This is a genomic window from Demequina sp. TMPB413, assembly GCF_020447105.2.
Taxonomy (GTDB): domain Bacteria; phylum Actinomycetota; class Actinomycetes; order Actinomycetales; family Demequinaceae; genus Demequina.
Window position 1 is genome coordinate 621,736 of the sequence record NZ_CP096184.1, and the last position, 55,479, is coordinate 677,214.

Genomic DNA, 55,479 nt, shown 5'->3' on the forward strand with positions numbered 1-55,479 from the left:
CGCGATCGGCGACTGCGCTCAGCCGCCAGGCGGCGGGCGTGGCTTGGTGGCGCAAGGGTGGGAGCAGGCGCGCACGCTCGTGGGCGTGCTGACCGGCCAGGCGAGCGTCACGGCGCAGGCCGAGACGACGAGCGACATCGTGCGCGTCAAGGCCGCTGGCATGGCGATGGTCACCATGGGCATCTGCGGCGACTTCGACCGCTCCGACCCCCGCTACCGGGTGCTCAGCCTGAAGGACCCCGAGGGAGGGCGCTACGTGGAGGTCGTCGTCTCCGGCGGCCACCTCGTGGGTGCGACGTGCATCGGCGATGCGGACGTGGCCGCGACCCTCAGCGCGCTCTACACGCGCCAACTGCCCGTGCCTTCCGACCCCGCGCAACTCATGATTCGCGCGCTGGCCGGGGGAGGCGTCGGCGCCGCGACGCGCGATCCTGGGGACGTGCAAGACGCGGACCAGGTCTGCAACTGCAACACCGTGACCGCCGGCCAGATCCGCCACGCCATCGGCGACGGCTGCGACAGCGTCGGCGCCATTGCCAAGGCAACCCGCGCCACCACCGGCTGCGGAGACTGCACCTCGCTAGTGGCAGGGATTCTCGCCTGCCACCCATCGACCAACGAGCCCGCCGCGGCCGTCAAAGGAGCATGACATGAGCAAGCACGTAGTCGTCGTTGGCGGCGGAATGGTCGCCCACCGTTTTGTGGAGGCGCTGCGAGCGCGCGACACCGAGGGCGAGTACCGCGTCACCGTGTGCGCGGAGGAGCCTCGCCGTCCCTACGACCGCGTGGCCTTGACGTCGTACTTCACCGGCCGCGATCCAGAGGACCTGGAGTTGGGCGACCGCGGCTTGTGGGACGACGATCTGGTCACCCTCAAGCGCGATCACCGCGTTACGGAGATCGACCGCGAGGCAGCGACGGTCACCGCCGCCGACGGTTCGGTCGAGCACTACGACCACCTGGTCATGGCGACGGGCACCTACGCGTGGGTGCCGCCCATCAAGGGCGCGGACCTGCCAGGGGTGTTCGTGTATCGCACCATCGACGACGTGGCGGCGATCCGCGGTTACGTGGAGAACCTGCGCGCCGAGCGCGGCGGTGTGCTGCGCGGCGCGGTCATCGGCGGCGGCCTGCTGGGGCTTGAGGCCGCCGGCGCGTTGCAGGAATTGGGCCTCACCTCGACCGTCATCCAGTCCGGCCCTCGCCTCATGGATGTGCAAGTGGACGTCGCGGGTGGCCAGGTGCTGCGACGCCTGGTCGAGGCACTCGGGGTGTCGGTCAAGGTGGGCGCGCAGACGTCGCGCATGGTGGCGGGCTCCACGGGCAGGGTCGGCTCCTTGACCTTCGCCGACGGCGGGCAGATGGCCACCGACGTGGTGATCGTGGCCACGGGAGTGCGTCCGCGCGACGAGTTGGGCGCGGCGGCCGGCCTCGCGCTGGGCGAGCGCGGCGGCATCGTGGTCGATGACTCGTGCCTCACCGAGGACCCTCACATCAGCGCGATCGGCGAGGTCGCGTGCATTCAGGGCGCGTGGATCGGGCTCATCGCGCCGGGAAACCTCATGGCGGAGATCGCCGTCGACCGGCTGCTGGGCGGGGCCTCGACTTACCCCGGCACCGACACGTCGGCGAAGCTCAAGCTGCTGGGAGTCGACGTCGCGAGCTTTGGCGACGCGTTTGCCCGCACCCCGGGCGCGTTGGAGTTGGTGTTCTCGGACCCGGTGGGCGGCGTCTACAAGAAGCTCGTGATGACGGACGACGCGCGCACCTTGCTGGGCGGGATTCTGGTGGGCGACGCGTCGGCGTATTCGAGCCTGCGCCCCATGGTGGGTGCGGAGCTGCCTGGAGATCCGGGCGCCTGGCTGCTGCCGGAGGGCGGGGGCGAGAAGCCGCAATTCGAGCTGCCAGACGCGGCCGCCGTGTGTTCGTGCAACAACGTCACCGCCGGGACGGTGCGCGCCGCCGTGAGCGAGCACGATTGCCACGACCTCAGCGCGGTCAAGGCCTGCACCAAGGCCGGCACCTCGTGCGGGTCCTGCGTGCCGCTCGTGAAGAAGCTCATGGGCGCGGAGATGGCCAAGCACGGCCTGACCGTGTCCAACGCGATGTGCGAGCACTTCGCGATGAGTCGCGCGGAACTCTTCCAGGCGGTTCAGGTGGCTGGACTCGAGACGTTCACCGAGATCATCGAGCGCTTTGGGGTGGGGCGCGGCTGTGACATCTGCAAGCCCGCGTGCGCCTCGATCCTGGCCAGCCTGTACAACAAACACGTGCTCGCGGAGGGTCGCGCGGCGCTGCAGGACACCAACGACCGCGTCATGGCGAACATGCAAAAGGACGGCACGTACTCCGTGGTGCCGCGCGTGCCTGGCGGCGAGATCACTCCCGAGAAGCTCATCGTGATCGGCGAGGTGGCCAAGGATTTCGGGCTGTACACCAAGATCACCGGCGGTCAGCGGATCGACCTGTTCGGGGCGCGGCTGGAGCAGTTGCCGGCCATCTGGGAGCGGTTGGTCAGCGCAGGCTTCGAGTCTGGCCACGCGTACGGCAAGAGCCTGCGCACCGTGAAGTCTTGCGTGGGCTCGACGTGGTGCCGTTTCGGAGTCCAGGACTCGGTGGGTATGGCCGTCGCGCTCGAGGAGCGCTATCGCGGCCTGCGCAGCCCCCACAAGATCAAGCTGGGCGTCTCCGGTTGCGCCCGCGAGTGCGCGGAGGCCCGCGGCAAGGACGTGGGCGTGATCGCGACGGAAAAGGGCTGGAACGTCTACGTGGGCGGAAACGGCGGCTTCGAGCCCCGCCACGCCCAACTCTTCGCGGAAGACCTGAGCGACGAGGACCTGATCAGAGTGATCGACCGCTACCTGATGTTCTACATCCGCACCGCCGACCGCCTCCAAAGGACTGCCCCGTGGCAGGAGGACTTCGAGGGAGGGCTGGACCGCCTCAAGGAGATCATCCTGGAGGACGCGCTCGGCATCTGCGAGGAACTCGACGCCCACATGGCCAGGCACGTGGGCACCTACGAGGACGAGTGGGCCGCGGTGCTGAAGGATCCAGAGCGACTCAAGCAGTTCTCGAGTTTTGTCAACGCGCCCGACACCGCCGACCCCTCCCTCGCCTACGTCGAGGTGCGTGGCCAGCGTCGGCCGGCGACGGAGGCAGAAAAGTCGGAGGGCGGGCCCATTCTCATCGCCCCCATGGCATTGGAGGTGCGGTCATGAACGCGATCACGCCCGCTGGCACGCTCGTCGCCGTGTGCGCTTACGACGACTTGGTCCCCGACTTGGGCGTCGCCGCGCTGGTGGATGGACGGCAGGTGGCGATCTTCCGGCTCGCGGACGGCTCGGTGCACGCCGTGCAGAACCTGTGCCCCTTCTCCGGCGCCCACGTGATGAGCCGCGGCATCACCGGCTCGCGCGGCGAGGTTCCCACGATCGCGAGCCCCGTCTACAAGCAGGTCTTCTCGCTGATCACGGGCGAATGCCTGGCCACGATGGACAAGCAGCCAGCGCCGGGCCTCGACCCCAACTTGGCGACCTACCCCGTCACCCTCGACAATGGCCAGGTGAATATCTGCCTCCCGGATGCCGCGTGAATCCGCTCGTCTCCCTCGACGTCACGGGGCGGCGCGTGGTGGTGGCCGGCGCAGGTAGCGTCGGCACCAGGCGTGCGCGTGCCCTCGTGGCCGCCGGGGCCGACGTCGTGGTGGTCTCTCCCCAGGCGACGGACGATATTGCGCAGCTCGCCAGGCACGGCGACCTCACGTGGCATGCGCGCACCGTTGCGGCGACCGACGCCGAGGGCGCCTGGCTGGTGATCGCGGCCACCGACAACCCCACCGCGAACGCCGATCTGTGCCGCTGGTGCGAAGAGCACAAGGTGTGGTGCATCAACGCGTCGGACGCCACCAGGAGCCCCGCCAGGATGGCCGCTCAGGTCGCGCACGGAGACCTCGCGCTCGGCGTCGTCTCGCTCGGCAACGCCGACCCTCGCAGGGCCGTGCGCGTGCGCGACGTGCTCTCGGCCACGATCGAGGCGGGCGAGGTGGACCTGCGCCACGTGCGCTCCCGTGCGGGGCGCGTGGTGCTCGTGGGCTCCGGGCCTGGCGCCGACGACCTCATCACCGTGCGCGGTCTGCGCTTCCTGTCCGAGGCCGACGTGGTGGTGGTCGACCGCCTGGGCGCCACCGGTCTGCTGGACCGGCTGCCGGAAGACGTCGAGGTCATCAACGTGGGCAAGTCACCGGACAACCACCCCGTGCCGCAGGCCGAGATCAACGCGCTGCTGGTGGCGCGTGCGCTCGAGGGCAAGACCGTGGTGCGCCTCAAGGGCGGCGACCCTTACGTGTTCGGCAGGGGAGGCGAGGAGGTTCACGCGTGCCTCGCCGCCGGCATCGACGTCGAGGTGGTGCCTGGCGTGACCTCCGCGCTCGCGGTGCCCGCCGCCGCGGGTATCCCGGTCACGCAGCGCGGCATCACCGCCTCCGTGCTGATCACGTCGGGTCACGCAGGCCCAGACGCTGCCGCATGCGCCGCGATGAGCGCCGGCGCCACCGTCGTCGTCCTCATGGGCGTGACGGCGCTCGGCCAGTTTGTGACGGCCGCACTCGACGGCGGCGTGGCGGGCGACACCTCCGTGGCGATCATCGAGAAAGGCACCACGTCTCACGAGCGCATCACCCGCGCGACGGTATCCACGATTGTTCGTATCGCTGAGGAAACAGGGGTGAAACCTCCGGCGATTATCGTCATAGGACAAGTCGCCCATCCCGACTTGTTGGCCTCGGAAATCGCCGCGACACGCTAAGACGGGGGGATGCCATGAGTTCCATCCCAGAGCCGCTTGCCGGTTGCGTGGTGGTCATCACCGCTGATCGCCGCAAGCGCGAGCTCGGCACCGCGCTCGAGCGTCGCGGCGCCACGGTCCGGCACGCGCCCGCGCTGTCCACCGTGCCGCACCTGGATGACGCCACGCTGGTGGCGGACACTCGCGCGCTCATCGCCAACCCGCCGGACGTGGTGGTCGCCACCACCGGGATTGGGTTTCGCGGTTGGATCGAGTCCGCGGACACCGCTGGCATCGCCGACGAGTTGGTCGAGGTGCTCTCGTCCGCGCGCCTGGTGGCGCGCGGCCCCAAGGCGCGGGGGGCGATCCAGGCGGCGGGTTTGCAGGCGGACTGGGTCGCGGAAACCGAGACGGCCGCCGAGCTGAGGGACTACCTGCTGGCGGAGGGCGTCGAGGGTCAACGCATCGCCGTCCAGCATCACGGCAACGGCTCCGACGGTCTTGACGAGGCCTTTGAAGCGGCCGGCGCCGACGTCCAGAGTCTGCTCGTCTACGGCTGGGGGCCTCCCGCCGACAGCGCGCCGCACTTGCACTGGATTGACGAGGCGGCGGCGGGCCGCGCCGACGCTGTGGTCTTCACCTCCGCTCCCGCCGCCCAGGCGTGGCTCGCGACCGCTACGGAGTTGGGTGTGTTGCCGGCTCTGCGGGCCCTCGCGTCGTCGGGAAAGTTGCTGATTTCCGCCATCGGCCCCGTGACGGCGGCTCCGCTCATCGAGGCGGGGCTCGAGACGTCCTTCCCGTCGCGGTGGCGGCTCGGCGCTCTAGTGCGGGAGTTGGTCAAGCACTTCAGCGAGTCGGTGGTGGGCGTGCCCACGCCGGACGGCCCACTGGTGCTGCGCGCGACCACCGCGGTGCTCAATGGCCGCGTGCTCGCGCTCACGCCCACCGGGCTGGAGATTCTGCGCTGCCTCGCGGCGGCCGGCGGAAACGTGGTGTCGCGCGAGCAGCTCGCGGAACTGTTGCCCAGCGAGCAGGGCAGCAGCCACGCCGTGGACGCGGCGATCAACAGGCTCAGAGAAAACTCAGGAACGCGCACACTGGTGCGCACCGTGGTGAAGCGCGGCTACGCATTGGCGGTGAGTGTGGCATGACCCAGACCCCGATCCTCATAGGTTGCGCCCATGGGACCGCGTCACCGGAGGGACAGGCGGTGGTGCGGCAGATCCTCGAGGACGTGCGCGTGGCCATGCCAGACGTAGAGGTGCGCGAGGCCTACGTGGACGTCCACGGGCCGTTCCTTGACGACGTGATCGCCGAGATCCCCGTGGGCGAGGGCCTGACCGCCGTGGTGGTGCCCCTGCTGCTGGCGAGCGGCTATCACGTCTATCACGACATCGCGAACGCCGTGGCGGAGCGCCCCGACATCATGAGCGCCGCGGCGCTCGGGCCAGACGCACGCCTGGTGGACATCGTGCGTGACCGGTTGCGCGAGGCCCACGTCCCTTCCGATGCGACCCTGGTGCTCGCAGCGGCGGGCTCCTCCGATCCGCGGTCCCAGGCGGACACCGAGGCCGCCGCCGAGAACCTGCGCGGCGCGTGGGGCGGGCCCGTGCGGGTGGGTTTTGCCGCTGGCCACGAGCCGTCCGTCGCCGACGCCGTCGCACAGGCCCACGAGTACGGCGAGGACGGCGTCGTCGCCGTCGCGTCGTTCTTGCTCGCGCCCGGAGTGTTCCAGAAGCGACTGGGCGAGGCGGGCGCCAACTACGTCACCGGGCCCCTCGCGCCGCACCCCGACTTGGTGAGCATCATCGCTGACCGTTACGGTGCCATCACCCATGGACATCTCTGACCCCTACCTCAGACAGCGCGTTCTTCCCGGCTTTGGCGACGCGGGACAGCGTGCACTCGCGGACGCGCGCGTCGCGATTGTGGGCGTGGGTGGGCTTGGTTGCCCCGTCGCGCTGTACTTGGCGGCCGCCGGCGTGGGGCACCTGACGCTCATCGACTCCGACACCGTGGCGGATTCCAATCTGCACCGCCAGATCCTCTTCAGCCCGGCCGACGTGGGGCGCGCCAAGGTCGACGCAGCCGCCTCCGCGCTGGGTCGGCTCGCGCCAGGGGTACAGGTTGCCGCCGTGCAGTCGCGGCTCACCCCTGAGAACGCCGAGGAGGCCCTCGCTAGGCACGACGTGATCGTGGACTCCACGGACACCTTCACCTCCCGCCTGACCGTCGCCGACGCTGCCGCCGCCCTTGGCATTTCCGTCGCGTGGGGTGCGGTGCAGGGCTGGTTCGGGCAGGTCACCGTGTTCGACGGCGCCGTGGGGTTGCGCGACATTTTTCCCGAGGAGCCCGCGCCCGACTTTGGGGTCTGCGACGCTGGGGGAGTGCTCGGAACTCTGTGCGGTCAGGTGGGCACCGCGATGGCTACCGAGGCCGTCAAACTCATCACCGGCATCGGCGCGCCCTTGAGCGGCGTGCTGGCAGTCATTGACGCCCGCGAGGGGCGCTGGCGCGACCTGGACGTGCGCCGCGCCGACGGGGCCGAAGGCTAGCCGTGCGCACCGCCCACGAACACGCACTGGCGGCGCTCGCGCTCGCACCCGCGCCCGTTCCCGTCGAGGCGGGCTTGAGGGACGCGCACGGCCACGTGACGGCGGCTCCAGTCACGGCGAGCGTCGACTCTCCGCCCTTCGACAACTCAGCGATGGACGGCTTCGCGGTGCAGTGGGCCGACGTTCGCTCTGCCAACCCCGACGCTCCGGTGACGCTGCCGCTCGTGGGGGAGTCGCGCGCCGGCGTCCCGTTCTCCGCGGTGCTCGCGCCTGGCAGCGCGATCCGCATCATGACGGGCGCGCCGATGCCCGCTGGCGCCGACACCGTGGTGCCGCTCGAGGTGACCTCTTCGGACGTGCATGCCGTGACCATCCAGGAGGTGCGAGACGAGGGCGCGCACGTGCGCAGGCGCGGGGAAGACGCGCGCACCGGGGACGAGGTGATCGGCAGCGGCGTCGAACTCTCCGCCCGCCACCTCGCGGCCGCAGCCGCGGTGGGCGCCGCGCGCCTGCAGGTGTTCCGTAGTCCGCGCGTCGGCATCCTGTCGACAGGAGACGAACTCGCGCCGCTGGGCGCCCCGCTCGGGCCCGGCCAGATCCACGAGTCCAACTCGGTCCTGCTCGACGGTGCGGTGCGGGCCGCAGGTGGCGTGCCAGTGCTGCTCGGCCCCGTGGGCGACACGGAGGCCGAGGTGGTGGCCGCCATTCGCCGGGACGATGTCGACCTGATCGTCACGACCGGCGGCGTCAGCGTCGGCGCTTATGACGTGATCAAGGCCGCGCTCGCGGGCCTTGGCGTGGACTTCATGACGGTCGCGATGCAGCCGGGCAAGCCGCAGGGCCTTGGCAGCGTGGACGGCATGCCGCTGTTGTGCCTGCCGGGCAACCCCGTGTCGGTGGCCGTGTCCTTCGAGCTGTTTGTGTTGCCCGTCATCCGCGCGATGCGAGGGCTTCCAGGGCAACTTGCGTGGGCGTCGGCGACGGTGTCAGAGGGCTGGTCGAGCCCTGCAGGCCGCGAGCAGTTCATGCCGGTGCGTTGGGAGGCAGGCTCTGTGGCTCGCGCGACGGGCCGCGGCGCGGGCTCTCACCTGATGGCGCGGCTGGCCCTCGCCGACGGTCTCGCGAGGGTGCCTGCCAGCGTCACGGAGGTGCGCGCAGGCGATAGCCTCGAGTTCAGGAGGTTTTCCGGATGAGCGCATTCACTCACCTTGATGCCGCAGGCCATGCGCGCATGGTGGACGTCACGCAGAAGCAGCCGACGGTGCGCAGCGCCATTGCCGAGGGCTTTGTCGAGTGCGCGCCGCATGTGGTCGCCGCGCTGAGGGACGGCTCGGTGCCCAAGGGCGACGTGCTCGCCGTGGCGCGCATCGCGGGGATCGCGGGCGCCAAGCGCACGCCTGAACTACTGCCGCTCGCCCACGTGATTGGAGTGCACGGCGTGACGGTTGATCTGGAGATCGCCGACGCTGGGGTCGCCATTCGCGCCACCGTCAGCACGGCGGATCGCACGGGAGTGGAGATGGAGGCGCTCACCGCGGTGAGCGTGGCCGCGCTCAATGTGATCGACATGGTGAAGGGGCTGGACAAGTCGACGAGCCTGCGTGACGTTCGCCTGATCGCGAAGGACGGCGGCAAGTCTGGACCTTGGCGCAGGGACGATGGCGCCGGGTCGTGAGCCCTGAGCCTGTCTCCTTCGCCGCCGTCATCGTGGCTGGCGGGGCAGGTACGCGCCTGTCTGGAGTGTCCAAGCCGGAGTTGAAGATCGCCGGGCGGACCCTCTTGGAGCGCACGCTGGACGCGTGCGAGGGCGCCTCCAACGTCGTGATCGTGGGCGGCGAGCACCTCAAGCGCGAGGGGGCGCTGTGGGCGTGTGAGGACCCTCCCGGCTCTGGGCCGGCCGCCGGTCTTGCAGCCGGGCTGAACGTGCTGGACGCCGAGGGCGACCCGTCGCCGCTGGTGCTGGTGCTCGGGACGGACACGCCGCGTGCGAGCGCTGTAGCAGGAGTATTGCTTGAGCGCATGGCCGATGACGTGGCGGAAGTATTGCTGGAGCGGATGACCGATGAGGGCGCCGACTCGGAACGCGCGGGGGTGATGGATGGAGCGTGGCTGGTGGACGCGTCGGGAAACCCGCAGCCGCTCGTGGCCGTCTACCGCAGGGACGCGATTGCCAACCGTTGCGCGTCGCACGCGGCGCCGGGCGCCTCGCTGCGGCGGGTCACGGAGGGCCTGTCGATGATCGCTGTGCCCGACGTTCACGACGCTTCCAGGGACGTGGATACTTGGGAGGACGTGGAGTACTGGGAAGGGAAGCTGTCATGAAGCAGGATCAACTCGAGACGTGGGTGACGGCGCTGAGCCAGGAACTCGACATCGACGTGACAGGACTCGACACGCAGGCCTTGCTGGACGTGGCGCGCGACGCCGCGCACTCCGTGATGCGCCCGGCGGCACCCCTTGCGACCTTCTTGGTCGGGTACGCCGCGGGAGTTGCCGGCACCGGCCTGGCGGGCGTGGAAGAGGCCTCTGCCAAGGCGTCGGCGCTTGCGCTCGATTGGCCACAGGGCGACGAATGAGCGTCACTGCCAGGCTGTTTGCTGCCGCGGCCGAGGCCGTGGGGGCTCACGAGACCGCGGTCGACGTGAGCGACGTGGCCGGACTGCGTGCGGTCCTGGGCGCCGCGAGCGAGTCTGCGGCCTCGGTGATTCCGCAGTGCGCGGTGCTGGAGGGCGGGGTGCGCAGGGACGACGACCACGTGCTGGCCGACGGTGCCAAGGTGGACGTCATGCCGCCGTTTGCAGGGGGATGATCTTTGCCGGCGGGTGCGTTGACGTGGTCATGACGAACAGCCAAATGGAACAGCGCACTGAACGCGCGGCGGTCCCGTTGGACTATGACCCGCGCGAGGACATCGAGGTAGGCGTGCTCATGGCCAACGGCCGCCTCGCGGGACGGCAGTTCGCGTCGCGCGCGGAGGCTGAGGCGTGGGCTCGTCCCGATGAGGGCGATCAGGTGGTCGAGTTCAACATCCTGTGTGAGTGCTCCTTCACGTCATGACGTCGAGCACGCAGATCACGACCGCTGACGGGTTTGTCATCGCTGTCCTACGTGACGTTCCGCTCAGGCCGGAAGCGAAAGTCGTGGGATCTCGACGCTCGACCGTCTAAGGAGCGCTAAGGCGTACCGCGACCAGCGAATCGAGTAGGCCCCACCATCCGACAAGGTACGGTGGACGCGTTCGGTCAGGTAGCGGGCGGCCCTCGCCGACTACAGTGAGGAGCTCAACGACATGCATGCACCGGGCATCCAGCGAGCACCTGTCGGGGCTGTTGGATACCTGCGCGCGGCGGGGTTTGCTGTCGCAACTGTGATGCTCGTGCTGCTGCTGAGTGGTTGCTACGTGGAGAACTCGCAAGAGAGGGCGTGGGACCGAGCGGTAGGCGATGCTGCGGGCTCGTACGCCGAGGTGCTGTCGTGCATTCAGGAATCCGCAGGAGGCGTAGGCGACGCGGAACAGCAACTTGAGCCGCTGCTGGCATGCTTCGGTGGCGAGGGGTGGCATGTCGAGCCGGGGGACAAGTCCGGCCCGTTCGGACGTGGGTCCTTTCTTCTTGAGTCAGCAGAAGGAGGCGACTCTCTTGTCCTCGAGATCCTCAGTGTGGGTATCGCGACTGCGTCGTCAGCTGGAGGCAGTGCGTCTGAGAGTGCTGCCGCCTGCTGGACCATCAGGATCGACTTGCTCAGCGGCGAGTTGGGTGAGCCCGAGCCGGTCGAGTGCGAGTCCGAAGTGCTTGAACAGGCGTCGGGCAGCGCACCCGACGTGGGACTGAAGGCGCTTCAGTCCCGGGCGCCTGAGCGCGACTCCTGACCGGCCGGTGGCCGTCGCTGAAGGCCCGAAAGCGGCCCCCGCGAGGACCTTCGAGTCGCCCCTTCGAAGCTCTCCCGAAAGTAACGTCGCGATGGCCGGATCTCACTGCGTCGACCCCGCCCGCGGGGCAAGGCAATCTGTGTTCAGCTGCATCTCCCGCCATGGTGCGCGACTTCCGAAACCGCGACCGCCGCGCTCTGTCTCCCTGCAGAGCACGGGGGTCTTCGTCTTTCAGGAATGGCACCGCTTGGGATGGCTACCAGGCCGAAGGCATTGGGCAACTGGCGCAGTTCTCTCGAAAGCCCATGTCCTCGGTTACTAGCCAGTTTCGTCCAGGAGTGCCGGTGGGGGCGGCGCTCGTCACACGGCGCGTGCCGACTCGACGAGGAACTCCATCGCGCGCGTAGCGCGTCGAACGCGATCGGCACTGATCGTGGTCGTTCCATACCCAGCGACTGTCTTGAGCTTGAGCAAGGCCTCGAGATGTTTCGCAGCCACCTTGTCTACCTTGCCCAGATGGTCGACGGCCTCCACGTGGTTCTCGCCCCGCGCATACTCGCCGAGCGCCGCGGCGCAGCGAACGTCAGCAGCCGCGATGCCTGCGTGAACGCACAGCGTGACATACGCATTTGTCACGTCCTCGGCGTCGTCAGCGAGTTCCCGCACTAACTCCGCGGCTTCGTAGAACTGCAAGGCGACCGCCATCCGACCGGCCTTCGCAGCGGCGTTGGCTCGGACTTTTCGCGGTGTCATCGCCGAGCACTCCTCGCAGTGCGGCGCAGCCAATCTGTCGGCCCTGACACCACCAGCGCGTCGGCCAGCAGCGACTCGATGATCGGGTCTCGCTTGGCGGCGCCAAGCCGCACCTCTGGTTCTGTGAGACTCAGAATGCGCAGGTCGTTCCCTGTCCACGCTGACACGTCGGCTGCGAACGCGCTGGTCAGTGTCTCCCACAGTTCGGCATCGACGCCGGGATCGACCAGAAATAGGTCGATGTCTGAATCCACGCGCATCTCGCCCCGAGCGGCCGAACCGAATAGTGCAGTCCAACGCGGCGGTGTTGGCCAAGCCTCGAGGTTCTCTTGCATGCGTTCCACCAGCGCGTCGCGCAGGCGCGCGATCGCGATCACCTGCGGCGCCGCAAGATGGCGTCGATTTAGCCGGTGACCGATGACAGAGCTCACCCGTTCGGAGTCCACGATGCCCTGCGCGCTCAGTCGACGCAGTGCCTTCCTGATCCCCTCATCCGAGCGATCAGGAAGCAGCGATTGAATTTGCCCGACGGTGAGGCTCGACTCGATTCGAGCGAGGACCGCCAAGATCTCACCGTCCAGGGTCGGCGTCAGCACCGCGAACGGACTCTGTAACTGCATGGGCCACCTCCTGTTCCCACTATAGTGTGCGGTCGCCAACTATTGTGGGTTGCGCCTCGAGTGGCAAGGTCCATGCCGTGGCCGTCGCTGTGCTCCTGCTCGTCGCGGTGCCGCCATGGGAACGTACGCGCGCGGCGAGCAACTGGTAGGTCTGTCATGGACATAGCGTCCACCGCGGGTGTGACAGGACGGGGACGCCTCCAGGGTTGCGAGGCGGGCGGCACGTCGGGCACGCGCTTTGCGCCCTTTTCCGTCAGGCTCATCTGGCCGCGCACCGGACTGGCGCGCGCTCCTGGCGCAGCGCGCGAAGCGCCGCATTGACTTCGCTATCTGTGCAATAGCCTTGCAAAGTGTCGACGCCCTCCGAGGAACTCCTTTCACGGTGCGTGCGGCCGTACTACCTGGCGATGATGGGTTCGAACGCCGCTTCGCATGAGGTGCCATACGACGCACTAGGAGAGCTCGCCGCTCTGACCGCGGACGAGGACGTCGAAGTCCTCCTCGGCTCACATTGGCGGGCTCGCGTGATGGGGGCATGGCTCAGCGCTGGCAGGACGAGCGCTTCCATTAACGGCGCGCTCCTTCGAAGTCTCGAGACCTCGCAGGGATTGCTGACGTCTACGCCGCTAGCCGCAGTTGCGGTGGTGAACTCCGGTGAAGCTGCAGTCCCCGCCCTAGAGGCCTATCTGGATGCTCACGTGCAGCACAACTGGGGTAGGCCCGGCGTCATTGTGGCCGCGCTTGAATACGTCGGTGGAGCTGTCGATGGATTGTCGGCCGGCGGGGATGAGCGTGCCACCCTGGCTGCCATGGTTGCAGTCGCAGAGCGAGTGGGAGCCTTGAACGCGAACGGGTGACGCAGGCGACTGAATCGGACCACGATCATCGGGTGTGCCTCAACCGTGCAGCGCAGACTTGATCGCGATGGGAGGAACCATGATCGCCGAACTCAATCGCATGGTCGATGCTATCGAGGACCGCCTCGAAGAAGACATCGATGTGCCCTCGATCGCAAGCAGTTTGGGGACCACGGAGTACCACCTGCGCCGCATGTTCTCGTCGCTGGCGGGCATGCCGTTGTCGGAGTATGTCAGGAGACGACGGATGACAGTGGCGGCGGCAGGCATCACCGCGGGCGACCACATGCTCGGAATCGCTGTCCGGTTCGGATATGGCTCTGAAGAGGCGTTCGGAAGGGCATTCCGCGCTGTGCACGGCGTCAGGCCCGCTGACGCGCGACGCAACGGTGGCCCCCTCCTGTCACAACCGAAGATCAGGTTTCGCCTGACAGTTGAAGGGAGCAACACCATGGAAACGCGCATCGTCGAACACCCTGCATTCCGCCTTGTCGGCCACGCGGCACGTGTGCCACTCGTCCACAGGGGCGTGAACCCACACATCCAGGCGCACGTCGCGGCGTTGCCTGCAGCGGAGCACCAGCGCCTTAAGGCGCTGGGGGATACCGAGCCGGTTGGCTTGCTTCAGGTCAGTGCCGACGTCGATCCCGACTACACCGAGGGCAGTGAACTCACGTACCTGCACGGCGTGGCCCTCGACGCGGATACCGCCGTTCCCGAGGACCTCGACGCGATCGAAGTACCGGAAGGTTCCTGGGCAGTGTTTCGCACCTCGGGCCCCTATCCGGACGCGTTGCAGGAGACGTGGGCCGCCACTGCCAGCGACTGGTTCCCCTCGAATCCGTGGCGGCTGCGACCCGGCCCGTCAATCGTGTCGGTCCTGGAACGCGCCGATGACTTCAGCACGGCAACCACAGAACTGTGGATGCCCGTCGAACGTCAGTAGACGCTGCGCACCGCCTAGGCCGTCTGTTCCGACAACGCCGCGGCGATCAGGTTCGCGACGGCGACGGTCTTGTCGAGACCCTCGCGGTCGCTTGATGCCCTCGACGCCAGCAGCACGAACGATCGTTCGGTCTGGAATCTGACGTCGATGCCAGGGAACGCAAGGTAGCCGCGGGCGTCGGTGGCACCGTCGACGACAATGGGCTGCTCCTCGGGTGGGCGTCGATTCTCCTGGTCGTCCTGGGCCCCGCCGACCGCCATCGTCCGGTGGTCGGCGAGCGGGAGGATGTAGATCTCAAGCACAGTGCCGACATCTGTTTGGTAGGCGCACAGGTGCTCGTCTTGGTTGCCAAAGTCAGACTCGTAGTGCTGCGTGACATCGAGGCCGAGCGCTGCCCCGACAGCGTCGTCGCTTATCAGGCAGGGCGAGAAGCGCGCGACCGTGGCGGAACCCCTGGTTGCTTGCGGGGCCGCCGTCGATGAGGCCGTGGGTTCCGATGCGGTCGGTGCGTCCGGGGCTGGAGACGTTGGCGGGTCGGGTGTGGGTGCACTGGAGCATGCGGCTGCCGACAGTGCAACGATCACCGCCGTGGCTGCGCTTCGGACGCCCCGCCGCACAGTCCGTGGAGTGGCTCGCGCCGGCTTCGATGTGTCCACTACGTGGCACGCGCCCGGTCGTAGATCATGGCAGTCGGCCCCCCCCGTTCGGCTATCACCGACGTTACACCGCTCGGTGGTTCCCGGACGCTGCGACTGAGCACTCCTCAGTGTTCCCGCTGTCAGTTGCGCGCTGCGTCCTTCACCAGGTCGACCACGTCCTCCCACGTGCCCGTGCCGCGAGTGACGACCTCGGTCGCGACGGGATCGAGCACTGCTTGCACATTGTCGTTGATGGTGGTGACCACCGACAGGTCGGAGAATGTCGCGTAGTAGTCCTCGACGCCAGAGTGCACCACGAACACGAGGACTTCCTCGCTGGGCATCGTCGACTTCATGGACGCCACGGACACAGTTGGTTCGCGAGGCATGATGACCTTGATGGTGTCGCCCGGGAAGCTGCCCTCGACCACCTCGGCGATCGTGATCTCGAGTGCGACGATGGGGAAGTCGTCGCCGGCATAGGCGGGGTTGTCAATCGGCCCTTCCTCGATGTCGGTGACAACTCCCCGGACGACCACCTCGGAGCGGTCAACCAGTTCGGCCACGGAGGTCGGCTGATTGGCCTCGAGCCCGTCGATCGACGTCGCGCCCCAGAAGTCCGGGGACCCTGGCGAAGAGCACGCGGCCAAGAGGAGGGCGATGCTCACAGCGATGGCGCCATGCTTGACACGAGACATACGGACATCCCTTCCCCTCATGATGCTTAGTACCACCCGTTGATCGGGACGTCCACACGAGGTCTTGGCCCGGCGGCCATCAGAACCAGATCGACTCAGGCAAGCAAGCCGGACTGCCGCCATTTCAACTCTTCGCTTGTGCGTGCTGGAGGGCGCCTTGGTCCAAGCCCTAGGGTCACTGCCGGGCCGAAACCGATGGCGCCACGCAACGGTTGGTGATCGGCTCGCGTTGGGAATGGCCGCCTCGCAGCGGGAGTGGAGGATGGAGCGACTAGCGGTTCAAACGCGCGCGAATGCGACGCATCGCCGATCGGAACCGACTCTCTGTGGCGGCTCTCGCCGAGAAACCATTGACCAATTCGGGCCAGAGTCGGTCCGGCAGGGGGTCGCCAGCAAGCAGACTCATTGCCATCTCGTGAGCCGCGTCGTCCAAAACTTGCACGTCGGCGCCGGCGTACTCCTCGATGTCGTATGCGTCATCGAGTTCGACAAGTGGTTGGAGTCGCGCTGCTCCGTCATGGCCGATAGTTGAGTGTGCCCAGGCGCACAAGTCGCGGGCCGAGAGTTCGCCGTCGAGCAGGCGCTTGCCCATGACGCGTGTTGCAGCGATCTGCATCTCATCGCGATCGGGCCCAGGATAGGGGATGTTGAGTTCCTCGAACGTGGCCTCCACCACCGGGCGTATCGTCCAGTAAGACTCCTTGCCCGTGAATCCGGCGACCTCGAAAAGTGACGGCGAGTCAACTCCTGCCACAACAGCGTTCACGGCCGCAGAAATGACCGCAGCGGCCCCGCTAGATTCCCTGACCTCCCACAGCGCCACTGCGTCGAACAGTGCTGAGGTTTCAGTGCTTTCGGTCACGGCGCATCCCCGTCCGTGGTGAGTTGACGTGCGTCTCCAAGCCGAGATCAGCGAGGCGCTTCGTGGTGGCCATGTGGCCAACGCTAGCTCTTCGCCTGGCGCCGTCCGTTGGCGACGCGGGTACAGATGCGAATGGAGCCCGTGGCTGTCAGAGGATTTCCATGGCGGGCAGGTTCACCGACGGGTCGAAGGGGAATGCAGCCCAGTCCGCATCCGTCGCGACTGATACGCGATTGTCTGACCGCACGTGCTCGATGAAGTATTGGTTCTCCGGCAGCCTTGGACGGCCATAGTAGAACCAAGTCCATCGCACTTCGCTCGCGGAAGCAATCGAGAACTCGGTCTCAGATACGGACGCCGACGTTGGGTTCCGTATCTCGAGTGTCTCCCCTCCGTCGAAAACCAAGACCAGGGTGGCCCGATCGGGGGAGGTGTGCGCTGAACAAACCCGGTGAATGTTGTCGTACGGTCGACCGAAGAAGTCCCCATATACCCGTAGAGACCCCGTCTTGATGTGTGGAATGGCCCTATTGATCTTGGCGGCGATTCGCGACGCGGCGGTCATTCTGTCAGCCTAGCGATCCACCAGGGCGCGCTTCCGGAGGCATTACCGACGCCGGCAACCCGGCCTGTCGCGGATCCGCCGCGAGCGGAAGCACTGGAAGGCGCCCGTGGAGAACGCGCTTGGACATCGCCCGGTGCTCAGGGAGCGGGACAGCACCGAGTCGCGGACACGTCGGGGCGCAGGCGGTGTGGGAAGCGTGGTCTGGGGCCGTGGTCGAGCAAGATTGAAGGCATGACGCAGGCCGCGGCACTCAATTGGTACTCAGTGCGGTGTGTTTTCATAGGTCGTCCGCCCGACAGACCTCATTACATCTATGAGGAACGCATCACCGTATGGCAGGCTCCTTCGCCTGAAGCTGCGATTGCGAAGGCAGAAGAAGAGGCCGAGCAGTACGTTGAAGTCTTCGAGAACGACACCTACGTTGGCATGGCTCAGTGTTACTGGATGTACGACGAGTTGCGTGATGGCGCCGAGGTGTTCTCATTGATGCGCGACTCCACGCTCGAGCCAGATGAGTACGTTAAGACGTTCTTTCGCACCGGCGCAGAGCATGAAGGCGACGTGTCTGAATCGCCGGAACCGTGAGCCTCTGCCCCGCAGTCAGTTGCTTCAGAGCATCTCAGGCCATGGGTGCCTTGGCGGGATGCTCAATGAGGTGTGATGCTGCGCATCCATGGGACATGGCGCGCTAACTGACACATCCAAGCCGACCCGTGTCGAGCCTGCGAGACTATGCGGCCCCTAGGCCCAGCGGCTCGATGCGTTCCAGGTCGAGGCTCTGGCGAGCGACCCACAGGTCGTGCGCGTCCTGCATCGCCAACCAACTTTCGGCGCTGCGGCCGAGCGCCTTCGACAGGCGGAGCGCCATCTCTGGGCTCACTCGGTTGCTGCCGTTGAGGACGCGGCTCAGCGTCGACGGCGCGACGCCGAGGTGCTTTGCGAGCGCCCGTCCGGTAACACCAAAGGGCTCGAGGTAGACACCGGTGATGAACTCGCCCGGGTGCGGGGGATTGTGCATCGGAGTCAGCGCATCCATCAGTGGTAGTCCTCGTAGTCCAGGACGTACGCGTTCCCATCGCGGAACTCGAACGTCAGTCTCCAGTTCCCGCTGACCATTACTGACCAGCGGTTAGCCATCGCGCCCTTCAGGGGGTGGAGTCCAAAGCCGGGGATGTCCATATCCTCCACAGCTTGCGCGGTGTCGAGCGCCGCGAGCTGCAGACGTAGTCGCTTCGCATGGTGAGGTTGGACGCCGGCGTGGCTCCCTTTCTCGAAGAGCATGCGCAAGCCCTTGTGTTGGAAGGACTTGATCACGAAGCAAGTGTAGCGTGTTGCGCAATACGCAACATTACAGAGGGGTGCATCGGCACGCTCGCGCGGCGAATAGTTGGTAGGTCGGTCATGGACCTATCGTCCACCGCGGGTATGACAAGACAACAAAACGTCCGGGCAGCTGCCACGCCCCCAGAGTCACGGCGCCGCCGTGACCTCAAGCACGCCCTTAGCGCCCTTCTCCGCCAGGCTCATCTTGTGGTTCACGATCGCGTAGTGCCCGGCCTCCGGCGGCACGAACTCCACGAAGCCGCCCTGCGCCGCGAGCAGCGGCAGCACCTGGGCGCCGGTCACGCCCTGCGTGATCCCGTCGGTCGAGGCGCCGCGATAGACGGAGTAGGAGCCCTCGTTCCACACCGTGTCGAACTGGGTGCCCACCACGTGGAATGAGAGGTCCGCGTTGGGGCCCGCATCGAGCACCCACATGCGCACCCGCTCGCCGGCGACGGCCGTCAGCGGGTGAGCCGCGTACTGGAACGCCCGCCCGTTGAACGCGACCACGTCGGGCTGCACCGCGGCGGCCTTGGTGGGGGACGTGGTGCCGCCCTCGCTTCCCAGGTACATCTCCGACTGGATCAGCACGTATTGGCGGTCCACCGGCTCCAGGCCGTCGGGCTCGATCACCACGGCGCCGAACATGCCGTTCGCGATGTGCTGCGTCATCGGCATGGTGCCGCAGTGATACATCCAGATGCCCGCGCGCCCGGCCGTGAACTCATACACGAGCGATTCGCCAGGTTCGATGGTGCGCATCGGGCCGTCCGGAGCCAACTCGCCCGCGTGGAAGTCGATCGAGTGGCCCATCGTGCCCGCGTTCACCAAGGTGATGCGGAAGGTGTCGCCGACGCGTCCGTGCAGGGTGGGGCCCGGCGACGTGCCGTTGTAGGTCCAGATCGCGCGCGTCACACCGTCCGCGACCGTCTCCGTGGACTCGGTGACGGTGAAGGTGTACTCGCGGAGGGTCTCGTCGGTGAGGGGCTGGAGTTCGGCTGGCATGGGCTCGGCGTCCTTGGCGGCGGCCAGCAGGTCCACCATCGACGGTGCAGCGACTTCAGGCCCCGTCGAGCCATCACCGGACATCATGCCTGGCATATCGCGCGGCGCGGCCGCGGCGTCGTCCGTTGTCCCAGCGTCGTCCGAAGCGCCAGCGGCACCCAAAGCGACGACGTCAAGCTCCATGCCCATGGCGCGATGCCCGGCGAGCGAGCACCAGCCCTCCATGCTGGAGCCGATCACGCCGGCATCAAGCACGGCCGTGTCGCCCGGCGCGATGGAGCCGGTCTCGGTGCCGTTCGCGAGCACCAGGTCGTGGCGCTGGTCGCCGGTGTTGTCGAAGGTGATGAGCAGGCGGTCGCCCGCGGGCACCTCGATGGTGTCGGGGGTGAAGGACATGCCGTCGACGCCAACGGTGACCTCGGTGGTGTTGCCGGTGGGCTCGACGGCGGCAGCCAGCCCAGGCGCGGTGGCGGCCTCCGTGCGGGCGGGGTCGGCCAGCACCATGGCGCCGAACGTGATGACGCCCACGGCGAGCACCGCGATGAGTGCCTGCGCCCGCCTGGGGATGACGGGCGCAGGCACGATGGGGGCGCCGACGGTGGCGTCGGCTGGTGGGGGAGACGCGGGTGGCGTGAGGGTCACAGGAGGCTCCTGGGGTTGGTCTCGGGGCTTTGCGGAGCGCTGCCGCCTGGGGCGACGACGATGGGTGCAGCGAGCGGGACGGCGCCACCTGCCGCGCGCCTGGCCTTGGCTTGGCGGGCACCGGCGACGGCCATGAGGACGATGTCTGCGGCAAAGGTCGCGGCGACGGCTGCCCACCAGGCCCAGCGGGCGTCGGCGCCAATCCCGGTGGTCGCGACCAGCAACGCGATGCTGACGGTCCGCACGGTGAGGCGCGCGGTGGAGGCGGTCTCGAGCGCCGCGATGCCCACGCGCACGGTTGCGGCGCCGCCGCCCACCACCACGGGCAGCAGGTAGGTCAGGGCACCCACAAAGATCTGGGCGGGGCCGGCGACGCCGATGACGGGGATCCAGGCCATGACGGCGTCGCGGGCGGAGGTCGGGTCCTCGGCGCGGGCGATGAGGGCAGCGATGATCAGCAGCCCGGCGCCGGTCCAGGCGATGCCGCCCACGAGCGTCCAGGCGGCGTGCTCGCGCGGGCCCTTGGCGATCATGACGCGGGCCAGCGGCAGGCCGATCCACACGCCGAGCCCCACGGCGTAGGCGGCGAGCAGCGCGCCCGTGGCGGGCATCCATCCGAGCGCGGCGGTGGTGCCTGCTCCCGCGACGGCGGCCGCGAGCCAGGGCAGGCCGCGCACGGCGGTGGCCGAGGCGTCGCCTTCCATGCGCGTGCGCAGCACCGTGGGGCCGAGTGTGACGAGGGTGCCGGCGATGGTGAGGCCCAGCCAGCCGCCCACCATGGTGATGGAGTGGGCGAGCGTGAGGCCGTCGCGCGCGTCGAGTAGCCACGCGGGGGCGCTGGGGTCCAGCAGGGCGACGGTGAGGAAGCCCGCGATGGTGCAGCCGATCACGAACATCGCGGAGGCGGCCACGTAGAAGCGGAGCAGCGGGGCGTGGCGCCCGCCGAGCGCGTGCTTGGCGGCCAGCAGGATGGCAAGGCCGTGCCACGCGACCACGGCGCCCAGCGCCGCGGCGAAGGCGATGACCAGCGCGGGGGTGCCGATCCACATGCCCGCGATGAGTGCCACCAGGCTGGCGTTGAAGGCGAGCGAGCGGATGAGGGCGTCGCGGCCCGAGCGCTGGTCGTTGGGCGGCAGGCGCAGCAGTCCGCGCGCGAAGTACCAGCTCCACTGCAGGATCGCGTTGGTGAGCACGCCCAGCGTGACCAGGTGGATGGTGGTCCACCAGGTCTGCGGCAGGGCGTCGCGGGTGGCGATCGCGGTGACGGCGGCGGCCAGGGCGAGCAGCATCCAGATGGTGGTGAGGCGGTCGGTGCGCGGGCGGCGTGAGCGAGGGCGTCCTGTCGTGGCGCGTTCCTTGGTGGGGCGTTCCTTCGTGGGGCGCTGTTCGGTGTTCTGCGCGGCCATAAGCCCTCCGTCCCAGTTGATTTGAGAGGATAAGGCTACTCTTTAATCATGAGGATCGATGAGGACGCACGTCCCGGCGCTGGGCGGGTGCTCGCGGCGATGCGCGACGCGGGTGCTGGGGTGACGGCCGCCGAGCTTGGCTCGCGCCTCGGTCTGCACGTCACCACGGTGCGGTTTCACCTGGACCGGTTGGCGGCCGACGGTCTTGTTGCGGGCCATGCCATTCCTTCCAGGGGCCGCGGCCGGCCGCGCATGGTCTACCAGGCGGTTCGCGTGCCCGACGCTCGGGCGGGGATGCTCGCGGCGCTTGCCGACGCTGCTGCTGGGGATGGTGCGGTGGCGGAGCGCGCGCAACGCGCGGGGGAGCGGTGGGCGGAGGGTCTGGATGTTGAAGGTCTCGATCCAGTGGCCGCACTCGCGGCGGTGTTCACGGAACTGGGATTCGCGCCCGCGTCGATTGAAGGCGGTCTCGCGCTCCAGGCGTGTCCGTTCCTCGAGGACGCGCGCCGCCACCCGGAGGTGGTGTGCGGGGTGCACAGGGGGCTGGCGGTGGGAATTGCGCGGCGAGCGGGCGCGTCAGTGGAACTCAGACCGTTCCAGGGCGATATTTGCAGACTTGCGATTGCCTAGTCGCGACAGGGGCGCTACTGCAGTACCCGTCGCCTGACGCGAGCCACACCGAGGCCGCACTGAACGGGTGGCGTTCATTCTTGTGGCAACATCAGATGACACGCACGACGTACCTCGGTGCTCGCTACCCTGATCGAGTTCCGTCACAATACAACCTCTGGAGCAAGACTTGAGCGACGCGATCGAGCCCGTTGAGGAGCTGCTGAAATCAACTGATCTAGGGGCTCCGGTAACTGCCGAAGAGTCGGGTGCTCACGGAGAAACCGCGCTCCCTTCGTTGACTCTTGCACTGTTCAGGACAGCCGCGAAGGAGTTCGCTACCGAACTCACCCAAACTCCTCTTCCAAGCCTTTACGGTGCGACAGACGGCAAGGCCGTGGGCACCAAAGTCGAAGCAATGTTCAAGGAACATCTGCAGGATCGCTACGACCTGGCCGTCGGCAACGCTGCCAACGGTCTCGATTTCCCCTCGCTGAATCTTGATCTGAAGGTGACATCCAAGAAGCAGCCTCAGTCGTCGTCTCCGTATCGCGCCGCCACGCAGAAGATCTATGGCCTTGGTTACAGCTTGTTGGTCATCGTCTACGTCAAGCGGGACGAAGCAACCGAGCAAGCGGCGTACCTCGACATTGAGAACGTCATCTATATCGACAAGACCCGCACCAGCGACTACACGTTAACTAAGACGATCCGCGAGATCATCGCCAACGGCGAGACCGACGCACGAGACGCGATCATCGACGATCTCGATGCGCTGCTACAAGACAAGAACATCCCTCTAGACGAGGTTAGCCGACGCCAGCTCGCTGAGCGATTGATCGATGACATCCCCGAGCAGGGTGTGCTGACCATCTCGAATGCGCTTCAATGGCGACTTCAGTACAGCCGGGCCATTAGCACTGCGACCGCAAAGACCATCGCTCCGGAGGTTGAGGACCTTCGTGCCTAACAACGAATTCGGTGACTTCCAGACGCCTCTTGGCCTGGCGACGCAGTGCCTCAAGGTTCTCGGGCTTCCCGAGAACGCTCGCGTATTCGAGCCCACTTGTGGCGTCGGGGCCTTTCTTGAAGCGGCAGCTAAGGTCGCCCCGGCGTCGGAGCGTTTCGGCGTCGAGATCAATGCAGAGTACGCTGCCGAGGCCTCCCTTTGGGGCAAGGTCACTACAGCTAACGTTTTCCAGTTCGCGCTGCCCGACGCGGCAGATTGGGAGACCGACGGTCCATTGTTCGTCATTGGGAACCCACCCTGGGTCACTGCTGCGGAACTGAAGCGGATGGACTCTGAGAACGTTCCCGCGAAGGAGAACATTAAGAAGGTCAAGGGACTGGACGCACTGCTCGGCTCATCGAACTTTGACGTATGCGAGTACATCATCTTGAAGGCTCTTCGCGAGTTCTCAAGCCAGGCGTTTGTTCTCGGGATGCTGTGCAAGACGCACGTAGCGCGCAATGTGATCGATTATGCCGCGAGCATCGCGCTGCCAATAGCCGATGCTAAGGTCTATCGGATCGATGCGATGCGCTGGTTCGATGCCGCGGTAGACGCGTGCTGGTTCACCATCGAAGTGAATCCTGCCGTCGAGCCGGACTACACGGTAGCGATCCACGATGACGTCTTCACGCCTGATGCGGCGTCAATTGGTCGGTTCGGTGTCGTCGATTCACTTCTCGTTGCCGACGTGGACAAGTATATTGCCGTGCGAGAGGCCGACGGCAAGTCGCCCTACGTTTGGAGATCGGGCTTGAAGCACGATGCCTCAAGCGTATTCGAGCTCGTCGCAACCCCGCAGCCAGCGACGAAGGCTGGCCAGCAGCTCGATCTCGAACCTGAGTACGTCTTCCCTCTGCTCAAGTGCACCGACATCTTCCGCGGTCGGCATCGTGAGCACACCAAGTGGGTGATCGTGCCTCAGATGGAGTTCGGGGCACCCACTAACCATCTCGCAGTGACCGCGCCAAATCTTTGGAACTACCTGGAGTCGAACGCAGCCGCAATTGACGGTCGCAAGTCATCGATCTATCGAAACCGTCCCCGGTTCTCTGTCTTCGGTCACGGCCCTTACACATTTGCCCCGTACAAGATCGCAATCTCCGGGCTTCATAAGCAGCCAACTTTCAGGCTGGTTACCCCGCTCAATGACCAACCGGTGGTCCTGGACGACACGTGCTACCTCTTGCCGTTCGAGGACCCAACGGAGGCAGTCGTTGTGGCATCGGTCCTGAATAGCCCCCAATGTATCGCTCTGATTGAGTCGCTGGTCTTCTGGGATTCCAAGCGCCCCATCACCAAGAAGCTCCTCTCCAGGTTAGACATCAACCGGCTTCCCGTGGACGCGGAGTCGGTCGTTACGCATGCGGCGGCGCTGGCGGATGAGTATCGCCTTCCCTTTGATGCGGTCAGGGCATCCTCGTTGATCGGACGCTTTGGTGAGCCTGCTGAGACCGAGTTCGCACTCTTCTGACATGGGTTGGATGGAACTTCACCCTGAACTCCACGGACGAGAAGAGGCCCGGGGGTCTGATGCAAGAGTTGGTGACGACTTGACCTGACCGACGGGCCGCGCTGCGCAGCGCGGTTGGAGGGCAGCCGCAGCGGGAGGTATCCCGCCTTCACAATCATGAGGACGGGACTACCGAGCTACTCGGACCCGGGCTTCCGGTCGACTCCATAGTCGGCGAAGATCTCCGCGACCATTTCTGCGTCCGCATTCAGTTCCTGCTCGTAGAGAAAGTCGATGATCTCTGCGCCACACATTCGATTCGCGACCATGACAACGTCACGGTAGAGAGTCGCGTCGCCGAGCGGTGCTATGAGAATGACCCGCTGCCAGAGTCCCGGCAGCGTGGGGTAGGCCAACGCGGCGCACACCGCCACGTGGTACTCGAACCCCCGAAGCGCGTCGATCACACCTTCCGGCTCGGAGTCGCTTTCAGGTTGGGGTTCGCCGTCGAAGAGCTCGGGTGACAGGAGTTGGTCCGCGAGCCAGCTCAGGGCTGGCGCGAAGAGCATGTCGTGACGCAGCGCTTTCACGCAGGTCGTCCAAGAGTGCTCTCCCGGAGCCCACGTCATCTCAGCTTCGAAAGAGTCGCGGGCTTGCTCGGCGATTTCCAGGGCACCGCGCAGAGGTTCGAAGCAACGGGCCTTGGCGCGATACTCGCCTTCGAGGCTGTTGTCCGCTTTCCATATTTCGGCGGCCTCGAGATATCTTCCCGACCAGAGCAACGCGTCGCCCAAGAGCGCCGAGGCGCTGAGATCTCCAGCCTCGACGGCAATTTCATAGCGTGCCGCCGCATCGCTGTACCGACTAGAGAGGAAAGCGTGGCCTGCAATCTGGCGTTGCCAATGGGGGTCGTCCGCCAGGGTGGAGTCAAGATCCTCTGCATACAGAGCCAACTCGTATGCACGATCATGGTCTTCCGAGGCAACGAGTTGGCGGGCGCGGTCGAGCGCGATTCGTACCACTTCCGGTGAGGCATCGCGATGCCGACGCATTACCCACTGCCGGATCTCTTCGGCCAGGCGATCCCGCCACGCGAACGCTCCGGGCATCAAACTTAGCGCCACGAGACTCACGGGCCCGACGGCGTCGGGGCTGTCGTCCACGTCTTTCGCCAGACTGATCGCGTCATCTATGGACCCGTACGCGGCTAGTGTCCGCACAGCGAAGCCGTGGAGTCCCTGATACGCCATGGTGCTCTGTCGCCAATGACCAAGGACAAGCGGAGTTGAGGCGTCGTGATAGCCAAGTGCGTCGAGTTCGTGCGCGATCGCGAGGCATATGTCGGACACCAATCGATCGGGGGCAATGCTCGCGCCGCCGCGACCAGTACCGTAGTGAAGCACGCCTCCTGCACGCCCTGGCGGCTGAAAGTGGATCTCGTCCCGAGCGATCCGCACGTCGACATGCGGCACTTCAGTGGCGTCAGCGTCGACGAGGGCATCGAATACCCGCAGCGCCCGAAGCGCCTTCACCTTGATCTGCCCAGCTGAGTTCCCACCTACGCTCCCTTGCGCGCGCAACCTCACGCGCAAGGGGAACTGTGCGTACCCGCGCTTCAGTTCCCGTGCGGCGGCGACTTCGGCTTCAAGTTGGCTCCACGCGGCGGCCGAGAGTTGGTCGTCAGCGGTGAATGTGACCGTCATAGTCTTCTGCCCGGGCTTGTTCCTATACGGGTCGATGCGATGGGCCCAGCGGCACCAGAACGTGTCCGAGCTCGCATCCCAGAGCACTAGCAGCACAAGCTGATCCAACGCTCGCCAGTAGTTGAGAGTCTCGACCCGAATGCGGACTTGAGGTCCGGACTTAACTTCACTCGTGGCTTTGAGTTGAACCGCGAATCCCAAACCAGTCAACTGGCCGTTTGAAGTGATTTCGACGTCAACGTCGATGCCGTAATCGTGCTCGCGACGATCAGTCGCCATGGCTCCCGTCTCGTGCACCAGGCTGCGGAACCTGTCACGACTCGCGTCTTCAAGTACGTGTGATCGAGAGCGCTTTGGGAATGCCGGAACATCGGCCGCGCGCAAGGCGTAGTTGTCTGTTGACGGCGCTCAGCGAAATTCCCCAGTCTTGCTCGGCGAAGTTCCCCAGGTCGCGGGGTCAGGTTAGCGGAAGTTTGTGCCGGTTGTGACGCGGCGTAGTTCGTCGGCTGCGGCGGCGTGGTTGCGGAGCCGGTAGGAGCCTCCGTCGAGGGTGACGACGACGGATCGGTGTAGGAGTCGGTCGAGCATCGCGGCGGCGACGGTGGTGTCGCCGAGGATCTCGCCCCAGGCGCCGACGGGCCGGTTCGTGGTGATCACGATCGACGTTTTCAGGTAACGCTGGTTGATGACCTGGAACAGTGCTGACGCGGCCTCGGCGGGCAACGGCAGGTAGCCCAGCTCGTCGATCACGAGCAGTGTGGGTCCGGCGAAGAACCGCATCATGGTGCCCCATTTGCCCTCGATCGCGGCGCGGTGGCAGCGGGCGGCGAGGTCGGCGGCGGAGGTGAAGTAGGTGCGATAACCGGCCGTCACAGCCGCATGGCCGAGGCCGGTCGCGATGTGGGTTTTCCCGACTCCGGGAGGGCCGATCAGGAGCACGTTGGTTGCGGTGTCGAGGTAGCGGCAGGTGCCAAGCTCGGTCAGGAGGTTGCTGTCGATGCCGGAGGCGGCGTCGAGGTCGAAGTCGGCAAGGGTCGCACCGGTGGGTAGGTTCGCGAAGCGGAACCGGCCGGCCAGGCGTCTGGCGTCGGTCGCGGTGACCTCGATGGCGAGCAGGCGCTCGAGGGTGTGAGTCAGCGACCAGCCCTCGGCTTGGGCTTGGTCCAGGACGCGGGGCAGGGCGTCGGCGGCGTCGTCGAGTTTCAGTTCGGTGAGGTGGCCGCGTAGTTGCTGAAACACGCTCGCCGGCGTCGCGGCCGTCGTCGCCGTCAGGGTGGAAGCGGTGGTGAGTGGTGTGTTCATTGGAGGGTGTTCCTGTTCTTCGCGGCCGTCTCGTAGGCGGCCAGGCTGATCACGGTGGTGGGTTCGGTGGCGCTAGTGAGCGCCATGGCGGCGCGGCGGGCCGCGGTGCCCGGTGGGATGCGTTCCTTCTTCCGGTGCGGGCGGCCTGGAGGCGCAGCGGCCAGGGCGATGGTCTCCAGGGCGGTGACGTGTCTGCTGTCGCGGATCGTGACCCCCAGCCCCGGCTCGGCAACCTGGTGCCGTGCCAGCACCACGCCGGAGATGGTCCCGATATCGATGGTGGCCGCACCGAGGCGTTGATGGACGATGACGCGGGCCGCAGCCAGTTCCGGCGGGACCGAGTACCGGTTCCCGCGCCAATCGATCAGCGCCTGCCGTGTCGCGGTGCGCTCCTCGGTCACCACCACCGGGAACAGCATCGGTGGCAACGGGCTCAGCCGTTCCGCAGCGAACATGACTGCGGCCGTCGTGGACCCGTCGCGTCCCTCACGGCGTCGACCGTCCTGCCCTTGGGCGAACGCGGTCAGGCGTTGCTGCGCTTGCTCAAGGGTGACATCGTCCGCAAGGTTGCGCCACCAACGCTGGGCGGCGGTGTGGTTGTTCTTCTCGACCACGCCCTTGCGGTTGCCCGACCGGGGCCGGCAAGCGACGACGCTGACCGCGTGGTGCTTGGAGAACGCGGCGAACATTGGTGTCAGATCACTCGTCCCCGCCTTCAGCACGGTGCTCATCCGGTCGAACCGCCACGTCTTCGTCACGCCGCCCAGCAGGCCCAGCAGCACCGTCATCGCGGCCAGCAGGTGGGGCAGGTCCATCGACGGGGAGATCACCGCCCGCCAAACCCCCGAGTGCGCGAGCGAACCCACGAGGACGTAGGCGCGTTTGGTTGGGAACGCCCAGTCGGCCGGGGCGTCGGGCAACTCGACCCAGTCGAACTGCGTCTCCTCACCCGGCGGGTGGACGATGATCGCGTTGGGCCGCTTGGTCACATGCGCGCAGGCCGTGCAGGCCGGCCGCAAACTCCGGTCCCGGATCTGGCGAGTCAAGGTCTGATACGACCCTTCGAAGCCCAGTGGCACGAGCTCGTCCAGCAGCGTCACCGCCCACAGATGCGGGTCCTCGCTCAGACGGGCGGTGACGTAGGCGATGAACGCGTCGAACAGATCCGGGGCGGCACGGTGACGCACTCCTGGGGTGCGTTGGCCAGCCAGATAGGCGCGGATTGTCTTGCGGTCGTGATCGGTGCGCCGGGCGATCTCACTGATCGTCATCCCCTGGCGTTTGAGCGCGTGGATGTCCACGTCGTCCTCCTCTGAAAGCATAGGAGCAGGGCCTTTCTCGAGCTGGTGTGTGGTCGAAGACCATCAGCATCGAGGAAGGCCCGCTTCTATGTGCGGAAGCGACCCGGAGTGGGGAATTTCAGTGAGCAGAACTGAGGAATTTCAGTGAGCGCCGTCACTGTGCCCAGCCGCATGTATCGCCTACTCCAGAACCCGTCGTCAAGAACCATTGCCGTCACCGCCATGCTATGGCACGTCTCTGACGGCGGGCTCAGATCAGGTGTCGCCTAACTCCGCACCGCGCCCATTTTCTTGACGAGATTGTCGGCGACCTCGTTGAACTGTTTGGGTACAGAGGTGACTGCGCGCGTTCGAGTACTTGAACTGCATGGATGCAATCGAGGTGTAGGTGAGTCACGTCCTTGGGTAAAGACGTCGAAAGGCCGGGCGGCGAGTGCACACCGGTGCGCCAACACCCCCTGCGACTAACCCCCGATAGCGCTCATCGGCCGGCTCGGCTGCACAAAGCTCGGGTCGTCGATCCCATGCCCAGGGAGCTTGCGCGCCACGCATGCGATCATCGCCTCCGCCAGCCGGTCATCATCCGCGCCGTCGCGCATCAGGGTGCGCAGGTCCGACTCCTCGTGGGAGAACAGGCAGTTGCGGAACTGGCCATCGGCGGTCAACCGCACGCGGTCGCAGCGGTCGCAGAACTTGCGCGTCACCGAGGCGATCACGCCGACGGTGGCGTCCGTCCCCTTGATGCGGAACTTCTCCGCAGGCGCGGAGCCGTCGTGACCCAGCGGCTCCAGCGTGAACCGCGTCGCAACAGCGGCAAGGATCTCCTCCGCCGTCACCATCTCCTCGCGCCGCCACGTGTGCCCGCCGTCCAGCGGCATGTGCTCGATGAACCGCATCTCAAGCCCGCGTTCCACAGCAAAGGAGACCAGGTCAGCGACCTCGTCGTCATTGACTCCGCGCATGATGAGCGCGTTGAGCTTGATGGGGGAGAAGCCCACCACCCTGGCCGCCTCGATGCCCGCCAGCGTGTCCGCGAGTCGGTCGCGGCGCGTCAGGTCGATGAACCGCGCCCGCTGCAGCGTGTCGATCGAGATGTTGACGCGGTCCAGCCCCGCATCACGCAGCGGCGCCGCCAACGCCGGAAGGCGCAGCGCGTTCGTGGTGAGCGACAGGTCCAGCGGCCCATCAGGGGTCTCGATGGCGGCCAGCGCACGCACCACGTCCACCACGTCGGGCCGCAGCAGCGGCTCGCCGCCCGTGAGCCGCACCTCGCGCACGCCCAGCCCCACGGCCACGCTGGCCAGGCGGACCAGCTCCTCCGTACTCAGCAGCGTGGGCCCCTTGAGCCACGGCACGCCCTCCGCCGGCATGCAGTACGTACAGCGCAGCGAGCAGCGGTCCGTCAGCGAGATCCGCAGATCCCGGTGCACGCGCCCGTAGCGGTCAACAAGTTCAGTCATGTGATCCCCACCCAGGTGTGCGAACCGTCGGACAGGATTTCGCGCTTCCACACCGGAAGCTCCGCCTTGACGCGCTCCACCGCGTCCCGGCAGGCGGCAAACGCCTCCGCCCGATGCGCCGACGCCGCGGCAGCCACAATCGCGGGTTCGCCCACGCCCAGCAGCCCCACGCGATGCGTGAGCGCCAACACGGCATCATGGCGTGCCTCCACCTCGGCCACCACACGCTCAAGAGTGGCGGCGGCGTCAGGGTGAGCCGAGTACTCGAGGTGCGTCACCTCGCCCTCAACGCTCGGATCGTGATCGCGCACCAGCCCCACAAACGTCGCCACCGCGCCGTGGGTGGGGTCGGCCACGGCCGCCACGTGAGCGTCGAGAGACAAGGGCAAAGAAGACAGCGCGGCGATGGCGGGCATCAGTGATCCTCCCCGTCCAGTTGCGCGAGGGCGTGCGGCAACACGGCAGCCAGCACACCAGCGGCAGAGCGCGCCGCGCCCGTTGACCCGGCCACGTTCACCACGATCGCCGGACGGTCCCTACCGGTGAGCCCCGCAAGGCCGCGCGATAAGACCGCGCCAGGCACAGCGTCGGCGTCCACCGCCCGCAAGCGCTCCGCAAGACCGGGCAACAGCCGTGCAAGAACGCGCGCCGTTCCCTCTGGCGTGAGGTCGCGCGGGCCGATGCCCGTGCCGCCCGTGGTCACCACCACGCGGGCGCCCTCGGCGACGGCCGCGAGAATCACCCGTTCCACCTCGTCGGCGCCGTCGGGGACCACGGACGTGACCACCGACGCCCCCAACTCACGCAAGGCGTCGGCGAGCACGGGGCCCGACGCGTCGGCGCGCTCGCCGCGTGACGAACGGTCAGAGACCGTCACCACGGCAACAACGACGCCAGCGAGAGTGGGGGACATGGTGTCAGTGTAAGAAGACGCGTGTTACGCGCCGATTGCGGCCTCAGCGCGACGCTTGATCAGCAGCCTCCAGGCGGTGTCACGCTCGGCGTATTCCACCTCGTAGATGCCGGGCCAGCGGTCCTCGATCTGCGCGAGCAGCGGCAACGGATCGTGCGGCGCGACCAGTTCGATTCCCTGCGCGGAACCCTCCAGCGCGCCAAAGATGGCGGCGTGGCGGATCTCGTGAGGGATCTCAGAGGCGACCAGCACCGGCAGGGTCGCGGAGTTGTTCTCCCCGCAGGTGCAGGTGTGAGGGTGGTTGTTGCCGGGCATTCCAAGGTCGGAAGTCATGATTCTCCTAGATGTGGGGTGGGTAGGGGATGGGGACAATTAGTCGCGACGGCTCGGCTCCCAGCCGCGGCGTGTAGCCCGGCTGCCGGTGGAGTGCGGCGTCTTGGTGCGGTAGACCACGTACGGCCTGACCACGTACTGCAGCGGCGCGCTCAGCACGTGCACCAGTCGCGTGAAGGGCCACACGCTGAACAGCAGCAGGCCCGCCACCACGTGCAGCTGGAAGATGAGCGGCGCGGACGCCATGTGCTCCGGTTGCGGCTGGAACATGAGGATGGAGCGCGCCCACACGGACACGTCCTCGCGGTAGTTGTGGCCCTCGCCAAACAGCCCTGACGCGAACCACGAGGCGCTCACGCCCAGCACGATCGCGCTCGCCAGGAACACATACATGACCTTGTCGTTCGCGGTGGTGCGCTGGAACACCCGCGCGTTGCTGCGGCGCCGGTAGATCAGCAGGGCCATGCCGACGATGGTGGCGGTGCCGGCGACCAGGCTGAGGGGCATCGTCAACGAGTGATAGACGTCCTCCTTGACGCCCCACGCATCGGTCCACGACTGGGGAATCAGCAGCCCCAAGAAGTGGCCGCCGATCACGGCGAGGGCGCCAAAGTGGAACAGCGGGCTCGCGATGCGCATGATGCGCGTCTCGTACAGCTGGCTCGAGCGCGTGGTCCAGCCAAACTTGTCGTAGCGGTAGCGCCAGATGAGACCCACCACCAGGGTCGCGGCGGTCACGTAGGGCAGGACGACCCAGAGGAGCAGGTTGGCGCTCGAGGGCGCGGATTCCTCGATGACGGTCATCGTGAGCGTGTTCATCTGCGTCCTCCGATGTCGACCGACGCGGGGGCCGTGGGGAAGGGATCAAGCCCGACGGTCTCCACAGGTGGGCCGCTCTTGGCCAGGGCTGCCATGCGCTCCGCGATCTCGGGGGTCATGGCTGGCAGGGTGGCGAGCACGGCGTCCAGCACGTGCACGTAGGGAGAGCCGAGCGCATTGAGTGCCTCGCGCAGCAGCCCAATGGCCACCCTGTGCTCCACCAGCAGCGCCTCACCCGTGAGGGTGTTGCCGATCGCGGCGAACTCGAGCACCACGGCCAGGTGGTCGGGCAGTTCCGCATCGCCCACGTCAAAGCCGCTCGCCAGGTACGCCTGCTTGAACCGCACAATCGAGAAACCGCGGTTGCGCGTATCCCCGTCCGTCCAGAACGTCAGGTACGGGCACGCCTTGCGCTTCATGTCGAACGTGGCGACGTAGTCCTTCTGCGCGTCCAGCAGCGGCACCTCTTCGAGGTACGCCAAGAACTGGCGCAGCGCGGTGCGCACCTTGGAAGGCGACTCCTCGACCACCTGGGTGATCTCTGGCAACCGCTGGATCAAAGCGTCGTCCGGGTACCACAGCAGCCAGGAGGCGGCCAGGCGTGCGGCGGCGGTCGACTCACTCATCGCGGGCCCTCACCTTCGGGATTCCGAGGGGCACTCCCGTGCCGTTCCAGTGGGGCAGGTTGAGATCGGGCGACAAGGGCGCCGAGGGATCGGAACGCAAATGGTCCTTGCCCTTGAGGGCGTGGAAGCTCTCTGCCGCGACCGGTTGAGGGCGCGGGCTGTTTGCCGTGGGGGCGCCGCCGGGGAACTGGCCCACGCCGCCCACTCCGTCGAGCGAGCACGCCAGATCCTCCAGTTCCTTGCCCACCTCGGCGTGCGCGGCGGGGATCACGTAGCGGTCCTCGTACTTGGCGATCGCGAGCAGCCGGTAGAGCTCGAGGATCGACTCCTCCGACAGCCCCACTCGCGCCGGCAGTTCCGGTCGCAACGCATTGCCCACGTTCTTGTCGCGCATGTACGAACGCATCACCGACAGCGTGTCGAGTGAGCGCAGTACGGGCTTGGGATCGCCTGCCGTGAACAGCTCAGCCAGGTACTCGACGGGAATGCGCAGCGAGCGCAAGGCGCCGAACAGGTTGTCGGCGTCCTCGGCGTCGTGCCCCGTCTCGCGCAGCGCGTCCACGATGGGCGAGAGCGGCGGGATGTACCAGACCATCGGCATCGTCCGGTATTCGGGGTGAAGCGGAAGCGCCACCCTGAACTCCTTCGCAAGCCGGTAGACGGGGGAGCGGCGTGCCGCCTCCATCCAGTCGTCGGGGATGCCGTCGCGCTTGGCGGCCGCCTGCACCTCGGGGTCGTGGGGGTCAAGGATGAGGTCCAGTTGCGCCTCGTAGAGGTCCTGCTCATTGGGCGTGGCCGCGGCCTCGGTGACCTTGTCGGCGTCGTACAGGAACAGGCCCAAGTACCGCAGCCGCCCTACGCACGTCTCGGAACACACCGTCGGCTGGCCTGCCTCGATGCGCGGGTAGCACATCGTGCATTTCTCGGCCTTGCCGGTCGCGTGGTTGAAGAACACCTTCTTGTAGGGGCAGCCGGTGACGCACATGCGCCAGCCCCTGCACTGGTCTTGGTCAACCAGCACGATGCCGTCCTCTGCCCGCTTGTACATCGCGCCTGACGGGCAGGCGGCAACGCACGACGGGTTGAGGCAGTGTTCGCAAATGCGCGGCAGGTAGAACATGAACGCCTGCTCGAACTCAAAGCTGACGCGGTCCGTCACATCGGACTTGATCTTCTTGACGATCGGGTCCATGTGGCCGTGCTCAGGTGCGCCGCCAAGGTCGTCGTCCCAGTTGGCCGACCATTCGATCTTCATGGGCTTGCCCGTGATGGTCGAGCGCGGCTGGGCGACGGGGCTGTGCTCCTGCAACGGCGCGGACAGGAGGTTGTCGTAGTCGTACGTCCACGGCTCGTAGTAGTCGCTCACGTCCGGCAGGTTGGGGTTGCTGAAGATGCTCGCGAGGCGCTTGAGCCGCCCACCCGAGCGCAACTTGAGCTTGCCGCGCTTGTTGAGCACCCAGCCGCCCTTCCAGCGTTCTTGGTCCTGGTAGGTGCGCGGATAGCCCTGGCCAGGCCTGGTCTCCACGTTGTTGAACCACGCGTACTCCATGCCGTCGCGGTTGGTCCACGCCTGCTTGCACGTCACCGAGCACGTGTGGCAGCCGATGCATTTGTCGAGGTTCATCACCATGCCGACTTGGGCCATGACCTTCATGAGTACCTCACCTCCTGCGAGCGCCTGCGTATCACGGTGACCTCGTCTCGCTGGTTGCCCGTGGGGCCCAGGTAGTTGAAGGCGAAGGAGAGCTGGCCGTAGCCGCCCACCAAGTGCGTCGGCTTGATCATGAGGCGGGTGAGCGAGTTGTGAATGCCCCCTCGCTTGCCCGACTCCTCCGCGATGGGGACATCCACCAGGCGGTCCTTGGCGTGGTACATGTACACCGTTCCTGCGGGCATGCGGTGCGACACGATCGCGCGCGCCACCACCACCCCGTTGCGGTTGTACGCCTCGATCCACTCGTTGTCCTTGACGCCAATCGTCTCGGCGTCCTCCACGCTCATCCAGATGTCGGGCCCGCCGCGCGACAGCGACAGCATGTACTGGTTGTCCTGGTAATTCGAGTGGATCGACCACTTGGAGTGGGGGGTCAGGTAGCGCACGGTCACTTCCCGGCCGACGCCGGTTTGCTGATCGCCGAAGATGCGGTGCATGTTGAGCGGCGGGCGGTACGTGGGCAGGTTCTCGCCTAGTTCCGTCATCCAGTCGTGGTCGAGGAAGAAGTGCTGACGTCCCGTGAGGGTGTGCCACGGCTTGAGCCGCTCCACGTTGATCGCAAACGCGGTGTAGCGGCGCCCGCCGTGCTCGCTGCCGGACCACTCTGGGCTGGTGATGACGGGCACCGGCCGCGCTTGCGTGTCAGCAAACGTGATGCGGCTGCCCTCGTGATCCTCCGCGAGGTCCGCGAGCCGCTGGCCGGTGCGCTTCTCGAGGTCCCTGAAGCCCTCGACGGATACGCGCCCGTTGGTGGTGCCCGACAGCGCGAGGATGGTCTCGCACGCATGCACCGCTGTGACCAGGGACGGACGCCCGGCCGCCGGGCCATTGGGGATGACGCCGTTCACACTCGCGAGCAGCTCCACCTCCTTGGCGGGGTTGACCGCCACGCCTTTGGTGTTGGTGCCCAGCTTCTCGACCAGCGGGCCGAGCGCCGACATCTTGTCAGCGAACTGCGAGTAGTCCCGCTCGACCAGCACAAACTTGGGCGCGGTCTTGCCGGGGATCAGGTCTGTCTCGCCCGTCTTCCAATCGCCGACGATGCCGCTGGGTAGCGCCATAGCGTCGGCCGTGTCGTGGAGCAAGGGCACGGCCACCAGGTCGGTGCGCTTGCCCAGGTGACCGATCGACAGGTCCGTGACCGAGCGCGCGAGTTCCTGGAACGTGTCGTAGTCGCTCTTGGTCTCCCACGGCGGGTTGATGGCAGGGGTGAAGGCGTGCACGAACGGGTGCATGTCCGTGCTCGACAGGTCGTGCTTCTCATACCAGGTGGCTGCCGGGAAGACGATGTCTGAGTACAGGCCGGTGGACGTCATGCGGTAGTCCATGCTGACCAGCAGGTCGAGCTTGCCGTGGCCGGCCTCGCGCCACGTCACGTCGCGCGGGCGAGAGCCCTCTGGCGACTCCTCTGCCCTGACGGAGCTGTCCGCACCCAGCAGGTGCTTCAAGAAGAACTCGTTGCCCTTGGAAGACGAGCCGATGAGGTTGGCGCGCCACACGGTGAGCACGCGCGGCCAGTTCTGCTCCGCCTCCGGGTCCTCGACGGCGAAGTTGACGTCGCCCGACAGCAGGCGTTCCTTCATGTACTCGCCGGGGCTCTTTCCCGAGGCCACGATCGCGTCGCCCAGGTCGAGGCTGCTGCGGTCGAAGGTGGGGTAGGACGGCATCCAGCCGGAACGCGCCGACTGCGCGATCGCGTCGATCGACTTGAGCCCCTTGAACGTGCCCTCGCCGAGCGGGGACGCGAGGGCCTCCGGACCCATGCCGTCGTAGCGCCACTGGCCGGTGTTGACGTACCAGAACGCGGTGCCGATCATCTGGCGCGGTGGCCGCATCCAGTCGAGCCCGAACGCAAGGGTTGCCCAGCCGGTGACGGGTCGGCACTTTTCTTGACCCACGTAGTGCGCCCAGCCGCCGCCGTTGACGCCTTGGCAACCGGTCAGCGTGATGAGGGCGAGGAACGTGCGGTAGGTCTCGTCCGAGTGGAACCAGTGGTTGGTGCCGGCGCCCAGGATGATCATCGAGCGGCCGCCAGAGTCCTCGGCGTTTTGCGCGAACTCGCGGCCGATGCGCTCGGCCATGGCCGCTGGCACCCCGGTGATCTCTTCTTGCCACGCGGGCGTGTACGGCGTCGGGTCGTCGTAGCCAGTGGGCCAGTCGCCCGGCAGGCCTTCGCGGCCCACTCCGTACTGGGCGAGCATGAGGTCGAACACCGTGGTGACCAGGCGCTCGCCGTGGACGGTGTTGAGCCGCCCTGCCGGGACGCCGCGCGTGTGCACGCCGCCGCCCTCGTTGTCCTCTTGACCGAGATCGAACCGGGGCAGCAGCAGCTCTGCGACCTCGGTGTCGCTCGCCTCGAACAGCGACAGCGCAGGCTCGACGCCCTCGAGGTCGAGGTTCCACTTGCCGACGCCCTCCTCGCCAAAGCGGTGGCCGAGCGAGCCGTTCGGCACGTGGGGAGCGCCGGTGGCCGAGTCGATCAGCACGGTCTTGAACTGCGCGTTCTCGCTGGTATCTCCCAGGTCGGAGGCCGTGACGAACTTGTCAGGGACCCACGCGCCTTCCTTCTCCTTGAGGCTCACCAGGAACGGCAGGTCGCTGTACTTCTTGACGTACTCGACAAAGCGCGGCACCTGGCGCTCGATGAAGAACTCCTTGAGCACCACGTGGCCCATGGCCATGGCGAGCGCGCCGTCGGTGCCGGGGTGAGGGCTCATCCACTCGTCGGCAAACTTGGTGTTGTCCGCGTAGTCGGGCGAGACGGTGACGACCTTTTGGCCGCGGTAGCGCGCCTCCGCCATGAAGTGCGCGTCCGGCGTGCGGGTGACCGGCACGTTGGCGCCCCACATGATGAGGTAGGAGGCGTTCCACCAGTCGGCCGATTCGGGCACGTCTGTCTGGTCGCCGAACACCTGTGGCGAGGCGACGGGAAGGTCCGCGTACCAGTCGTAGAAGCTGAGCATCGAGCCGCCGAGCATGCTGATGAAGCGGCCGCCAGCCGCGTGGGAGGCCATCGACATCGCGGGGATGGGGGAGAAGCCAAACACGCGGTCCGGCCCATGCTCCTTGATGGTGTGCACATGGGCCGCCGCCACGATCTCCTTGGCCTCGTCCCACGAGGCGCGCACCAGTCCGCCCTTGCCGCGGGCACGGTGGTAGCGCTGGCGCGTCTCGGGGTCGCTCACCACTGCCTTCCACGCGTCCACGGGGTCGGGGTGTTCACGCTTGGCGGCGCGGTAGGCCTCGAGCAGCACGCCGCGGATGTAGGGGTAGCGCACGCGCGTGGGGGAGTAGGTGTACCAGGAGAAGGCCGCGCCGCGGGGGCAGCCGCGCGGTTCGTACTCGGGGCTGTCGGCACCCACGGAGGGGTAGTCCGTCTGCTGGGTCTCCCACGTGATCACGCCGTCCTTGACGTAGACCTTCCACGAGCACGAACCGGTGCAGTTCACGCCGTGAGTGCTGCGCACGATCTTGTCGTGGCTCCAGCGGTCGCGATAGAACGCGTCGGCATCGCGCCCGCCTTCGCGGGTCACTGTGCGGAGGTCGTCGGAGACCTTGCCTGGCGTGAAGAAGCGGCCCGCGTTGACCAGGAAGCTCCCGGCAATGCCGCTGGTGCGGTCTGACGTCGTTGTCATGGGGTTCCTATTCGGTGGGGGACGCAGCCGGTTCGGAAGCTACGGGGGCAGAGGCCGCCACGAGGCGCGGGGTGTGGGGACTGAGATATTCGCCGTACGCCTTGGGGTCGATGGTACGTGCGGGAGTCTGATCCGGCCTGGTGAGTCGAGCCCGGCACAGGGTAGGGCGCACCCACACATCCATCGCCTCAACCTCGACCTCTTGACCGGAGGCACTGAGCACGGTCGAGAGCAGTTCGGTGTGGATCGCACAGATGATCGGGTGCTCGTCCACCAACTCGGCGAAGGGGCAGGCGCCGATGGTGATGGAATCCTTGAGCGGCGAGGCCTCGGCGGTAAAGCCCACGGCGTGGAGGGACTCGACCGCGTGATCGACGGCCTCGTCTGCGCTGCTCGCGACAGGCTGGGGCTCCAGTGACTGCGCCCACCTCTCGGCCGTGCGGCGCGCAAGGGACGGCGCATTGGCAACGCCAAGGGACTCGCTCAACACCCTGGATAGTTCGTCGTAAGGCGCCCGAGCGTCGGCCGTTGCCTTGAACGCGAGCGGCGGGCGGCCCCTGCCGTGCGGCTTGCCCTGGATGCGCTCGACGTGACCGGCGGCGACCAGCACGTCGAGGTGCGCGCGCACAGTATTCGCGTGGAGTCCCGACTTCGCGGCAAGTTCCTCGATGCTGAAGTCGCGCTGCTCCGTCTGGAGCATTGCGAGCAGGTGGGCGCGCGACCCGGTGGTCTTGCCGATGCCGGCAGGCGTGTGCTCGCCGTCGCCGAGCGTGCCGATGGCCTGGAGCGCTTCGCTCACCGCTTGTTCGAGGCCTGGCTTCATGAGCCTTTTCTACCACAGTCAGCACCTGTGAGGTAATAAACACGGAAGATATTGCGCATTGTTAAAAAATGAGTACTGTGTGGACCAAGAGAGCAACGACGCTGGCAATGAGGGAGGCACCACCGTGGGTCCAGACGCTGAGGCGACCGAGCGCGGCCGAGGCGCGGTCTTGACCGTGTCCACCATCGGTTTCACGCTGATGTTCGCCGTCTGGCTGATGTTCGGGGTGCTCGGCATCAAGATCAGGGACGAGTTCGGATTGAGCGACGTCCAGCTCTCGTGGATCACCGCCGTTGCCGTCTTGAACGGCTCGATCTGGCGGCTCCCTGCAGGAATCGCCGCCGACCGGTGGGGCGGACGCAAGGTCTTCGTCGTCATGCTGGCCTTCACCGCGATTCCCGCGTACCTGGTCTCCACGGCCACGTCCTACGGAGTGCTGCTGGTCTATGCGTTCCTCGTGGGCTTCGCCGGGAACGCGTTCAGCGCCGGCATCGCGTGGGTGAGCGCGTGGTGGCCCCAGAACCGAAAGGGCATGGCGCTCGGAGTCTTCGGTGCTGGCAACGTCGGCGCCTCTGTCACCAAGTTCATTGGCCCCGCCATGATCGCTGCCGTGCCGGCTGGGGGCCTGCTGTTCGGCATCATCCCTGGTGGTTGGCGCTCAGTTCCGGTGGTGTACGCGATCCTGCTGGTCCTCATGGCCATCGTCACGTGGATCGGCACCCCGCGCCACGACCACACTCCAGGCAAGGGACGCTCCATCAAGGAGCTGCTCGCGCCGCTCAAGCACGCCCGCGCCTGGCGCTTCAGCCTGTACTACGCCGTCGTCTTTGGCGCCTACGTGGCGCTCGCGGCCTGGCTGCCCAAGTACTACGTGGACGTCTACAACGTGCCGCTGGGCAAGGCCGCGCTGCTGACCGCACTGTTCATCTTCCCCGCCTCGCTGTTGCGGCCCGTGGGCGGATGGCTGTCCGACACCCTCGGAGCGCGCCGAGTCATGTACGCGACGTTCGGCACGATGCTTCTGGCCACAGGGGTGCTGATGATGCCGTACGGCCACATCGTGGTGCTCGACGGCGAAGGCGCCGCCAACGAGGTGCTCCCGTGGCACGTCGGCGTCGTGCTGTTCACGGTGTTGGTCTTTGTCATCGGCTGCGCGATGGGCATCGGCAAAGCCGCCGTGTACAAGCACATCCCCGAATACTTCCCGCACGACGTTGGCGCGGTGGGCGGCCTCGTCGGTTCCCTCGGCGCGCTGGGCGGGTTTTTCCTGCCGCCCCTGTTCGCCTACACGACCAGTTGGACGGGGCTTCCTCAGTCCACCTTCTTCGTGTTGTTTGCCCTGACCCTTGTCGCGGCCATCTGGATGCACGTCACGGTGGTCAACCTTCTTCACACGGCAAGCCCAGCCCTCACCCACAAGTTTGAGCACGATCAGCGCACCACCACCACAGACGGCGAGGAGGCTGTGCCCGATGTCCCCCGGGCACCAGCCTCCCTGCAACAGGCGGGAGCCACACCATGAGCACCACGGCAGACGCAGCAGCAAGCCGCGCCCACAAGGGCGGCGACTGGCTCGAAGAGTGGGACCCAGAGTCTCCCGATTGGGATCGCAAGCTCGCGTGGAAGACGCTGTGGGTCACCACGTTCAGCCTCACCCTCGCGTTCATCGCGTGGTTCCTCGTCTCGGCGCTCGCGCCGGTGCTCAACGACATCGGCTTTGACCTCTCCAAGAGCCAGCTCTATTGGCTGACGGCCATGCCGGGCCTCGCGGGCGGCCTGCTGCGCCTCGTGTGGACCTTCCTGCCGCCCGTGATCGGCACGCGCAAGCTCGTCACCCTGACCACCTTGCTGCTGCTGATTCCGCTCGTGGGCTGGGCGCTCGCGGTCCAGAACCCCGACACCCCCTACGCCGTGCTGCTGATGCTCGGCATCTTCGCCGGCATCGGCGGCGGCGCCTTCTCGGGCTTCATGCCCAGCACCTCCTACTTCTTCCCGCGCTCCAAGCAGGGCGTGGCGCTCGGGGTCCAGGCGGGCGTGGGCAACTTTGGTGTCAGCATTGTTCAGCTTGCGACCCCATGGATCATCGGCTTCATGCTGCTGGGTGGCGCCTTCGCCACGGCGATCGGGGCACCACAGCGCGTGGTCGACGACTCCACCGGCGCCGTGACCGAGGCCTACTACCAAAACGCCGGCTACGCGTGGGTGCCCATGGTGCTCATCGGCGCGATCGCCTCCTGGATGCTGCTGCGCTCCGTGCCCGTCAGGGTCACGCGAGTGCGTGACCAGTTCGACATCTTGAAGAACAAGCACACCTGGCTCATGACCCTGCTGTACGTCATCACCTTCGGATCCTTCTCGGGCTTCGCGGCCATCTTTGGCCTGCTGATCAAGAACCAGTTCGGTTCCGACGTGTTCGGGGTAGACGGGATCAACCCCCTCAAGTACGCGTTCCTGGGTGCCTTGGTGGGCTCTGCGGCGCGCGTCATCGCTGGCCCGATTGCCGACAAGTTCGGCGGGGCGCGCGTGACGCTCATCTCGTCGGCCGGAATCGCTGCCTCGGCGATCTTCACGGCGCTGCAGCTCAACCCCAGTTCCGTGGACCAGTTCCCCGCTTTCCTTGGGGGGATGCTCGCGCTGTTCTTCTTTGCAGGCGTGGGAAACGCGAGCACGTTCAAGCAAATGCCGGTGATCTTCGAGCGCAGGCAGGCCGGGGGAGTGATCGGCTTCACGTCGGCCATCGCCGCGTTCGGGCCCTTCTACTTTGGCATCGCGCTCGCGAGCTTTCCGCCTGTCCCGCTGTTCTTTGCCTGGTCGCTACTCGCCATCGTGGGCGTTGCGGTCACGTGGTGGTACTACGCGAGGGCCGGGGCAGAGAAGCCCTCGTGACCCGCAGTCGCTGACACCCCGTCGGCGGCGTTGGGGGCCGCTCGGTCAGGTCACCAGTCCGAGCAGCCTTGGCAGCGCCTCGGGAGCGACGCCGACGACGTCGTGGCTTGCCGTCGACATGCCGGGTTCGTAGAGCACCACCGTGTCCGCGAGGTGCGCGATGTCGTCGAGGTCATGAGTGACAATCAGCGCGGTCAGTTCGTGGGCGTCAACCAGGTCGCGTACTAGTTGGCGCAAAGACTTGCGCGTGGGCAGGTCGAGCGCGCTGAAGGGCTCGTCGAGCAGCAGTACCTGCGGGCCGCCAGCGAGCGCCCGCGCGAGCGCAACGCGCTGCTGTTCGCCCCCTGACAGCGTGGCCGTCGGAGCGTCGGCAAGATGATCGGCCTGCACCTTGGCCAACCACTCGCGGGCGGCTTCGCGGCGCGCGCTGCGTGTTTCCCCGTGAATCGCGACGCCGACGTTGTCGAGCGGGGTGCGATGAGGGAGCAGCGCCGCGCTCTGGAAGACCATTCCGAGCCGGCGCGCCTGGGTGGGTACGTGGATCCCGGCCGCGGCGTCGGCCACCACCGTGCCGCCGATCTCGATGGAGCCCTGCTGCGGGCGAAGCAAGCCGGCGATCGACGCGAGGGTCACGCTCTTGCCCGAGCCCGAGGGGCCGAACAGGGCGGTGATGCCCTTGTGCGCCGCGAAGGCCGCCGAGACGGTGAAGCCGCCGACGGTGGTGGTGCAGTCCACCGCGACGCTTCGGGGCGTGGGCGCCGTCATATCCGCCGCGCCGAGAGGGTCGTGACGGCCAAGAGGACCACGACGGCGATGCCGGCAAGAATCAGCGCGCCCGTGCGAGCGGCCGAGCCGTCTCCCGCCTGCACAGAGTCGTAGACCGCGATGGGCAGCGTCTGGGTGTGGCCAGGGATGTTGCCGGCGACCATGACCGTGGCCCCAAAGTCTCCGAGAGCGCGCGCGAACCCGAGCGCGACCCCCGCGAGCAGGCCTCGCCTCGCCACGGGCAGGGTCACGAGCGTCGCGACCCTCCATTCGCGGTGCCCCGCGACGCGGGCGGCGGCCTCCAGACGGGGGTCCACCTCCTCGATGGCGGCGCGTCCCGTGCGCACCACAAACGGCAGCGCAGAGATCGAGGCGGCGATGACGGCGGCGGTGGGGGTGAACACGAGCGGCGCGCCGAACCACCGCTCCCAGGTCTGGCCGATCGGACTATTCACGCCGAGCACGGTGAGCAGGTAGTAGCCGAGCACCGTGGGCGGCAGCACGATGGGCAACGTCGCGAGGGCCTCGAGTAGCCCGCGCCCACGGAAGCGACCCTTGGCCAGCACGTACGCGAGGCCGATGCCTGCAACGGCGGCAAGGAGCGTCGCCGAGGTGGCGACCCACAACGACAGCCACAGCGGCGACCAGTTATCCACGGTCTCAGCCCTCCGGGCCTGGCGACTCGCCGGGCAGCGCGAATCCGTACCTGGCCATCACCTCGCGGCCCTCCGGCGAGCCGATCAACTCGGCGAAAGCCGTAGCGGCGTCTCCCTGAGGGCCGGTCGAGGTGACCACGAGCGCCTGCTGGATCGGCTCATGAAGATCCGTTGGGATGAGTGTGTAGTCGCTTCCGTCAGCAAGGGCCAGCGACAGCGCCACGATGCCAACTTCGGCGTTGCCCGATTGCGCGATGCGGAACGTGTCAGTGATGTTCTCGCCGTACACGAGCTGGGACTGGACCCGCTCGTAGATACCCGCCGACTCCAAAGCCTGCTGCGCGGCAAGGCCGTAAGGCGCGTGCTGGGGGTTCGCGATGGCGACCCGCCGGTACTGCTCATCTGTGAGGTCTTCGATCGCGTGGGGGAGCGCGACCCCCTCCGACGCCCACAACACGATGCGGCCCATCGCGTAGTCGGCCTTGGTCGCGGCGACGCCTCGGCCGCTGGCGATCACGTCGTCGACGTACGCGACGTCTGCGGAGGCGAACAGGTCGAAGGGGGCGCCGTTCAGGATCTGCTCGCGAAGCTGTCCCGAGGACCCGAAGGAGAAGGTGACCTTGGTGCCCGTGCTGGCCTCGAATACCTCGCCGAGCTCCTCGAACGCTGGCCGCAGGTCACTCGCCGCGGCCACCGTGATCTCCTCTACAGCAGGGGCGCCGGGTTCCGATGTCCCGCCGCAAGCGGTGAGCAGCGCCGCCGCGCAGACAGCGGCGATCGCGCGCAGGCTCATCGCCTTCCAGGGGGATTCGTCTCGACGATGACGGTGGTGGCCTTGACCACGGCGGTGGCGACGGAGCCCACCTCGAGGCCCAGCTCCTCGACCGCCTCGGAGCTCATGAGCGAGACCACACGAAACGGCCCGCACTGGATGTCCACTTGAGCCATCACGGTGTCCGCCTTGATGGCGGTCACCAGCCCCACAAAGCGGTTGCGCGCCGAACGCAGCACGCCGGACTCGTCGTGTGGCGGCTCTGCCCGGCCGGCGTATTCCGCGAGGTCCACGCCGGAGACTGTGGCGCGACCAGCGTCGTCCGTAGTGGTGGCAATGCCCTCCGACTTGATCCATCGGCGCAGGGTGTCGTCGCTGACGCCCACGAGCGCCGCCGCCTCAGAGATCCGTAATTGCGTCATGAAGCTCACTATAGAGGCGCAGGTGCGCCACTAGCGTGCTCCGCGGCGTAGGGGTCCGGACGTGGGGCGCTAACTCCCGGCGGGCGGTTCAAACATCGCGACCACCTCGATGGCGTCGGGGTTCGCTTCGCCGTCGCTCACGCTGACAAGACGTCCGTCCAGCATGAAGTAGCGCACGCCCCACTCGGTGGTGGACGACACCTGGCCGACTATTTCCCACATGATGAGGCCGGACCCCGGAGTCGTCCCTCCTATGAGGTCTCCTTGATTGGACACCATGGAGAATGCGTTGACTCTGCTGTGAATCGCGTCCGGGCTCTCAAGGTCGTAGCCCGCGACATCGCCGGGCACTGACACGATGAACGCGTCGGCGGACACGTCGTCAATCCCAGGGTAGTAAATGCCGCTGGCAGGGAAGGGAACCATCTCCGCTCCTCCGAGGGTGGCGTAGTAGACATACATCCGACTCGTCTCGTCAGGTGCGTAGACCGACTCATCGATCGGAACCTCCACGAGCGTGGTCGTGACCTTGGACACGTCACTCGTAGCCGCAGACTCGACGGTGGTTGCGGACGGCACGCCCGCAGGATTGGACGCGCCGCCAGACCACGCTTGGAACCCGTACACAGTGCCGAGGGTCGCGACGGCCGCCACCGTGCCGGTACCCGCATAGGTCGCCACCCTGCGGGTCTGGATGGCGCGCCGGACGGTGGCGCCGTGTTGGCGAGCGAACGCGTGGCCCTCGCCAAGGGCGAGCTCGCGGTTCGCCACCGCCGACGTCAAGAGTTCGTGCATCGTGGTGCTCATGGTCGTTCTCCTTGGGATGTCACCGAGACCGTGTCGGGCAACTCGGACCAGTTTTCGTTGAGGCGCAACACCGGTGCGAGCTTCTCGTAGGCGTTGCTGAGGTAGCGCTTGACCGTGCCGTCTGCCAGGCCCAACTGAGAGGCGATCGCCGCCGTGGTCATGTCGTCGTAGAAGCGCATCATCACGCACACACGTTCGCGTGGCGACAGCGTCGCCAGCGCCTCCTCGACGTCGAGCGGGGTGTCCAGATCGTGACTGCGGCCCTCCGCTGGGGGAGGATCGCGGACCAGGGCCCGTTGAAAGGCGGCCCGCGACCGATGCCGATCGATGGCGAGCGTCTGCATGGTGCGGCGCACGTACTGTTCGGCCGCGTTGACGTGCGGGAAGCGTCGGCCGCGCCCAAAGGTCTTGACGATGGCGTCGTGAAGCAGGTCTTCCGCGTCGGGAACCGAACCCACCAGCACCGTCGCGTAACTCAGCAGGCGTGGCGAACGCTCGCTCACGAGTTCTTCCACCATCGTCTTCCACGAACCCATGAACTACACCCCGCCCTTGTGACCTACGCGTATGCCACGCATTACACAGACAACGGGCGTGCGGTCCTGTTTGGTTGTAGCAGGTGGCGGGTCAGTTAACGCTTGAGGACGCCGAACACCGACCGCAGGATCTGGCGGCCCACCTCGCGGCCCGCCTGACGAGCGAAAGTCTTGACGGGCTGCGAGGTCACCACCTTCTCCACCACGGACTTCTCCCGCCGCGTCGAGCGGGCCTTGGGGGCGTCGGCCTTCTTCTCGGCTTGCTCGGCGGCCTCCTGCTCGGCGGCCTCCTGAGCCGCCTCCGACCGCGCCGCAGCCTTCTCGGCGAGCTTCTCGTAGGCGCTCTCGCGATCGAGCACCTCGCCGTACGCCGCGGCCTGGGGGCTGGCCCTAACGATCCCATCGATCACGCCCTCGGGCGCCGGGTCCATGGAGCCGCGCGGCGCGCACAGCCTGGTCCACGCGACCGGGGTGGGGGCGCCCTTGTCACTCAGCACCGTCACCGCGGCCTCGCCGATGCCCATCGTGGTGAGCACCTCTTCCAGGTCGTACGGCGAATGCGGGAAGGTGCGGGCCGTGGCCTTCATGGCCGTAGCGTCGTCCGGTGTGAAGGCGCGCAACGCGTGCTGGACGCGCGAACCCAACTGGCCCAGCACGTCGGCCGGGACGTCCTTGGGTGTTTGGGTCACAAAGAATACGCCGACGCCCTTGGAGCGGATCAGGCGCACGGTCTGGGTGACCTGCGTGAGGAAGTCCTTGGAGGCGTCGGTGAAGAGCAGGTGGGCCTCGTCAAAGAAGAACACGAGGCGAGGCTTGTCCGGGTCTCCCACCTCTGGGAGGTCTGCGAACAGGTCGGCCAGCAGCCACATGATGAACGTGGAGAACAGGTGCGGGCGGTCCTGGAGGTCCGGCAGTTCGAGGCACGAGATGATTCCGCGGCCGTCGGGGGCGGTCTTGAGCAAGTCCATCGTGTCGAAGGCGGGCTCGCCGAAGAAGTCGTCGGCGCCTTGCGCCTGGAGGTTGGAGATCTCGCGTAGCAGCACGCCCGCCGTGGCGGACGAGACGCCGCCGATGTCCTTGAGCTCGGGCTTGCCCTCGTCGGAGTTGAGGAACTGGATGACGGCGCGCAGGTCCTTGAGGTCGAGCAGCGCGAGGCCGTTGGTGTCCGCCCAGTGGAAGATCAGCCCCATCGCCGATTCCTGGACGTCCGTGAGGCCCAGCACCTTGGACATCAAGAGCGGGCCGAAGTCGGTCACGGTGGTGCGCAGTGGCACGCCCTTGCCGATGCCGCCCAAGGCGTAGAACTCGAGCGGGTAGGCCTTGGCCGCCCACTCCTGGCCGATGTCGGCCGCGCGCTCGTCGATGAAGTCCTTGGGCTCGCCCTCGACGGCCATGCCGGACAGGTCACCCTTGATGTCCGTCACAAACACGGGAACCCCTGCGTCGGAAAGCGACTCGGCCAGGCCCTGAAGCGTGCGCGTCTTGCCCGTGCCGGTCGCTCCTGCGATCAGGCCGTGGCGGTTCATCATCTTCAGCGGGAGGCGGACCTGGGCCGATTCGGTCGCGCCTTCGCCCTGCACCAAGGCGCCGACGGTGATCGACTCGCCCTTGAACGTGTAGCCCTCCGCCACCGCCGCGGCGTACTCGGGGGAGTTGGGGCCGGTGGTGTCGTCTGCGCTCGCCATGTTCGTACCTTAGCGACGCGCGTCGTCGGGAACGCTAGCGGCGGGCGCGGTCGTCGTCGCCGTCGAGCGAGTCGTTGAGCTCGTCGTAGAGCATGGCGTGAACCTCTTCGACCCGCGGGATGTCGTCGAACTCGAGCGGCTCGTCCGACGCGGACTCCACAATCAGAGTGCCCGTGCGGAAGAAGCGGTCGATCAGTTCGTGGCGGAACTGCACCGAGTTGATGCGCGCAATCGGGATGTCGATGCCCGTCTTGGTAAACACGCCCGTGCGGAAGATCAGCCGGCGGTTCGTGATCGCGAAGTGAGTGGTCGCCCACCGAACCATCGGTGCAATCGTCCACCACGAGAACGCCACGAGCCAGACCACTCCCAGCGCGATGCCGAGGATCAACGTCCACAAGGAGCTGATGTCGGCCCCACGCAGCAAGACCAGGAGCGTTGCGGCGACGCCCGTGCTGACGAGGCCCAACAGGATGGGACCGATGATGGTCTTCCAGTGCTTGCGCCGGTGCAGCAAGAGCTCCTCTTCAGGAGCGAGCCCATCCTCGATGATTCCCATGATGCTGAAACTAGCAGGGCGAAGGCAGCGGCGGAAGACACGCCTCGGGCCTCGCCGCGCGAGCGAAACGCGGCGGATACATCCGGTCGTTACGCTGACGTCATGGCCGCCGACGCTTCCACTCCATGGACTGGGTACTCACCCGCCGCCGCGTGGGACGAGGCCGTCGACGTCGCCGGCAAGGTGAGGGAGCCTTACGCCAAGGTCTACTCGGAGATCGACAAGATGTCGGGCGAGGATCTGCAGGCGCGGGCGGAGTCGCTCGCGAACACCTACCTGGCCCAAGGCGTCACTTTCGACCACGCTGGCGAGGAGCGGCCGTTCCCGCTCGACATCGTCCCCCGCGTAGTAGGCGCCGACGAATGGGAGATCATCTCGCCAGGCGTCGCCCAGCGCGTGCGTGCCTTGGAAGCCTTCCTTGCCGACGTCTACGGCTCGCAGCGTTGCGTCACCGACGGCATCATCCCTCGCAGGCTCATCACCACCTCGCAGTACTTCCACCGCGTGGTGGGTGCCGTCGATCCCGCCAACGGCGTGCGCGTGCACGTCTCGGGAATTGACCTGGTGCGCGACAGCAAGGGCATCTGGCGAGTGCTCGAAGACAACGTGCGGGTGCCCTCGGGCGTGAGCTACGTGCTGTCGAACCGTCGCGCCATGAGCCAGATGTTCCCCGACCTCTTTGGCGCCATGGGAGTGCGACCGGTGCTGGAGTACAGCCAGCGGTTGCGCTCTGCGCTGGCCAAGGCCGCGCCGGAGGGCGTCGAAGATCCCTCGATCGTGGTCCTGTCGCCCGGCGTCTTCAACTCGGCGTACTACGAGCACTCACTCCTGGCCCGGACCATGGGCGTCGAGCTGGTCGAAGGCCGAGACCTGGAAACTCACGCCGGTCGCGTCTACATGCGGACGACGCAGGGGCGGCGGCGCGTCGACGTCATCTACCGACGGGTTGACGACGAATACCTCGACCCGGTGGTGTTCCGCTCCGACTCGGCGCTTGGCGCCCCTGGAATCATCCACGCTGCGAGGTTGGGCAACGTGACGATCGCCAACGCGATCGGCAACGGCGTCGCCGACGACAAACTGATCTACACCTACCTGCCAGAGCTCACCCGCTACTACCTGGGCGAAGAGCCGATCCTGCCCAACGTCGACACGTGGCGGCTCGAGGAGCCGGAGGCGCTCGCGGAAGTGATGGACCGCCTGAATGAACTGGTGGTCAAGCCGGTGGACGGCGCAGGCGGCAAGGGTGTGCTGATTGGTCCAGCTGCGTCCAACAGCGAGTTGGACGCCGCGCGCGCCCAGATCCTTGAGGACCCGCGCGGGTGGATTGCCCAGCCCGTCATTCAGTTGTCGACCGTGCCCACACTCACTGCCGAGGGACTCGAGCCGCGTCACGTCGACCTCAGGCCGTTTGCCATCAACGACGGCGACGACGTCTGGGTGCTCCCCGGCGGCCTGACAAGGGTCGCGCTCCAGAAGGGCCAGTTGATCGTCAACTCCTCCCAAGGCGGCGGCTCCAAGGACACGTGGGTGCTGGGCGGCGTGCGCCACAGGGGCTCCGTGCCCACGCCTGAATCGCGCGTGGAGTTCGGAGGCATGGTGCCCGTGCCGCAATCTGCGCACCCAGAGGACTACGTGCACGGTCAACAGCAAATGCAGCAGCAACAGCAGGAGCCGCCATGCTGAGCCGGATCGCGGAGTCCCTGTTCTGGATTGGCCGCTATGTGGAGCGGGCCGACAACACCGCCAGGTTGCTCGACGTGCACCTCAATGTGCTGCTCGAAGACCCATGGGTGGACGAGCCCACCACCAACGCCTCGCTGTTGGCCGTCATGCACGTCTCCTCTGACGGCACGGCGACGCGGGAGACCGTGCTCAAAACCCTCGCGACGGATCCCAAGTTGTCCTCCTCGATCACCGGCACCCTGGGCGCCGCCCGCGACAATGCGAGGCGCGCCCGCGAAGTGATCTCGACCGAGGTGTGGGAGTCGCTCAACACGACCTACATGCAGTTGGGTCCACGCTCGCGCACGCCTCGCCCGCACGACTTCCTGACCTGGGTGCGCGAACGCGCCGCGGTGGTGTGGGGACTGCACAGCGCGACCACGTCCCGTGACGACGCCTGGAACTTCATGGAGCTGGGCCGCTCCCTCGAGCGGGCGGACATGATCGCACGCCTGCTCATGACGAAGTCGCTTGCCGGCACCACCGGCCCCAACTGGACCACCTTGCTGCGCACGTGTTCTGCCCACGAGGCCTACTTGCGCACCGTGCGTTCCTTGGTGACCGAGGAGCGGGCTGCCGAGTTCCTCTTGATCGACAGGCTGTTCCCTCGCTCGATCGCCTACAACCTTGACAAGGCGGAGACCACGCTCGCGCTGATCGAGCCCGGCCTCACCCGCAACTCCATGACGGACCACGCGCGCCTCGCTCTCGGCAGGGCCCGCACCAATCTCGAATACCAGGCGATCGACGACATCCTGTCCGATCTACCAGCCCAAATGCGCCAAGTGCAGCAAGCCTGCGCGTCGGCGTCGGACATCATTAGGGACAGGTTCTTCTTGCCTTCTTCCTCCGTGATCTGGTCTCAGGAGGCGGTGTGAGCATCCTCAAGGTGGTGCACAACACCACGTTCACGTACGTCAAGACCATCTCGAGTTCGTACAACGAGGCGCGGCTCACTCCGGCGTGGCTGCCGCGCCAACGCGTCTTGGAGTCGAAGCTCGAGATCCACCCCCTGTCCTGGAAGTCGACGTATCGCGACTACTGGGAGACGGAAGTGGTGGCCTTCGAGGTGACCGAGCCGCACACGTCGCTGTCCGTCACCGCGACCTCGCAGGTCGAGGTGCTGCCCTCCACACACAAGACCGACAGGGTGGGGTGGGACGCCCTCGAGGGGCCGATGTTCCAAGACCTCCTGTCCGAGTACCTTGCCTCCTCCAACACGACGGAGCCGAGTGAGGATCTCATCGCCTTCGCGCAGGAACAGAAGGCAAAGGCGGGGCCCGACGCTGCGGCCAGGGCCATTTGCGACTACCTCAACAACGAGATGCGCTACGTCCCCGGCTCGACCCACGTCCACAGCCTTGCGAGGGACGCCTGGGCCGAGAAGTCGGGAGTGTGCCAAGACTTCGCCCACCTGGCCATCGGCGCGCTGCGCAGCATCGGCATCCCCGCGCGTTACGTTTCGGGCTATCTCCACCCCAAGCTCGACGCCGAGGTGGGGGAGACGGTGCGCGGCGAGAGCCACGCGTGGGTCGAGTGGTGGACCGGCGACTGGTTTGGCTTTGACCCGACCAACGACAAAGAGGCTGGCGACCACCACGTGATCGTGGCGCGTGCACGCGAGTACCGCGACGTCGCCCCGCTCACAGGGGTGTTTGGTGGTTCGACGAGCAACCTGGAAGTGTCCGTGAAGGTGACCTTGCTGGGTTGAAGTGTGTTGACACTTCTATTGCGCTAGCGCAATACTTGTGTCATGAGTATTTCAGTGGCGGAGGCAGCGGCACGCCACGGCGTTTCGCCGCAGCGGATTCGCGCGCTCATTGCGAGCGGGCAACTCCGGGCCGAGCGTGCCGGTCGTGACTGGAGGGTCGATCCGGTGAGTCTTGAGGTCGCCGATAGCCGGTCGTCGCGACCGTTGTCGTCTCGCATGGCGGTTGCGCTCGTTGCCATGGCCTCGGGGGGGAGTCCTGAGGGGCTGGACTCTTCCGAGCGATCACGCGCCGGCGCTCGCCTTGCCCGGCTGAAGGAGTCACCCGAGCCTGCGCGGCTGCTCCGTTCGTGGCTGGCAAATCTTGAGCCGAGGCGTCTCTACGTCTGTAAGGATCTGGAGTTCTTGCGGGAAGAGCAGTGCCTGCGCCCCGCCGGGGTTTCACTACCGGGTTCGGAACTCAATGGGGCAGGCTTCTTCGAGGCCCGCGTGGACGCGCCCGACCTGGATGACGTCGTCGCCAGGCACATGCTCCGCGAGGGCGGGCCAGCCGAAGCGAACGTCGTGCTGCATGTGGCCCATTCAGCGCTTGATCCCGATGCGTGGTTGCTCCACGCGTTCTACCTGGCCCAGCATGGTGACCGCTCAGGTCGCGAGGACGCGGCGGTCGCCAAGGTAGTGGCCGATCATGCGTGACGTTCCCATCGTGGCGCTGAGCTCGCGCAGCGGCCGCTACTCGCGAGACCCACGATGTCGACGCCATGCTCAATGTGTGGGCGCATCCGCACATCCTCATGGAGTTCACCGGCAGGCTCCGCGAGATCGGCTTCGCAGCCGGGGGTGAGACCTTCATGGGCCATCAGCATCGGTGGACGGACGGCGAGGGCTCGGTGGATGTGCTCATCCCCAATGGGGTGGGCCAGCGGGCGGCCAAACGAAGGGGCGTAGGCGGCGGCACGACCGTCCAGTCCCCGGGAGGCATTCAGGCATTGGAGCGCTCAGAACCGGTGGATGTCCTGGTGCGGGGGAGGGAGGCGCGGCTCTGGCGTCCGAATCTGTTAGGCGCCCTCGTCGGCAAGGCAGCCGCTGTGAGCATCACGGTTGACCCGAACCCTCAACGCCACCTCGCCGACTTCGTGATTTTATTGAGTTTGGTGCGGGCGCGTGACGACTTCGATTCCCTCACCAAGCGGGACGCTCATCACCTGGGACGAGCGGTGCGGATGATCGGGACAAGCATCGACCGGTTTGGAATTGTTGACGCGGACTTGGGCTTGGCGCGGCTGGTCGCCGTGATGAGGAGACGTGCGTAGCGGGAGGGTAGAAACGGTGACTCTGCTCGGGTAGTGCCCCAGCGTCGGCCGTTGTCGCCTGCCTCGCTAGAATCCTTGGGTGACTTCCCCCGAGACTTCCCTGGACGACGCGCGCTACGACTTCCACACGATCGAGCAGCGGTGGCAGCCGGTGTGGGCGGACAAGCAGCCCTTCCGCTCGGGCGACCCGAGTGACACGCGTCCCACCAAGTACGTGCTGGACATGTTCCCGTACCCCTCAGGCGACCTCCACATGGGTCACGCCGAGGCGTATGCGCTGGGAGACGTGATCTCGCGGTACTGGAGCCTCAAGGGTTTCAACGTGCTGCACCCCATCGGGTGGGACTCGTTTGGGCTGCCAGCGGAAAACGCCGCGATCAAGCGTGGAGTGGACCCGGCCGGTTGGACCGAGGCGAACATCGCGCAGCAGCGCACCTCGATGGAGCGCTACGCGTGCTCGTTTGACTGGGACCGCGTGCTGATGACGCACCGCCCCGAGTACTACCACTGGAACCAGTGGATGTTCACGCGCCTGTACGAGCGGGGCCTGGCCTACCGCAAGCCGTCCCTGGTGAACTGGTGTCCCAACGACCAGACCGTGCTTGCCAACGAGCAGGTGGTCGCCGGACTGTGCGAGCGCTGCGACACCCCCGTCACCAAGAAGAAGCTCACGCAGTGGTACTTCAAGGTCACCGACTATGCGGACGAGTTGCTCGACGAGCTCGAGACACTGCGCGGCACGTGGCCATCCAAGGTGATCGCGATGCAGAAGAACTGGATCGGCCGCTCGCGAGGCGCCGACGTCCAGTTTGTGATCGAGGGCCGCGAGGCGCCCATCCCGATCTACACCACGCGGCCAGACACGCTGTTTGGCGCGACCTTCATGGTGGTCGCGGTGGACTCCGACCTGGCAGCAGAGCTGGTGGCCGACGCCGACGCTGGGATTCAGGAGGAGTTCGCCGCTTACGCCGAGAAGGTCAAGGGCGACACCGAGATCGAACGCCTCAGCACCGAGCGTCCCAAGACCGGTGTGTTCCTTGGCCGCTACGCGATCAACCCCGTCAACGGGGAGAGGCTGCAAATCTGGGCCTCCGACTACGTGCTGGCCGACTACGGCCACGGCGCCATCATGGCCGTGCCTGCCCACGACCAGCGCGACCTCGACTTCGCACGCGCCATGGGTCTTCCCGTGCGCGCCGTCCTGGATTGCCGGGACGACGAGGGCAACCCGCTGCCCGACCCCGCCGAGTCGGGCGTGGCGACGGTGGGCGACGGCACCCTGATCAACTCGGGCTCCCTGGACGGCCTGGACAAGGCAGAGGCGATCACCGCGATCATCGCCGAACTCGAGAAGGCGGGAACGGCGTCGGCGTCGGTCAATTACCGCCTGCGCGACTGGCTGATTTCCCGTCAGCGCTACTGGGGCACGCCCATCCCGATTGTGCACTGCGACGCGTGCGGCGAGGTGCCCGTCCCCGACGACCAACTCCCCGTGAAGCTGCCGTCCACCGAGGGCCTGGACCTGAAGCCCAAGGGGCAGTCACCTTTGGCCGCCGCCACGGACTGGGTCAACACCACGTGCCCCAAGTGCGGCGGTGCGGCCCTGCGCGACACCGACACGATGGACACCTTCGTCGATTCCTCCTGGTACTTCCTGCGATTCCTGTCGCCGGGCAAGACCGACGGACCCTTCGATCAGGCAGAGGCCAAGAAGTGGGCGCCCATCGACCAGTATGTCGGCGGCGTCACCCACGCGATCCTCCACCTGCTCTACGCGCGCTTCTTCACTAAGGCGCTACGCGACATGGGCATGATCGACTTTGGCGAGCCCTTCACCGCGCTGCTGAACCAGGGCATGGTGCAGATGGACGGCTCGGCGATGTCCAAGAGCCGCGGCAACCTCGTGAGCCTGGCCGCGCAGTTGGACGAGTTTGGTGTGGACGCGATTCGCCTCACGATGTCCTTTGCGGGCCCGCCTGAGGACGACATCGACTGGGCCGACGTGTCGCCCGCTGGCTCCGCCAAGTTCTTGGCGCGCGCATGGCGGCTGGCGCGTGACGTGTCGAGCGAGCCCGGCGTCGACCCTGCCGAGGGAGACCGCGAGCTCAGGGCCGTCACGCATCGGACCCTTGCCGACGCCTCAGAACTGGTCGAGTCCTTCCGCTTCAACGTGGTGGTGGCGCGAGTGATGGAACTGGTCAACGCAACCCGCAAGGCGATCGACTCCGGCGCGGGGCCTGCGGACCCCGCCGTGCGCGAGGCGGCAGAGGTGGTCGCGAAGCTGCTCAGCCTCTTCGCTCCGTATTGCGCCGAGGACATGTGGTCGATGCTGGGTCACCAGGATCTGGTGGCGCTGTCGGGACTGCCGCCTGTCGATGCTTCGCTGTTGGTTCAAGAGACCGTCACGTGCGTGGTGCAGGTC

General features: G+C 66.8%; 58 protein-coding genes (2 of these 58 cut by a window edge). 28 read left to right on the top strand and 30 right to left on the bottom strand.

The features are described from left to right. From LGT36_RS02955 to LGT36_RS03020, 14 genes are all read left to right on the top strand, one after another. Positions 1-649, top strand: the final stretch of a protein-coding gene (locus tag LGT36_RS02955; RefSeq protein ID WP_226096880.1) for an FAD-dependent oxidoreductase. It extends 818 nt beyond the left edge of the window; the window shows 649 of its 1,467 coding nt (coding positions 819-1,467); its start codon lies off the left edge, out of view; it ends in the stop codon at positions 647-649. Between the two features lies 1 nt (position 650). Beyond that, positions 651-3,221: a nitrite reductase large subunit NirB gene (nirB, locus tag LGT36_RS02960; RefSeq protein ID WP_226096879.1), complete on the top strand. Its 2,571-nt coding sequence runs from the start codon at positions 651-653 to the stop codon at positions 3,219-3,221. After that, positions 3,218-3,595 carry a nitrite reductase small subunit NirD gene (nirD, locus tag LGT36_RS02965; RefSeq protein WP_226096878.1) on the top strand — a complete coding sequence of 126 codons (378 nt, stop codon included), beginning with the start codon at positions 3,218-3,220 and terminating at the stop codon, positions 3,593-3,595. The genes nirB and nirD overlap by 4 nt, the downstream gene beginning before the upstream one ends. After that, on the top strand, positions 3,592-4,806 hold the full coding sequence (cobA, locus tag LGT36_RS02970; RefSeq protein ID WP_226096877.1) for a uroporphyrinogen-III C-methyltransferase: 1,215 nt from the start codon (positions 3,592-3,594) through the stop codon (positions 4,804-4,806). Before nirD ends, cobA begins: the two co-directional genes overlap by 4 nt. A gap of 14 nt (positions 4,807-4,820) precedes the next feature. Further along, complete coding sequence (locus LGT36_RS02975) at positions 4,821-5,936, top strand: uroporphyrinogen-III synthase (RefSeq protein ID WP_226096876.1); 1,116 nt, start codon at positions 4,821-4,823, stop codon at positions 5,934-5,936. Beyond that, positions 5,933-6,634: a sirohydrochlorin chelatase gene (locus tag LGT36_RS02980; protein WP_226264516.1), complete on the top strand. Its 702-nt coding sequence runs from the start codon at positions 5,933-5,935 to the stop codon at positions 6,632-6,634. Before LGT36_RS02975 ends, LGT36_RS02980 begins: the two co-directional genes overlap by 4 nt. Continuing rightward, complete coding sequence (locus tag LGT36_RS02985) at positions 6,621-7,340, top strand: HesA/MoeB/ThiF family protein (RefSeq protein ID WP_226095360.1); 720 nt, start codon at positions 6,621-6,623, stop codon at positions 7,338-7,340. The genes LGT36_RS02980 and LGT36_RS02985 overlap by 14 nt, the downstream gene beginning before the upstream one ends. A gap of 2 nt (positions 7,341-7,342) precedes the next feature. After that, positions 7,343-8,533 (top strand): gephyrin-like molybdotransferase Glp, encoded by a 1,191-nt coding sequence (gene glp, locus LGT36_RS02990; protein WP_226095361.1) that lies wholly within the window; start codon positions 7,343-7,345, stop codon positions 8,531-8,533. Next, complete coding sequence (gene moaC, locus LGT36_RS02995) at positions 8,530-9,015, top strand: cyclic pyranopterin monophosphate synthase MoaC (RefSeq protein ID WP_226095362.1); 486 nt, start codon at positions 8,530-8,532, stop codon at positions 9,013-9,015. The genes glp and moaC overlap by 4 nt, the downstream gene beginning before the upstream one ends. Then, positions 9,012-9,662, top strand: coding sequence for a molybdenum cofactor guanylyltransferase (locus LGT36_RS03000; RefSeq protein ID WP_226095363.1), 651 nt, complete (start codon positions 9,012-9,014; stop codon positions 9,660-9,662). The genes moaC and LGT36_RS03000 overlap by 4 nt, the downstream gene beginning before the upstream one ends. Next, positions 9,659-9,916, top strand: a complete 258-nt coding sequence (locus LGT36_RS03005; RefSeq protein ID WP_226095364.1) for a DUF6457 domain-containing protein — start codon at positions 9,659-9,661, stop codon at positions 9,914-9,916. Before LGT36_RS03000 ends, LGT36_RS03005 begins: the two co-directional genes overlap by 4 nt. Beyond that, positions 9,913-10,149 carry a MoaD/ThiS family protein gene (locus LGT36_RS03010; protein ID WP_226095365.1) on the top strand — a complete coding sequence of 79 codons (237 nt, stop codon included), beginning with the start codon at positions 9,913-9,915 and terminating at the stop codon, positions 10,147-10,149. Before LGT36_RS03005 ends, LGT36_RS03010 begins: the two co-directional genes overlap by 4 nt. A gap of 29 nt (positions 10,150-10,178) precedes the next feature. Continuing rightward, a complete protein-coding gene (locus LGT36_RS03015; protein ID WP_226095366.1) occupies positions 10,179-10,397 on the top strand; it encodes a hypothetical protein in 219 nt (72 codons plus the stop codon). A 232-nt stretch (positions 10,398-10,629) separates the two neighbouring features. Next, positions 10,630-11,208 (top strand): hypothetical protein, encoded by a 579-nt coding sequence (locus tag LGT36_RS03020; protein ID WP_226095367.1) that lies wholly within the window; start codon positions 10,630-10,632, stop codon positions 11,206-11,208. 360 nt (positions 11,209-11,568) lie between these two features. Here the strand turns inward: LGT36_RS03020 and LGT36_RS03025 are convergent, their stop codons facing one another. Both LGT36_RS03025 and LGT36_RS03030 read right to left on the bottom strand, forming a co-directional pair. After that, positions 11,569-11,961, bottom strand: coding sequence for a hypothetical protein (locus LGT36_RS03025; RefSeq protein WP_226095368.1), 393 nt, complete (start codon positions 11,959-11,961; stop codon positions 11,569-11,571). Beyond that, the gene (locus LGT36_RS03030; protein ID WP_226095369.1) at positions 11,958-12,581 is read right to left on the bottom strand and encodes a nucleotidyltransferase domain-containing protein; all 624 of its coding nucleotides are present in this window, start codon (positions 12,579-12,581) and stop codon (positions 11,958-11,960) included. The genes LGT36_RS03025 and LGT36_RS03030 overlap by 4 nt, the downstream gene beginning before the upstream one ends. 350 nt (positions 12,582-12,931) lie before the next feature. On the opposite strand from LGT36_RS03030, the gene LGT36_RS03035 reads away from it, so the two are divergent. Continuing rightward, on the top strand, positions 12,932-13,438 hold the full coding sequence (locus LGT36_RS03035; RefSeq protein ID WP_226095370.1) for a DUF6000 family protein: 507 nt from the start codon (positions 12,932-12,934) through the stop codon (positions 13,436-13,438). A gap of 79 nt (positions 13,439-13,517) precedes the next feature. Further along, positions 13,518-14,384 carry an AraC family transcriptional regulator gene (locus LGT36_RS03040; protein WP_226095371.1) on the top strand — a complete coding sequence of 289 codons (867 nt, stop codon included), beginning with the start codon at positions 13,518-13,520 and terminating at the stop codon, positions 14,382-14,384. A 14-nt stretch (positions 14,385-14,398) separates the two neighbouring features. Here LGT36_RS03040 and LGT36_RS03045 read toward each other — a convergent pair whose 3' ends face one another. From LGT36_RS03045 to LGT36_RS03060, 4 genes are all read right to left on the bottom strand, one after another. Beyond that, positions 14,399-14,968, bottom strand: coding sequence for a hypothetical protein (locus LGT36_RS03045; RefSeq protein WP_226095372.1), 570 nt, complete (start codon positions 14,966-14,968; stop codon positions 14,399-14,401). Positions 14,969-15,162: 194 nt separating this feature from the next. Further along, entirely contained in the window at positions 15,163-15,720 is a 558-nt protein-coding gene (locus LGT36_RS03050; RefSeq protein ID WP_226095656.1) for a hypothetical protein, read from the bottom strand. A gap of 271 nt (positions 15,721-15,991) precedes the next feature. Then, complete coding sequence (locus LGT36_RS03055; RefSeq protein ID WP_226095655.1) at positions 15,992-16,582, bottom strand: hypothetical protein; 591 nt, start codon at positions 16,580-16,582, stop codon at positions 15,992-15,994. Positions 16,583-16,730: 148 nt separating this feature from the next. Then, positions 16,731-17,147, bottom strand: coding sequence for a hypothetical protein (locus tag LGT36_RS03060; protein ID WP_226095654.1), 417 nt, complete (start codon positions 17,145-17,147; stop codon positions 16,731-16,733). A 231-nt stretch (positions 17,148-17,378) separates the two neighbouring features. Here LGT36_RS03060 and LGT36_RS03065 point away from each other — a divergent pair, with 231 nt between their 5' ends. Beyond that, positions 17,379-17,732 carry a DUF4288 domain-containing protein gene (locus LGT36_RS03065; RefSeq protein WP_226095653.1) on the top strand — a complete coding sequence of 118 codons (354 nt, stop codon included), beginning with the start codon at positions 17,379-17,381 and terminating at the stop codon, positions 17,730-17,732. Positions 17,733-17,877: 145 nt separating this feature from the next. On the opposite strand, the gene LGT36_RS03070 is transcribed toward LGT36_RS03065, so the two are convergent. From LGT36_RS03070 to LGT36_RS03085, 4 genes are all read right to left on the bottom strand, one after another. Further along, on the bottom strand, positions 17,878-18,183 hold the full coding sequence (locus tag LGT36_RS03070; RefSeq protein WP_226095652.1) for a HigA family addiction module antitoxin: 306 nt from the start codon (positions 18,181-18,183) through the stop codon (positions 17,878-17,880). Further along, positions 18,183-18,461, bottom strand: a complete 279-nt coding sequence (locus LGT36_RS03075; RefSeq protein WP_226095651.1) for a type II toxin-antitoxin system RelE/ParE family toxin — start codon at positions 18,459-18,461, stop codon at positions 18,183-18,185. The genes LGT36_RS03070 and LGT36_RS03075 overlap by 1 nt, the downstream gene beginning before the upstream one ends. Before the next feature lie 156 nt (positions 18,462-18,617). After that, on the bottom strand, positions 18,618-20,117 hold the full coding sequence (locus LGT36_RS03080; protein ID WP_226095650.1) for a multicopper oxidase domain-containing protein: 1,500 nt from the start codon (positions 20,115-20,117) through the stop codon (positions 18,618-18,620). Beyond that, positions 20,114-21,523 carry a hypothetical protein gene (locus LGT36_RS03085; protein WP_226095649.1) on the bottom strand — a complete coding sequence of 470 codons (1,410 nt, stop codon included), beginning with the start codon at positions 21,521-21,523 and terminating at the stop codon, positions 20,114-20,116. Before LGT36_RS03085 ends, LGT36_RS03080 begins: the two co-directional genes overlap by 4 nt. Positions 21,524-21,571: 48 nt before the next feature. On the opposite strand from LGT36_RS03085, the gene LGT36_RS03090 reads away from it, so the two are divergent. The 3 genes from LGT36_RS03090 (at position 21,572) to LGT36_RS03100 (ending at position 24,615) form a co-directional block, all read left to right on the top strand. After that, on the top strand, positions 21,572-22,153 hold the full coding sequence (locus LGT36_RS03090) for a metalloregulator ArsR/SmtB family transcription factor (RefSeq protein WP_226095648.1): 582 nt from the start codon (positions 21,572-21,574) through the stop codon (positions 22,151-22,153). Between the two features lie 169 nt (positions 22,154-22,322). Next, positions 22,323-23,102, top strand: a complete 780-nt coding sequence (locus tag LGT36_RS03095) for a hypothetical protein (protein WP_226095647.1) — start codon at positions 22,323-22,325, stop codon at positions 23,100-23,102. Continuing rightward, positions 23,095-24,615, top strand: a complete 1,521-nt coding sequence (locus LGT36_RS03100; protein ID WP_226095646.1) for a hypothetical protein — start codon at positions 23,095-23,097, stop codon at positions 24,613-24,615. Before LGT36_RS03095 ends, LGT36_RS03100 begins: the two co-directional genes overlap by 8 nt. 176 nt (positions 24,616-24,791) lie before the next feature. On the opposite strand, the gene LGT36_RS03105 is transcribed toward LGT36_RS03100, so the two are convergent. The 12 genes from LGT36_RS03105 to LGT36_RS03160 all read right to left on the bottom strand — a co-directional run bounded on the left by LGT36_RS03105 (position 24,792) and on the right by LGT36_RS03160 (position 39,223). Continuing rightward, positions 24,792-26,681 (bottom strand): DUF4365 domain-containing protein, encoded by a 1,890-nt coding sequence (locus tag LGT36_RS03105; protein ID WP_226095645.1) that lies wholly within the window; start codon positions 26,679-26,681, stop codon positions 24,792-24,794. Positions 26,682-26,759: 78 nt separating this feature from the next. Then, complete coding sequence (gene istB / locus LGT36_RS03110) at positions 26,760-27,599, bottom strand: IS21-like element helper ATPase IstB (RefSeq protein WP_248642028.1); 840 nt, start codon at positions 27,597-27,599, stop codon at positions 26,760-26,762. Further along, positions 27,596-28,921: an IS21 family transposase gene (locus LGT36_RS03115; protein WP_248642030.1), complete on the bottom strand. Its 1,326-nt coding sequence runs from the start codon at positions 28,919-28,921 to the stop codon at positions 27,596-27,598. Before LGT36_RS03115 ends, istB begins: the two co-directional genes overlap by 4 nt. Positions 28,922-29,364: 443 nt before the next feature. Further along, a complete protein-coding gene (moaA, locus tag LGT36_RS03120) occupies positions 29,365-30,360 on the bottom strand; it encodes a GTP 3',8-cyclase MoaA (RefSeq protein ID WP_226094894.1) in 996 nt (331 codons plus the stop codon). After that, positions 30,357-30,776: a molybdenum cofactor biosynthesis protein MoaE gene (locus LGT36_RS03125; protein ID WP_226094895.1), complete on the bottom strand. Its 420-nt coding sequence runs from the start codon at positions 30,774-30,776 to the stop codon at positions 30,357-30,359. Before LGT36_RS03125 ends, moaA begins: the two co-directional genes overlap by 4 nt. Continuing rightward, positions 30,776-31,273: a molybdenum cofactor biosynthesis protein B gene (locus tag LGT36_RS03130; RefSeq protein WP_226094896.1), complete on the bottom strand. Its 498-nt coding sequence runs from the start codon at positions 31,271-31,273 to the stop codon at positions 30,776-30,778. The genes LGT36_RS03125 and LGT36_RS03130 overlap by 1 nt, the downstream gene beginning before the upstream one ends. A 24-nt stretch (positions 31,274-31,297) precedes the next feature. After that, entirely contained in the window at positions 31,298-31,606 is a 309-nt protein-coding gene (locus LGT36_RS03135; RefSeq protein ID WP_226094897.1) for a DUF2249 domain-containing protein, read from the bottom strand. Positions 31,607-31,645: 39 nt separating this feature from the next. Beyond that, positions 31,646-32,425: a respiratory nitrate reductase subunit gamma gene (narI, locus tag LGT36_RS03140; RefSeq protein WP_226094898.1), complete on the bottom strand. Its 780-nt coding sequence runs from the start codon at positions 32,423-32,425 to the stop codon at positions 31,646-31,648. Continuing rightward, complete coding sequence (narJ, locus tag LGT36_RS03145) at positions 32,422-33,051, bottom strand: nitrate reductase molybdenum cofactor assembly chaperone (RefSeq protein ID WP_226094900.1); 630 nt, start codon at positions 33,049-33,051, stop codon at positions 32,422-32,424. Before narJ ends, narI begins: the two co-directional genes overlap by 4 nt. Then, on the bottom strand, positions 33,044-34,705 hold the full coding sequence (narH, locus tag LGT36_RS03150) for a nitrate reductase subunit beta (RefSeq protein ID WP_226264547.1): 1,662 nt from the start codon (positions 34,703-34,705) through the stop codon (positions 33,044-33,046). Before narH ends, narJ begins: the two co-directional genes overlap by 8 nt. Continuing rightward, entirely contained in the window at positions 34,702-38,400 is a 3,699-nt protein-coding gene (locus tag LGT36_RS03155; protein ID WP_226264546.1) for a nitrate reductase subunit alpha, read from the bottom strand. Before LGT36_RS03155 ends, narH begins: the two co-directional genes overlap by 4 nt. Before the next feature lie 7 nt (positions 38,401-38,407). Then, positions 38,408-39,223: a metalloregulator ArsR/SmtB family transcription factor gene (locus LGT36_RS03160; protein ID WP_226094821.1), complete on the bottom strand. Its 816-nt coding sequence runs from the start codon at positions 39,221-39,223 to the stop codon at positions 38,408-38,410. A gap of 79 nt (positions 39,224-39,302) precedes the next feature. Here LGT36_RS03160 and LGT36_RS03165 point away from each other — a divergent pair, with 79 nt between their 5' ends. After that, a complete protein-coding gene (locus LGT36_RS03165) occupies positions 39,303-40,745 on the top strand; it encodes a nitrate/nitrite transporter (protein WP_226094823.1) in 1,443 nt (480 codons plus the stop codon). Then, positions 40,742-42,109 (top strand): MFS transporter, encoded by a 1,368-nt coding sequence (locus LGT36_RS03170; RefSeq protein ID WP_226264545.1) that lies wholly within the window; start codon positions 40,742-40,744, stop codon positions 42,107-42,109. The genes LGT36_RS03165 and LGT36_RS03170 overlap by 4 nt, the downstream gene beginning before the upstream one ends. Before the next feature lie 45 nt (positions 42,110-42,154). Here the strand turns inward: LGT36_RS03170 and LGT36_RS03175 are convergent, their stop codons facing one another. From LGT36_RS03175 to LGT36_RS03210, 8 genes are all read right to left on the bottom strand, one after another. Continuing rightward, positions 42,155-42,874, bottom strand: coding sequence for a sulfate/molybdate ABC transporter ATP-binding protein (locus LGT36_RS03175; RefSeq protein ID WP_226095468.1), 720 nt, complete (start codon positions 42,872-42,874; stop codon positions 42,155-42,157). Further along, positions 42,871-43,530, bottom strand: coding sequence for a molybdate ABC transporter permease subunit (gene modB, locus LGT36_RS03180; RefSeq protein ID WP_226095467.1), 660 nt, complete (start codon positions 43,528-43,530; stop codon positions 42,871-42,873). Before modB ends, LGT36_RS03175 begins: the two co-directional genes overlap by 4 nt. Before the next feature lie 4 nt (positions 43,531-43,534). Then, positions 43,535-44,323 (bottom strand): molybdate ABC transporter substrate-binding protein, encoded by a 789-nt coding sequence (gene modA / locus LGT36_RS03185; protein ID WP_226095466.1) that lies wholly within the window; start codon positions 44,321-44,323, stop codon positions 43,535-43,537. Beyond that, positions 44,320-44,724: a molybdopterin-binding protein gene (locus tag LGT36_RS03190; protein ID WP_226095465.1), complete on the bottom strand. Its 405-nt coding sequence runs from the start codon at positions 44,722-44,724 to the stop codon at positions 44,320-44,322. The genes modA and LGT36_RS03190 overlap by 4 nt, the downstream gene beginning before the upstream one ends. 69 nt (positions 44,725-44,793) lie before the next feature. Then, complete coding sequence (locus LGT36_RS03195) at positions 44,794-45,531, bottom strand: hypothetical protein (protein ID WP_226095464.1); 738 nt, start codon at positions 45,529-45,531, stop codon at positions 44,794-44,796. Continuing rightward, on the bottom strand, positions 45,528-46,067 hold the full coding sequence (locus LGT36_RS03200) for an RNA polymerase sigma factor (RefSeq protein ID WP_226095463.1): 540 nt from the start codon (positions 46,065-46,067) through the stop codon (positions 45,528-45,530). The genes LGT36_RS03195 and LGT36_RS03200 overlap by 4 nt, the downstream gene beginning before the upstream one ends. 95 nt (positions 46,068-46,162) lie before the next feature. Beyond that, complete coding sequence (locus LGT36_RS03205; protein ID WP_226095462.1) at positions 46,163-47,752, bottom strand: helicase HerA-like domain-containing protein; 1,590 nt, start codon at positions 47,750-47,752, stop codon at positions 46,163-46,165. Positions 47,753-47,786: 34 nt separating this feature from the next. Further along, complete coding sequence (locus LGT36_RS03210; protein WP_226095461.1) at positions 47,787-48,311, bottom strand: PH domain-containing protein; 525 nt, start codon at positions 48,309-48,311, stop codon at positions 47,787-47,789. Positions 48,312-48,413: 102 nt separating this feature from the next. Here LGT36_RS03210 and LGT36_RS03215 point away from each other — a divergent pair, with 102 nt between their 5' ends. From LGT36_RS03215 to leuS, 6 genes are all read left to right on the top strand, one after another. After that, positions 48,414-49,997 carry a circularly permuted type 2 ATP-grasp protein gene (locus tag LGT36_RS03215; RefSeq protein ID WP_226095460.1) on the top strand — a complete coding sequence of 528 codons (1,584 nt, stop codon included), beginning with the start codon at positions 48,414-48,416 and terminating at the stop codon, positions 49,995-49,997. After that, on the top strand, positions 49,991-50,914 hold the full coding sequence (locus LGT36_RS03220; protein WP_226095459.1) for an alpha-E domain-containing protein: 924 nt from the start codon (positions 49,991-49,993) through the stop codon (positions 50,912-50,914). Before LGT36_RS03215 ends, LGT36_RS03220 begins: the two co-directional genes overlap by 7 nt. Beyond that, entirely contained in the window at positions 50,911-51,747 is an 837-nt protein-coding gene (locus LGT36_RS03225; RefSeq protein ID WP_226264544.1) for a transglutaminase family protein, read from the top strand. Before LGT36_RS03220 ends, LGT36_RS03225 begins: the two co-directional genes overlap by 4 nt. Positions 51,748-51,789: 42 nt before the next feature. Beyond that, positions 51,790-52,440: a helix-turn-helix domain-containing protein gene (locus LGT36_RS03230; protein ID WP_226095724.1), complete on the top strand. Its 651-nt coding sequence runs from the start codon at positions 51,790-51,792 to the stop codon at positions 52,438-52,440. 65 nt (positions 52,441-52,505) lie between these two features. Next, on the top strand, positions 52,506-53,057 hold the full coding sequence (locus LGT36_RS03235) for a hypothetical protein (protein WP_226095725.1): 552 nt from the start codon (positions 52,506-52,508) through the stop codon (positions 53,055-53,057). A gap of 79 nt (positions 53,058-53,136) precedes the next feature. Beyond that, on the top strand, positions 53,137-55,479 hold the 5' portion of the coding sequence (gene leuS / locus LGT36_RS03240) for a leucine--tRNA ligase (RefSeq protein WP_226095726.1). 168 nt of this gene lie beyond the right edge of the window; 2,343 of the gene's 2,511 nt are visible here — the first part of the coding sequence; its start codon is at positions 53,137-53,139; its stop codon lies off the right edge, out of view.

What these genes read in the sequence shown, in the direction of transcription:
- LGT36_RS03230 (WP_226095724.1), top strand. Translation starts at nt 51,790, where the DNA reads ATGAGTATTTCAGTGGCGGAGGCAGCGGCACGCCACGGCGTTTCGCCG.
- LGT36_RS03135 (WP_226094897.1), bottom strand. Translation starts at nt 31,606, where the DNA reads ATGACTTCCGACCTTGGAATGCCCGGCAACAACCACCCTCACACCTGC.
- LGT36_RS03125 (WP_226094895.1), bottom strand. Translation starts at nt 30,776, where the DNA reads ATGCCCGCCATCGCCGCGCTGTCTTCTTTGCCCTTGTCTCTCGACGCT.
- LGT36_RS03070 (WP_226095652.1), bottom strand. Translation starts at nt 18,183, where the DNA reads ATGGATGCGCTGACTCCGATGCACAATCCCCCGCACCCGGGCGAGTTC.
- LGT36_RS03130 (WP_226094896.1), bottom strand. Translation starts at nt 31,273, where the DNA reads ATGTCCCCCACTCTCGCTGGCGTCGTTGTTGCCGTGGTGACGGTCTCT.
- moaC (WP_226095362.1), top strand. Translation starts at nt 8,530, where the DNA reads ATGAGCGCATTCACTCACCTTGATGCCGCAGGCCATGCGCGCATGGTG.
- LGT36_RS03115 (WP_248642030.1), bottom strand. Translation starts at nt 28,921, where the DNA reads ATGCTTTCAGAGGAGGACGACGTGGACATCCACGCGCTCAAACGCCAG.
- LGT36_RS03210 (WP_226095461.1), bottom strand. Translation starts at nt 48,311, where the DNA reads ATGGGAATCATCGAGGATGGGCTCGCTCCTGAAGAGGAGCTCTTGCTG.
- LGT36_RS03220 (WP_226095459.1), top strand. Translation starts at nt 49,991, where the DNA reads ATGCTGAGCCGGATCGCGGAGTCCCTGTTCTGGATTGGCCGCTATGTG.
- LGT36_RS02980 (WP_226264516.1), top strand. Translation starts at nt 5,933, where the DNA reads ATGACCCAGACCCCGATCCTCATAGGTTGCGCCCATGGGACCGCGTCA.
- narJ (WP_226094900.1), bottom strand. Translation starts at nt 33,051, where the DNA reads ATGAGTGAGTCGACCGCCGCCGCACGCCTGGCCGCCTCCTGGCTGCTG.
- LGT36_RS03205 (WP_226095462.1), bottom strand. Translation starts at nt 47,752, where the DNA reads ATGGCGAGCGCAGACGACACCACCGGCCCCAACTCCCCCGAGTACGCC.
- LGT36_RS03215 (WP_226095460.1), top strand. Translation starts at nt 48,414, where the DNA reads ATGGCCGCCGACGCTTCCACTCCATGGACTGGGTACTCACCCGCCGCC.
- LGT36_RS03085 (WP_226095649.1), bottom strand. Translation starts at nt 21,523, where the DNA reads ATGGCCGCGCAGAACACCGAACAGCGCCCCACGAAGGAACGCCCCACC.
- LGT36_RS03065 (WP_226095653.1), top strand. Translation starts at nt 17,379, where the DNA reads ATGACGCAGGCCGCGGCACTCAATTGGTACTCAGTGCGGTGTGTTTTC.
- LGT36_RS03050 (WP_226095656.1), bottom strand. Translation starts at nt 15,720, where the DNA reads ATGTCTCGTGTCAAGCATGGCGCCATCGCTGTGAGCATCGCCCTCCTC.
- LGT36_RS02985 (WP_226095360.1), top strand. Translation starts at nt 6,621, where the DNA reads ATGGACATCTCTGACCCCTACCTCAGACAGCGCGTTCTTCCCGGCTTT.
- LGT36_RS03235 (WP_226095725.1), top strand. Translation starts at nt 52,506, where the DNA reads ATGCTCAATGTGTGGGCGCATCCGCACATCCTCATGGAGTTCACCGGC.
- LGT36_RS03160 (WP_226094821.1), bottom strand. Translation starts at nt 39,223, where the DNA reads ATGAAGCCAGGCCTCGAACAAGCGGTGAGCGAAGCGCTCCAGGCCATC.
- LGT36_RS03025 (WP_226095368.1), bottom strand. Translation starts at nt 11,961, where the DNA reads ATGACACCGCGAAAAGTCCGAGCCAACGCCGCTGCGAAGGCCGGTCGG.
- LGT36_RS03200 (WP_226095463.1), bottom strand. Translation starts at nt 46,067, where the DNA reads ATGGGTTCGTGGAAGACGATGGTGGAAGAACTCGTGAGCGAGCGTTCG.
- LGT36_RS03030 (WP_226095369.1), bottom strand. Translation starts at nt 12,581, where the DNA reads ATGCAGTTACAGAGTCCGTTCGCGGTGCTGACGCCGACCCTGGACGGT.
- moaA (WP_226094894.1), bottom strand. Translation starts at nt 30,360, where the DNA reads ATGACTGAACTTGTTGACCGCTACGGGCGCGTGCACCGGGATCTGCGG.
- LGT36_RS02975 (WP_226096876.1), top strand. Translation starts at nt 4,821, where the DNA reads ATGAGTTCCATCCCAGAGCCGCTTGCCGGTTGCGTGGTGGTCATCACC.
- narI (WP_226094898.1), bottom strand. Translation starts at nt 32,425, where the DNA reads ATGAACACGCTCACGATGACCGTCATCGAGGAATCCGCGCCCTCGAGC.
- modA (WP_226095466.1), bottom strand. Translation starts at nt 44,323, where the DNA reads ATGAGCCTGCGCGCGATCGCCGCTGTCTGCGCGGCGGCGCTGCTCACC.
- LGT36_RS03020 (WP_226095367.1), top strand. Translation starts at nt 10,630, where the DNA reads ATGCATGCACCGGGCATCCAGCGAGCACCTGTCGGGGCTGTTGGATAC.
- istB (WP_248642028.1), bottom strand. Translation starts at nt 27,599, where the DNA reads ATGAACACACCACTCACCACCGCTTCCACCCTGACGGCGACGACGGCC.
- LGT36_RS03015 (WP_226095366.1), top strand. Translation starts at nt 10,179, where the DNA reads ATGACGAACAGCCAAATGGAACAGCGCACTGAACGCGCGGCGGTCCCG.
- LGT36_RS03190 (WP_226095465.1), bottom strand. Translation starts at nt 44,724, where the DNA reads ATGACGCAATTACGGATCTCTGAGGCGGCGGCGCTCGTGGGCGTCAGC.
- LGT36_RS03195 (WP_226095464.1), bottom strand. Translation starts at nt 45,531, where the DNA reads ATGAGCACCACGATGCACGAACTCTTGACGTCGGCGGTGGCGAACCGC.
- nirD (WP_226096878.1), top strand. Translation starts at nt 3,218, where the DNA reads ATGAACGCGATCACGCCCGCTGGCACGCTCGTCGCCGTGTGCGCTTAC.
- LGT36_RS03175 (WP_226095468.1), bottom strand. Translation starts at nt 42,874, where the DNA reads ATGACGGCGCCCACGCCCCGAAGCGTCGCGGTGGACTGCACCACCACC.
- narH (WP_226264547.1), bottom strand. Translation starts at nt 34,705, where the DNA reads ATGAAGGTCATGGCCCAAGTCGGCATGGTGATGAACCTCGACAAATGC.
- LGT36_RS03010 (WP_226095365.1), top strand. Translation starts at nt 9,913, where the DNA reads ATGAGCGTCACTGCCAGGCTGTTTGCTGCCGCGGCCGAGGCCGTGGGG.
- LGT36_RS03005 (WP_226095364.1), top strand. Translation starts at nt 9,659, where the DNA reads ATGAAGCAGGATCAACTCGAGACGTGGGTGACGGCGCTGAGCCAGGAA.
- LGT36_RS03040 (WP_226095371.1), top strand. Translation starts at nt 13,518, where the DNA reads ATGATCGCCGAACTCAATCGCATGGTCGATGCTATCGAGGACCGCCTC.
- LGT36_RS03170 (WP_226264545.1), top strand. Translation starts at nt 40,742, where the DNA reads ATGAGCACCACGGCAGACGCAGCAGCAAGCCGCGCCCACAAGGGCGGC.
- LGT36_RS03155 (WP_226264546.1), bottom strand. Translation starts at nt 38,400, where the DNA reads ATGACAACGACGTCAGACCGCACCAGCGGCATTGCCGGGAGCTTCCTG.
- LGT36_RS03090 (WP_226095648.1), top strand. Translation starts at nt 21,572, where the DNA reads ATGAGGATCGATGAGGACGCACGTCCCGGCGCTGGGCGGGTGCTCGCG.
- nirB (WP_226096879.1), top strand. Translation starts at nt 651, where the DNA reads ATGAGCAAGCACGTAGTCGTCGTTGGCGGCGGAATGGTCGCCCACCGT.
- LGT36_RS03060 (WP_226095654.1), bottom strand. Translation starts at nt 17,147, where the DNA reads ATGACCGCCGCGTCGCGAATCGCCGCCAAGATCAATAGGGCCATTCCA.